The organism is Pseudomonas zhanjiangensis (genome assembly GCF_041027545.1).
Taxonomy (GTDB): domain Bacteria; phylum Pseudomonadota; class Gammaproteobacteria; order Pseudomonadales; family Pseudomonadaceae; genus Aquipseudomonas; species Aquipseudomonas zhanjiangensis.
On sequence record NZ_JBFTEG010000022.1, the window covers coordinates 1 to 53,881 of the forward strand.

Annotated in this window: 40 protein-coding genes and 2 pseudogenes; 16 read left to right on the top strand and 26 right to left on the bottom strand. The window is 67.4% G+C overall.

What is annotated here, in order from left to right; all coding sequences use genetic code 11:
- Window positions 1–206: 206 nt before the first annotated feature.
- The 4 genes from AB5S05_RS19540 to AB5S05_RS19555 all read right to left on the bottom strand — a co-directional run bounded on the left by AB5S05_RS19540 (window position 207) and on the right by AB5S05_RS19555 (window position 8,054).
- On the bottom strand, window positions 207–1,583 hold the full coding sequence (locus tag AB5S05_RS19540; protein ID WP_369289197.1) for an alanine/glycine:cation symporter family protein: 1,377 nt from the start codon (window positions 1,581–1,583) through the stop codon (window positions 207–209).
- Window positions 1,584–1,922: 339 nt separating this feature from the next.
- Window positions 1,923–5,591: a translocation/assembly module TamB domain-containing protein gene (locus AB5S05_RS19545; RefSeq protein ID WP_369289198.1), complete on the bottom strand. Its 3,669-nt coding sequence runs from the start codon at window positions 5,589–5,591 to the stop codon at window positions 1,923–1,925.
- Entirely contained in the window at window positions 5,588–7,312 is a 1,725-nt protein-coding gene (locus AB5S05_RS19550) for an autotransporter assembly complex protein TamA (RefSeq protein ID WP_369289199.1), read from the bottom strand. The genes AB5S05_RS19545 and AB5S05_RS19550 overlap by 4 nt, the downstream gene beginning before the upstream one ends.
- A gap of 100 nt (window positions 7,313–7,412) precedes the next feature.
- Window positions 7,413–8,054, bottom strand: coding sequence for a GNAT family N-acetyltransferase (locus AB5S05_RS19555; protein ID WP_369289200.1), 642 nt, complete (start codon window positions 8,052–8,054; stop codon window positions 7,413–7,415).
- Between the two features lie 159 nt (window positions 8,055–8,213).
- Between AB5S05_RS19555 and xthA the strand changes: the two genes are divergently transcribed.
- From xthA to AB5S05_RS19570, 3 genes are all read left to right on the top strand, one after another.
- Entirely contained in the window at window positions 8,214–9,026 is an 813-nt protein-coding gene (xthA, locus tag AB5S05_RS19560; RefSeq protein ID WP_369289201.1) for an exodeoxyribonuclease III, read from the top strand.
- A 137-nt stretch (window positions 9,027–9,163) separates the two neighbouring features.
- Window positions 9,164–10,501, top strand: a complete 1,338-nt coding sequence (locus AB5S05_RS19565) for a substrate-binding domain-containing protein (RefSeq protein WP_369289202.1) — start codon at window positions 9,164–9,166, stop codon at window positions 10,499–10,501.
- Window positions 10,502–10,660: 159 nt separating this feature from the next.
- Window positions 10,661–10,846 carry a hypothetical protein gene (locus tag AB5S05_RS19570; RefSeq protein WP_369289203.1) on the top strand — a complete coding sequence of 62 codons (186 nt, stop codon included), beginning with the start codon at window positions 10,661–10,663 and terminating at the stop codon, window positions 10,844–10,846.
- 33 nt (window positions 10,847–10,879) lie between these two features.
- Here the strand turns inward: AB5S05_RS19570 and AB5S05_RS19575 are convergent, their stop codons facing one another.
- The gene (locus AB5S05_RS19575) at window positions 10,880–14,140 is read right to left on the bottom strand and encodes a DUF1631 family protein (protein ID WP_369289204.1); all 3,261 of its coding nucleotides are present in this window, start codon (window positions 14,138–14,140) and stop codon (window positions 10,880–10,882) included.
- Window positions 14,141–14,311: 171 nt separating this feature from the next.
- The gene (locus AB5S05_RS19580) at window positions 14,312–15,520 is read right to left on the bottom strand and encodes an acyl-CoA dehydrogenase (protein WP_369289205.1); all 1,209 of its coding nucleotides are present in this window, start codon (window positions 15,518–15,520) and stop codon (window positions 14,312–14,314) included.
- Window positions 15,521–15,680: 160 nt separating this feature from the next.
- Here AB5S05_RS19580 and AB5S05_RS19585 point away from each other — a divergent pair, with 160 nt between their 5' ends.
- Complete coding sequence (locus AB5S05_RS19585) at window positions 15,681–16,613, top strand: LysR family transcriptional regulator (RefSeq protein ID WP_369289206.1); 933 nt, start codon at window positions 15,681–15,683, stop codon at window positions 16,611–16,613.
- A gap of 57 nt (window positions 16,614–16,670) precedes the next feature.
- On the opposite strand, the gene gntR is transcribed toward AB5S05_RS19585, so the two are convergent.
- The 11 genes from gntR to AB5S05_RS19640 form a co-directional block, all read right to left on the bottom strand.
- Window positions 16,671–17,690 carry an HTH-type transcriptional regulator GntR gene (gene gntR / locus AB5S05_RS19590; protein ID WP_369289207.1) on the bottom strand — a complete coding sequence of 340 codons (1,020 nt, stop codon included), beginning with the start codon at window positions 17,688–17,690 and terminating at the stop codon, window positions 16,671–16,673.
- A gap of 112 nt (window positions 17,691–17,802) precedes the next feature.
- Window positions 17,803–18,816: a TRAP transporter substrate-binding protein gene (locus tag AB5S05_RS19595; protein ID WP_369289208.1), complete on the bottom strand. Its 1,014-nt coding sequence runs from the start codon at window positions 18,814–18,816 to the stop codon at window positions 17,803–17,805.
- Between the two features lie 44 nt (window positions 18,817–18,860).
- A complete protein-coding gene (locus tag AB5S05_RS19600) occupies window positions 18,861–20,138 on the bottom strand; it encodes a TRAP transporter large permease subunit (protein ID WP_369289209.1) in 1,278 nt (425 codons plus the stop codon).
- Between the two features lie 60 nt (window positions 20,139–20,198).
- On the bottom strand, window positions 20,199–21,281 hold the full coding sequence (locus AB5S05_RS19605) for a gluconokinase, GntK/IdnK-type (RefSeq protein WP_369289237.1): 1,083 nt from the start codon (window positions 21,279–21,281) through the stop codon (window positions 20,199–20,201).
- A gap of 256 nt (window positions 21,282–21,537) precedes the next feature.
- Window positions 21,538–22,665: an acyl-CoA dehydrogenase family protein gene (locus AB5S05_RS19610; RefSeq protein ID WP_369289210.1), complete on the bottom strand. Its 1,128-nt coding sequence runs from the start codon at window positions 22,663–22,665 to the stop codon at window positions 21,538–21,540.
- 14 nt (window positions 22,666–22,679) lie between these two features.
- A complete protein-coding gene (locus tag AB5S05_RS19615; RefSeq protein WP_369289211.1) occupies window positions 22,680–23,873 on the bottom strand; it encodes an acetyl-CoA C-acyltransferase in 1,194 nt (397 codons plus the stop codon).
- A 74-nt stretch (window positions 23,874–23,947) separates the two neighbouring features.
- Window positions 23,948–24,715: a 3-hydroxyacyl-CoA dehydrogenase gene (locus AB5S05_RS19620; RefSeq protein WP_369289212.1), complete on the bottom strand. Its 768-nt coding sequence runs from the start codon at window positions 24,713–24,715 to the stop codon at window positions 23,948–23,950.
- A 16-nt stretch (window positions 24,716–24,731) separates the two neighbouring features.
- On the bottom strand, window positions 24,732–26,381 hold the full coding sequence (locus AB5S05_RS19625) for an acyl-CoA synthetase (protein ID WP_369289213.1): 1,650 nt from the start codon (window positions 26,379–26,381) through the stop codon (window positions 24,732–24,734).
- Between the two features lie 106 nt (window positions 26,382–26,487).
- The gene (locus AB5S05_RS19630; RefSeq protein WP_369289214.1) at window positions 26,488–27,522 is read right to left on the bottom strand and encodes an AraC family transcriptional regulator; all 1,035 of its coding nucleotides are present in this window, start codon (window positions 27,520–27,522) and stop codon (window positions 26,488–26,490) included.
- 28 nt (window positions 27,523–27,550) lie between these two features.
- Window positions 27,551–29,233, bottom strand: coding sequence for an AMP-binding protein (locus AB5S05_RS19635; protein WP_369289215.1), 1,683 nt, complete (start codon window positions 29,231–29,233; stop codon window positions 27,551–27,553).
- A gap of 174 nt (window positions 29,234–29,407) precedes the next feature.
- Complete coding sequence (locus tag AB5S05_RS19640; protein ID WP_369289216.1) at window positions 29,408–30,358, bottom strand: LysR family transcriptional regulator; 951 nt, start codon at window positions 30,356–30,358, stop codon at window positions 29,408–29,410.
- A gap of 216 nt (window positions 30,359–30,574) precedes the next feature.
- On the opposite strand from AB5S05_RS19640, the gene AB5S05_RS19645 reads away from it, so the two are divergent.
- From AB5S05_RS19645 to AB5S05_RS19675, 7 genes and pseudogenes are all read left to right on the top strand, one after another.
- The gene (locus AB5S05_RS19645; protein ID WP_369289217.1) at window positions 30,575–32,278 is read left to right on the top strand and encodes an AMP-binding protein; all 1,704 of its coding nucleotides are present in this window, start codon (window positions 30,575–30,577) and stop codon (window positions 32,276–32,278) included.
- A 100-nt stretch (window positions 32,279–32,378) separates the two neighbouring features.
- A complete protein-coding gene (locus tag AB5S05_RS19650) occupies window positions 32,379–33,887 on the top strand; it encodes a CoA-acylating methylmalonate-semialdehyde dehydrogenase (RefSeq protein WP_369289218.1) in 1,509 nt (502 codons plus the stop codon).
- A 188-nt stretch (window positions 33,888–34,075) separates the two neighbouring features.
- Window positions 34,076–34,849, top strand: a complete 774-nt coding sequence (locus tag AB5S05_RS19655) for an enoyl-CoA hydratase (protein WP_369289219.1) — start codon at window positions 34,076–34,078, stop codon at window positions 34,847–34,849.
- A 24-nt stretch (window positions 34,850–34,873) separates the two neighbouring features.
- Window positions 34,874–35,773, top strand: a pseudogene (mmsB, locus tag AB5S05_RS19660) (3-hydroxyisobutyrate dehydrogenase); the annotation flags it as partial.
- Entirely contained in the window at window positions 35,770–36,858 is a 1,089-nt protein-coding gene (locus AB5S05_RS19665) for an enoyl-CoA hydratase/isomerase family protein (RefSeq protein WP_369289221.1), read from the top strand. The pseudogene mmsB and the gene AB5S05_RS19665, both read left to right, overlap by 4 nt.
- A gap of 32 nt (window positions 36,859–36,890) precedes the next feature.
- A complete protein-coding gene (locus AB5S05_RS19670; RefSeq protein WP_369289222.1) occupies window positions 36,891–38,042 on the top strand; it encodes an acyl-CoA dehydrogenase family protein in 1,152 nt (383 codons plus the stop codon).
- Window positions 38,043–38,137: 95 nt separating this feature from the next.
- Window positions 38,138–38,740 carry a TetR/AcrR family transcriptional regulator gene (locus AB5S05_RS19675; protein ID WP_369289223.1) on the top strand — a complete coding sequence of 201 codons (603 nt, stop codon included), beginning with the start codon at window positions 38,138–38,140 and terminating at the stop codon, window positions 38,738–38,740.
- Between the two features lie 14 nt (window positions 38,741–38,754).
- On the opposite strand, the gene AB5S05_RS19680 is transcribed toward AB5S05_RS19675, so the two are convergent.
- The 8 genes from AB5S05_RS19680 to AB5S05_RS19715 form a co-directional block, all read right to left on the bottom strand.
- Window positions 38,755–39,144, bottom strand: a complete 390-nt coding sequence (locus AB5S05_RS19680; protein WP_369289224.1) for a MerR family transcriptional regulator — start codon at window positions 39,142–39,144, stop codon at window positions 38,755–38,757.
- Window positions 39,145–39,363: 219 nt separating this feature from the next.
- A complete protein-coding gene (locus AB5S05_RS19685; RefSeq protein WP_369289225.1) occupies window positions 39,364–40,632 on the bottom strand; it encodes an OprD family porin in 1,269 nt (422 codons plus the stop codon).
- 211 nt (window positions 40,633–40,843) lie between these two features.
- Window positions 40,844–41,848: a branched-chain amino acid ABC transporter permease gene (locus AB5S05_RS19690; RefSeq protein ID WP_369289226.1), complete on the bottom strand. Its 1,005-nt coding sequence runs from the start codon at window positions 41,846–41,848 to the stop codon at window positions 40,844–40,846.
- A 2-nt stretch (window positions 41,849–41,850) separates the two neighbouring features.
- Complete coding sequence (locus tag AB5S05_RS19695) at window positions 41,851–42,738, bottom strand: branched-chain amino acid ABC transporter permease (protein WP_369289227.1); 888 nt, start codon at window positions 42,736–42,738, stop codon at window positions 41,851–41,853.
- A gap of 73 nt (window positions 42,739–42,811) precedes the next feature.
- Window positions 42,812–44,026 (bottom strand): ABC transporter substrate-binding protein, encoded by a 1,215-nt coding sequence (locus tag AB5S05_RS19700; RefSeq protein WP_369289228.1) that lies wholly within the window; start codon window positions 44,024–44,026, stop codon window positions 42,812–42,814.
- A gap of 104 nt (window positions 44,027–44,130) precedes the next feature.
- Window positions 44,131–44,853 carry an ABC transporter ATP-binding protein gene (locus AB5S05_RS19705; RefSeq protein WP_369289229.1) on the bottom strand — a complete coding sequence of 241 codons (723 nt, stop codon included), beginning with the start codon at window positions 44,851–44,853 and terminating at the stop codon, window positions 44,131–44,133.
- A complete protein-coding gene (locus AB5S05_RS19710; protein ID WP_369289230.1) occupies window positions 44,850–45,626 on the bottom strand; it encodes an ABC transporter ATP-binding protein in 777 nt (258 codons plus the stop codon). Before AB5S05_RS19710 ends, AB5S05_RS19705 begins: the two co-directional genes overlap by 4 nt.
- Before the next feature lie 380 nt (window positions 45,627–46,006).
- On the bottom strand, window positions 46,007–46,597 hold the full coding sequence (locus AB5S05_RS19715; protein ID WP_369289231.1) for a peroxidase-related enzyme: 591 nt from the start codon (window positions 46,595–46,597) through the stop codon (window positions 46,007–46,009).
- A 165-nt stretch (window positions 46,598–46,762) separates the two neighbouring features.
- On the opposite strand from AB5S05_RS19715, the gene AB5S05_RS19720 reads away from it, so the two are divergent.
- From AB5S05_RS19720 to AB5S05_RS19740, 5 genes are all read left to right on the top strand, one after another.
- Window positions 46,763–47,926 (top strand): isovaleryl-CoA dehydrogenase, encoded by a 1,164-nt coding sequence (locus tag AB5S05_RS19720; RefSeq protein WP_369289232.1) that lies wholly within the window; start codon window positions 46,763–46,765, stop codon window positions 47,924–47,926.
- Window positions 47,927–48,031: 105 nt separating this feature from the next.
- On the top strand, window positions 48,032–49,639 hold the full coding sequence (locus AB5S05_RS19725) for a carboxyl transferase domain-containing protein (RefSeq protein WP_369289233.1): 1,608 nt from the start codon (window positions 48,032–48,034) through the stop codon (window positions 49,637–49,639).
- A 15-nt stretch (window positions 49,640–49,654) separates the two neighbouring features.
- Window positions 49,655–50,455 (top strand): gamma-carboxygeranoyl-CoA hydratase, encoded by an 801-nt coding sequence (locus AB5S05_RS19730; RefSeq protein ID WP_369289234.1) that lies wholly within the window; start codon window positions 49,655–49,657, stop codon window positions 50,453–50,455.
- Window positions 50,452–52,404, top strand: coding sequence for an acetyl/propionyl/methylcrotonyl-CoA carboxylase subunit alpha (locus AB5S05_RS19735; protein WP_369289235.1), 1,953 nt, complete (start codon window positions 50,452–50,454; stop codon window positions 52,402–52,404). The genes AB5S05_RS19730 and AB5S05_RS19735 overlap by 4 nt, the downstream gene beginning before the upstream one ends.
- A gap of 183 nt (window positions 52,405–52,587) precedes the next feature.
- Window positions 52,588–53,493: a hydroxymethylglutaryl-CoA lyase gene (locus AB5S05_RS19740; RefSeq protein ID WP_369289236.1), complete on the top strand. Its 906-nt coding sequence runs from the start codon at window positions 52,588–52,590 to the stop codon at window positions 53,491–53,493.
- 59 nt (window positions 53,494–53,552) lie between these two features.
- On the opposite strand, the pseudogene AB5S05_RS19745 reads toward AB5S05_RS19740, so the two are convergent.
- Window positions 53,553–53,881: pseudogene (locus AB5S05_RS19745) on the bottom strand (acetyl-CoA C-acetyltransferase); the annotation flags it as partial.

Sequence of the window (53,881 nt, forward strand, 5' to 3'; positions counted from 1 at the left end):
GCTGAGCTGGCCTAGTTGAGCCAGCCAGTGGTGAAAGGCTTGAGTATCCATGAGCGGCAGACCTCCCGAGCGGATGCCTGCCTTTCAGATTAGTTCTTGCAACACATCATTGGGACATAGCCTTTTTCATTACGGCAAATAACCGGCGTCCAGGCGAACTGGCCGCGGTCGGGGCGACTCAGCACCCCGCCTCGGGCTCACCCGACTCAGCGCTGCAGCGCCTCGCGTCCCACTGCAAGGTTCTTGCGGGCGAAGTGCTCGCGGGTCAACTTGACCACCACCGGGCTGAGCAGCAGCAGAGACAGCAGGTTGGGCAGCGCCATCAGGCCGTTGAGGGTATCGGCCAGCAGCCAGGCGAAATCCAGCTGGGCCACCGCGCCGAAGGGTACGGCCAGCACCCAGAGGATGCGGAACGGCAGGATGGCCTTGGTGCCGACCATGAACTCCCAGCACTTCTCGCCGAAGTAGCTCCAGCCGAGGATGGTGGTGAAGGCGAAGACCACCAGGGCGATGCTCAGCAGTGAGCCGCCGTAGCCCGGCATGGCCGATTCGAAGGCCGTCGCCGACAGCGCGGCACCACTGGCGCCGCTGGTCCAGGCGCCCGAGGCGATGATCGCCAGGCCGGTCAGGCTGCAGATGACCAGGGTGTCGATGAAGGTGCCGAGCATGCCGATCAGGCCCGAGCGCACCGCGCTGTTGGTGGTGCCGGCCGCCTGGGCGATGCCGGCGGTGCCCAGACCCGCCTCGTTGGAGAAGATGCCGCGGGCCACGCCGAAGCGGATCGCCGCCATCACCGCGGCGCCGGCAAAGCCACCGGTGGCGGCCAGCGGGCTGAAGGCATGGGTGAAGATCAGCTCGAACGCCGCCGGAATGGCATCGGCATGCACCACCAGCACCACGATGGCGGCGACTATATAGGCCACGCACATGAACGGCACCAGGGTCGCGGCGACCTTGCCGATGCGCTGGATGCCGCCGAGGATGACCAGGCCGACCACGACCATGGTGACCAGGCCGGTCGCCCAGGCCGGAACGGCGAAGGTGGTTTCCAGGGCGGCGGCCATGCTGTTGACCTGGACCATGTTGCCGATGCCGAAACCGGCCAGGCCGCCGAAGATGGCGAAGGCGCTGCCGAGCCACAACCACTTCTGGCCCAGGCCGTTCTTGATCGCGTACATCGGCCCGCCGACGTGTTCGCCGCGATCATCCTTCTCGCGGTAATGCACCGCCAGGGTCACCTCGCAGTACTTGGTGGCCATGCCGACCAGGGCGGTGCACCACATCCAGAACAGCGCGCCGGGGCCGCCGAGGAAGATCGCGGTGGCCACCCCGGCGATATTGCCGGTGCCCACGGTGGCGGCCAGGCAGGTCATCAGCGCCTGGAACGGGCTGATCTCGCCGCTGGCCTCGTCGTCCTTCTTGCGCCCCTGCCACATCAGGGCAAAGCCGGCGCCTATCTTGGCCAGCGGCATGAATTTCAGGCGCAGCATGAGGAACAGACCGGTGCCGAGGATCGCCACCAGCATGGGTGGTCCCCAGACCAGGCCGTTGAGTTGATTCACCAGAGTGTTGATGGATTCCATCTGAGGTTCCTTATTCTTGTAGTAGGCGCGAGGTTGGGTACCCTTCGCATGCTCGACCGCCGGGTAGGCAGTACACGTCACCCCCTTGCGTAGCGACCTTCATCTGCAGCAGCACCTGGAAGAGCCAGGCAGCGGCAACGGGCAAGGGCCGATCGCAAGGGCGGCCAGTATACGAAGATAAAATCAGTGATTTTTACTGTTTGGAAAGGAAATATCAGGTGTTATGTGCTGCAAAAACAGGAATAACATCATCTAACAACGACATTTTGCCAGATTGACCGCATAAACCTCGACTCGACAATCACCGCAGACCCAACCTCGGCGGACGGATTGCGGTGCCTAGAAGTCGCGCCGATAGAACAGGTCCAGGGAGCTGGCCAGCCCACTGGCGGCCTCGAGATAGAGCCGCTTGCCCAGTTCGTAGCGCAGCGCCACGGTGTTCGCCGGCTCGAATACGCCCACGCCGTAGCGCAAGCTCAGGCGCTCGGACAGGTTGCCGCTGGCCACCACACTGGTGGTCAGCCCGCTGCCTTCGGTGTCCAGGCGAAAATCCTCGATACCCAAGCCTTCGGCCAGGGTGCCGGCCAGCGGCGCGCTGCCGGCCAGGCCCATGGCCAGTGCCGCCTGGGCGAGCAGGTTGTTGTCGCCACTGCCCTGCCCCAACGGACGCCCCAAGACCAGATAGGACAGGGCCTGCTCCTGGCTCATGGCCGGCTCGGAGAACACCTCGGATTTCGGCTGGTCGGCACTGCCGGACAGGCGCAGGCCGGCGACCACCTGATCGACCCGGCGAATCGCCTCGACATCGATGAAGGGCCGATCGATCGGCCCGGCGAACAGCAGCCGCGCCCGACGCAGGGTCAGGCGCTGGCCATAGGCGCGAAACCGGCCGTTGTTCAGGCTCAACTCGCCGCGGGTGTCGAGGTCGTTGCCGATATGCACGGCGCCGGCAAGATCGGCCTTCAGGCCAAAACCGTTGAAACTCAAGCGCTCCTGGCCGACCTCGACATCGATGTCCATGGCGATCGCCAGCGGTTTTGACGCCGGCGCCTGGCGACCGACGATGACCGCATCATCGGAAACCTGCACGGTCTCGGGCGGCAGCTCGCGAATCACGATCTTGCCGCGCGGAATCCCGACCCGGCCAGTCACCGACAATTGATCGGCCGCCAGGCGCAACTGCAGGTCCGGCTCGACTTCCAGTTCGGCATAGGGCTCCAGATTGACCGGCAGGCGACTAACGCGCACCCTCAGCTCGGCCTGCAGGCCGTCGCTCCAGGCCAGCTCGCCGTTCAGCCTTCCCCTTCCCCGCTCGCCGCTGCGCCAGTCGCCACTGAGCTGCAAGCGCTCGCCGGCTATCAGCGCCTGTACCTGCAGCTCCTCGAAACTGCTCGGCAAGCGACCTCCAGACAGGTGCCCGTCAACCAGCTGCAGGCGGCCGTCGACTTGCGGCGCCAGCAGGCTGCCACTGAGCCGGCCGTTGCCCTCGAGGCGACCGGCCAGGCGCTCGAGCGTCGGCAAGAAGGGTCGCGCCAGGGCCAGATCCAGCCCACTGAGGCGAAACGTCCCGCTCAACGGCTTGCTCGCCGGGCGCGGATCGAGTTGCGCCTGCAGCGCCAACTGACCGATCTTCGGCGCGCGCAGATCCAGCTGGGTATCGATGCGCTGAGCGCCGAGCTGACTGCTCAAGCGCAGGCTGTCGTAGGTGAAGTCCAGCCACTGATCCTGCTCGCGAACGCGCCAGGTTCCGGCGCCGGCATCCACCACGACCTGGCCCTTGGGCCCGCTTGCCGGCAGGTCGAGGCTGATCTCGGCATCGAGCCGGCCCTGCCAGGCAAAGTCACTGGGCAGCCAATGGCCGAGGCTGGCCAGCGGGAAATTGGCCAGGCGCATGCGCAGACGGGGCTCGGGTAGCAGGCGCTGCTCGTCGCCGCACAGGCTGGCCTGCCCGGCGCGCCAGCAATGCTCGCCGAGGCTGAGCCGGCCATCGGCCAGGCGCACCAGCGTGGCAGGCGCCTGCAAGCGCCAGTCCTGGCCGCCAGACTGTACCTCGCCCCGGCTGAGCTGCCCGCGCCAGATGCCCTTGTCGAGCTTTCCCTGCAAGGCCAGGGTGCTCTCCAGCAAGGGGCCAGCAAGCTCGAATTGCAGCCGCTGCCGATGCCGATCGCCCTGCCCGGCGAGGCTCAGGCGGCCGAACTGGGTATCGCCCACGGCCACACCCTGCGCATCCAGCTGCAGGCGTCCACGCTGGCCATCCTCGAGGCGGGCATCGAGTTGCAGCCCCTGCACGCGCCGGTCGGCCAGCGCCAGGCGCTGGCCCTGCAGGCGCAGCTGGCCCTGCGGCGCCTGCAGGGTGCCGCCCAGCTCGAGCCGACCCTCGAGCCGGCCCTGCAGATCGGGCCAGAGCTGCCCCAGTCGCGCCAGGGCGATGCGCAACCGGCCGTCGAGCCGTTGCTTCAACTCGACGCTGCCGTCGATACGGTTATCGCCCAGGCGCAGGTCGAGGCGGGTCAACGACCAGTGCTCGCCCGCTGCGCTGCCCTGGGCCTGCAGCCGGGCCGGCTGGCCACGCAGGCGGCCGGCGAGATCGGCGTCCAGGTTCAGGCTCAATTGCCCGCGGACCAGCTCGCCCTGACTGCGCAGCGGGCCGCCCAGCCGCCCCGGCAGTTGCGCCAGCCAGTGGGCCGGATCGAGTTCGCCCAGTTGCAAGCGGGCATCCCAGCTCAGGCCATCGGCAAAACCCAGGCTCAGCTGGCCATCGGCCCGGCCCTGGCCGGCGCGCAGTTTCAGCTCGGGCAGGAACAGCTGCTGCAGGTCGCCGCTCAGCGGGCTGGCCAGACTGAAGCCGCCGGCCGGCCCCTCCAGTTCGGCGCTGAAGTGGCCCAGGTAGTTGCCGCCCTCATAGGCCAGTTCGGCGCTCAGCTGGCGCAATGCCACGGGCTGCTCCTGGGCCATGGGCAACAGCCGCTGCCAGGGAAAGTCTTGCCACTCCAGGCGTCCATCGGCACTGAAGCCCTCACGCCAATCCAGGATGCCACTGAGCTGCAGGCGCCGCTCGGCGTCGGCGCTCAGGCTCAGCCGGGTGATCTCGGCCCCCTGCCCGGTCACCCGTCCCTGCAGCAGCAGCGGCAACGCCCCCTCCGCGGCAGGCAGCTCGGCGTTGCCGTCCAGGGCATAGCCCTGCTCGAGGTCGCCACGGGCATTGAGCGTGACGCTATCCAGGCGCAGGGTATCCGGCAGTTCGCCGCTGGCCTTGAAGCCGTCGGCCACCAGCTGCGCGCGGGCCGGCAGGTTGGCGGCCAGCGGCTGCACCTCGCCGGTCAGGCGCCCCTTCAGGTAGCCGCTGCTGTCTGCCGTCAGCTTCAGGCTACCCTGCAGGTCACCCTCGACCCGCACCGCCAGCCGCCACTCCTGTTGTTCGGGGGCCGGCAGCTGCAACTCGCCGCGAACGTTGAGCGGCCACTGGCCGCTGGGCTGCAGGCTTCCCTGCAGCTCCAGACTCAGCGCCTCGCGCCGCACCCGCAGGCTGTCGATACGCAGCCCCTGGGTGCCCCAGTGGGCGGCCAGGTGCAGGCCTTGTAGCTGCTCGGCGCCATTGACCCGCAGCCGGTCGATGCGCGCCTCGCCGAGCCGGACCGCCAGCGGCAGCTGCAGCGCCGGCAACTGCAGCGGCGCCTGGTCGGCCTGCGCCCCCGTGGGCAGGGTCAGGTCGATCCGTTCGGCCTGCAGCCTGTCGACACACAGGGTCAGGCGCAGTAGGCAGCTCGGAGACCAGGCCAGCAACGGCGCATCGACCTCGACCCGCCGACCGCCCTGCGCCCAGCTTAGGTGCCTGGCCTGCCACTGGCCCCCCAGGCGTCCGCTGAACGCCTCCACCTGCAGGCCCGGCACCCGATCCAGGGCCCAGCGACTGCCGCCGCCGCTGCCCAGTACCCACAGCAGCGCCAACAGCAGTGCCGCCAGGACCGCGAGCAGGCCGTACAGGCCCGGCTTGAGCAGCCGCCTCACAGTTCTGGCCCCATGGAGAAGTGCAGGCGCACACCGCCCTGATCATCCAGCGGATGCGCCAGGTCCAGGCGCAGCGGCCCCACCGGCGACACCCAGCGCAGCCCCAGGCCGACCGAACTCTTCAGGGTCGGCAGGTTCAGCGAGTTGAAGGCATTGCCCTGGTCGACAAAGGTAGCCAGGCGCCAGCGCTCGGTCAGGTTGTACTGATACTCGGCGCTGGCGGCGAACAGGTAGTGGCCGCCGACCTTGTCGCCCTGGGCGTTCTCCGGCGACAGGCTCTGATAGTCATAGCCGCGCACGCTCTGATCGCCGCCGGCGAAGAACCGCAGCGACGGCGGCACGCTGCCGAATCCGCTGGATTCGGTGCCGCCAAACTGCAGGCGACCGAGCAGCCGGTGCTTCCCGGCCAGGGTAGTCAGGCCCTTGAGCAGTACATTGCCGTGGACTACGTCGGCATCGGCCAGCAGCCCGCGCTTGGCCACGGCCAGGTCGAACTGCAGGCGATAGCCGCGCCGTGGATCGATCGGATTGTCGCTGCGCAGATAGGCGAAGCTGATCCCCGGCATCAGCAGGGTGCTGAGTCCCGAATCATCGCCCAGGCGATACTCCTCGCGCTGCCACTTGAGCGACATCACCCGCTGCCAGCCATTGTCCAGCTGGCTGTGCCATTCCGGTCCCAGGCTGAGCAGGCGACTGAGGCTGTCGGTATCGGCCAGCTCTTCATATTGGTAGCCGCCGACGTAGCGCAGTTTGTCGGTCAGCGGCGGGTCGCGCGGCACCTCGTACCACAGGCCGATATTCTGCCGCGGCGCCGACAGCTCCATCTCCGCGCCATAGCTGTGGCCCTGCGGATTGGCCCAGTGGCGCGTCCAGTCGGCCCGCCCGCGCGGCCCGACGTCGGTGGAGAACCCCAGGCCGAGGCCCAGGCTGCGCGGCTTGCGCGCGACCAGCTGGACCTTGACCGGAATGCGCTGGTCGACCGCGGCGTCCGGATTGGCATCGACCCGCACCGACTCGAAGTAGCCACTGGCGCGCAGCGCCTGATAGAGCTCGGCGATCAATTGCGCGTCATAGGCGGCGTCCGTGGCGAACGGCACCATGCGCTGCAAGAGGTCATCGTCGAAGGGGGCATCGCCGCTGAAGCTCACCGCGCCGAGCTGGTAGCGCGGACCACTGACATACACCAGTTCGATATCGGCATAACCGGCGCGCGGGTCGATGCGCAGGCGCTGGCGACTGAAGTGACCGGCAAAGAAGCCGTAGCGCGAGGCGCGGTTCTGAATGCGCCGCTTGGCCTCCTCGTAATACCCATGGTTGAGTACCGCGCCCGGCCGCAGGCGCTTGTCGGAGAGGTCGAAGGCCTGCAGCTGCCGAGCCGGACCTTCTACCCGCAAGGTCACCTGGCGCAAGCGTACCGGCTCGCCAGGCTGGATGCGGATGACCAGGCTGGGCGGGTCCTGATCGATGACTTCGCTAGTGATTCGAGCCTGGTAGTAGCCCAGCGCCTGGGCGGCTTTGAGCGCCTGGGCCTCGGCCGAGCGGCGAAAGCGCTGCAGGGACTGCGCGTCGCGTTCGCCGAGAGCGCCGATATAGCCCTCGACATTGCTGCGCAGGGCCTTGTTGGCCGGCTGCACCCTGACCTCCAGGCGCGCCTCGGCCAACAGCGAACCACTGCACAGAACAATCGCCAGGCCGATGCACAGCTTGTTGAACAGACTCATGCAGCGAATGCTAGCACGCGCCATGCCCCAGCCTAGAGCCGCCGTCGCCTTGCCGCCGGCCACAGCGTTACCCTTTGTTGCAAGCCGTTGGCGACAGGGGTCAGGCGCTGGCCTTGGCCACCGGCTGCGGATTGGGATGAAAGAACACGTGCTCGATGATCGGCCCGACCGCCACCTCGCCCACTTCCTCATAGCCCTGGCGCTTGTAGAAATCCAGGTAGCGTGCATTGCCGGTGTCCAGCACCACGCCCTGCGAACTGGCATCGGCGGCGCACCAGTCGTGCAGGGCCTCGAGCAGCTGTTCGCCGTGGTGCTGGCCCTGAAACTCGGGATGTACGCCGAGCAGCGGCAGCACGTGATAGGGCCCGGGCGGCAGGCAGGCAAGCACCGCGTCGTGGTATTCCAGGTAGCGTTTGGTACAACGGAAGCCGGCGGTCAGCAACATGCGCATGCGCCAGCCCCAGCTCTCGGTGATATCCAGGCGCCGCCGGGGCGGCGCGATCAGCGCCATGCCGATCAGCCGGTCATCGATCAGCAGGCCGATCGCCGGCAGCTCTTCGTTGAAATGCTGCAGCACCAACTCGCGCACCGTGGCGCGCACACGCTGGTCGTAACCGGGCCGCTCGGCCTCGAACAGGTAGGCGAAGGTCGGATCGTGGCGGTAGGCGTGATACAACAGGGAGCGTGCCTCGCGTACGTACCCCCCATCGAGCATACGAATTTCAGCAGGACTGTTTGGCATGCGCGCGGACCTCTGTTGTCTGTCTATTTGGCCTAAAGCCACCCTAGCACCGCATTCCCGCGCTCGCCAGATCGCCGGCCGCCAGGTCGCTGGTGGGTTGCCCCGCCGATGGGCTAGCATCCCAGGCTACTCCGAAGAAAACCCAGGATCTGCCCCCGCATGAAGATTGTCTCCTTCAATATCAACGGCCTGCGCGCCCGCCCCCACCAGCTGGCGGCGCTGATCGACAAGCACCAGCCCGATATCATCGGCCTGCAGGAAACCAAGGTCGCCGATGAGCAGTTTCCCGAGGCAGACATCCGCCAGCTCGGCTATCACGTGCATTACCACGGCCAGAAAGGCCACTACGGGGTGGCGTTGCTCTCGCGCCAGGCGCCACTGGAGCTGCACAAGGGCTTCCCGGATGATGGCGAAGAGTCCCAGCGACGCTTCATCTACGGCACCTTCGCCGATGCCCAGGGTCAGCCGGTGACCGTGATGAACGGCTACTTTCCACAGGGGGAAAGCCGCACCCACCCGATCAAGTTCCCGGCCAAGCAGCGCTTCTACGCGGACCTGCAGCAGTTGCTGGCTAGCCGCTTCCAACCCGAGCAGGCACTGGTGGTGATGGGCGACATCAATATCTCGCCGGAAGACTGCGACATCGGCATCGGCGAGGAAAACCGCAAGCGCTGGCTGCGCACCGGCAAATGCAGCTTCCTGCCGGAGGAACGCGAGTGGCTGGCCAACCTCAAGGACTGGGGCCTGATCGATAGCTTCCGACAGCTCAACCCGCAGGTGAATGACCGCTTCAGCTGGTTCGACTACCGCAGCCGTGGCTTCGAAGACGATCCCAAGCGCGGCCTGCGCATCGACGTGATCCTGGCCTCCAAGGCGTTGCAGCCGCGCCTCAAGGACGCCGGCATCGACTACGAACTGCGCGGCATGGACAAGCCCTCGGACCACGCACCGATCTGGCTGGAACTGGCGTAGCCAGGCCGCCAGCGGCAGCGCCGCACACGACCAGAAGTCCCGGGCTAGAGCCACGGCCCAGCCCGCGGATGTCATATTTCAGTCATCTTTCTGTCTTATAGTCGCGGCATTCAGCCTCCATACAAGGTGTCTGCCGCATGTCGCGCGCCCTGCTGCTCGGTCTCATCTGCTCTGCCCTGTCCTGGTCGGCATCCGCCGCCCTGCCGATCCCCGCCGACGGCGCCAGCGCCCTGCGCATCCAGGGCTCCAACACCATAGGCGCCAAGCTCGGTCCGGCGCTGGTCAGGGGGCTGCTCGAGGAACAGGGCTTCAGCGCGATCCACAGCCAGGCGGGCGCTGCAGAAAATGAGCAGCGGATCGTCGGCAAGAGCGCCGAGGGTCGCAGCCTGAGCATCGAGGTGGCGGCCCACGGTTCGGGCACCGGCTTTGCCGCCCTGCAAGCGGGCAGCGCCGACCTGGCCGCCTCCTCCCGGCCGATCAAGGACGGCGAGGCCCAGGCCCTGGCTGCCCTGGGCGACATGAAAAGCCGCGCGGCCGAGCAGATCATCGCCATCGATGGCCTGGCGATCATCATCCACCCGAGCAACCCGGTCGCTGCCCTGCGCACCGACCAGCTGGCACGGATATTCGCCGGTGAACTGCAGGACTGGGCAGAGCTGGGCGGCCGGCCAGGCCCTATCAACCTGTATGCCCGGGACGACAACTCGGGCACCTATGACACCTTCAAGGAACTGGTATTGAGCGCCAATGGCAGGTCCCTGGCGGCCGGTGCCCGGCGCTTCGAATCCAGCGACAGACTCTCCGACCTGGTCAGCCAGGACCCGCAGGGCATCGGCTTTATCGGCCTGCCCTATATCCGCCAGGCCAAGGCCGTGGCCATCGCCGCCGGCGATTCGCGGCCGATGCCGCCGAGCGTGACCCTGATCGCGACCGAGGACTATCCGCTGTCGCGCCGGTTGTTCCTGTACAACCAGCAAGAGCTGAAGAACCCCTGGGCCCAGGCGTTGGTGCGCTTCGCCCACAGCCCCCGCGGGCAGGCGATAGTGGCGCAGAACGGGTTTATCGCGCAGACCGTGCAGGCGGTCAGCGTAACCCCGGACGGCGCCATGCCCACGGCCTACCAGACGCTGGCGCGGGAGGCCCAGCGCCTGTCGGTGAACTTTCGCTTCCAGGAAGGCAGCGCCAGCCTCGACAACAAGGCCCTGCGCGACATCGAGCGCGTGCTGAGCTTCCTCCAGGCCCACGACAAGCTGCGGCACAAGGTGGTGCTGGTCGGTTTCGGCGACCCCAAGGCCGATCCGGCCCGCGCCCAACTGCTGTCCAAGCTGCGCGCCATGGCGGTGCGTCGCGAGCTGGCCCGCCAGGGCGTGATGTTCCGCGCGATCACCGGCCTGGGCGACGAGCTGCCGGTCGCCGCCAACGATGGCGACGAGGGACGCATCAAGAACCGCCGCGTCGAAGTCTGGGTGTATTGACCCGGTCAGGCGCAGGCGCCGCGCCCGCGGCGGCACGGGCCCTGAATCGACCGGCCAGTATTCGCTTCGGCAGCTGTCATGGCGTACCCTTTAGGCCAATTGCCGGCGGCTGCGGCTTTGCTGTCTCGCACCCCGCGCAGTCGGCCCTAGGGGAGTGCAATGGACATTACGATCGAAACCCTGCAACGTCGCGGGCAACGGCTCTGGCGGGTGCGCGCCGGGCCGCGTGGGGTGACCTTCCACGAAGAACTGGCGGCACGCGCCTTCGCTGCCCAGCTGCATCAGCGCCTGCTCTGGCTCAGCAGTCTCGCCGACAGCGAAACCGGCGACAGGCAGCCTCGCTGAGCTGCGCGCCGCCATCACGCGCGGCTGGCGGGCCTACCGGCACTCGTCCAGGCAGTCGCGCAGCGGGCGTGGATGCTCGACTCCGTAGCCCTGGACGAAATCGACCCCCAGTTCGACCAGCACCTCGCGGATGCTGACGGTCTCGACATACTCGGCGATGGTTCTGCGCCCCAACAGGTGAGCGATCTCATTGATCGACTTGACCATGGCCAGGTCGCTGGGCGAGCGCTCGATCTCCTTGACGAAGCTGCCGTCGATCTTGACGAAGTCCACCGGCAACCGCTTGAGGTATTCATAGGACGAGAAGCCGGTACCGAAGTCGTCGATGGAGAAGGTACAGCCCCACTTCTGCAGATGCCGCACCAGATCCGCCGTCTTGGTCAGGTTGGCCACCGCGGCCGTCTCGGTCAACTCGAAGCAGATCTTCTCCGGGGGCACCGCGTAGTGCTCGAACAGCGATTCGATATAGTGCAGCAGCTTGTCGTCATTCAGGCTGCTGCCCGACAGGTTGATCGACACCCCACTGGCGCGCGTCCAGAAATTCGGGTGGTCGGCCAACTCGCCGAATATCCGGTTGAGCACCCAGCGATCGACCTTGGTCATGCGCCCGTAGCGCTCGGCGGCCGTGATGAAGTCCTGCAGGCTGATATCGTTCTGCATGACCAGCAGCACCTCGTAATGGGGCAGCTGGTCGTGGTCCAGCGGCGCCGGGGCGATCTGCTGCACACGCAAGCTCAGCTCACCCTGCTCGATGACATCGTCGACGCGGCCGGCGATCGCCATCAACCCGGTATGCGCCCCATCGATCTCGTCGGCGTAGACATGCACGCAGTTGCGCCCGGAGTTACGCGCCGTGGAGCAGGCCGTCTGCATGTCACGAAGCAGGTTGACCACATCGTGCCGCTCGCTCATCGGCACCACGCCCAGGCTCATGGTGGCACTGTGCAGATGCCCGGCCCATTCGAACTGGTGGCTCTCGGTGGTCGCCCGCAGCTCCTCGGCCAACTGGCAGGCTTGCGCCTCGCCGGCCCCGGCCAAGGCCACCGCAAAATCGGCGCCACCGATGCGCGCCAGGGTTGCCGTCGCCGGCAGCCGCTCGGCCAGCAAGCCGGCGAGCTGCTTGAGGTAGGCGTCGCCGGCCAGGTGGCCCAGGCGCGAGTTGAGCAAGCCGAACTGGTCGATGTGGCCATAAAGGAAGGCACTCGGCGCATCGGCGGCCAAGGCCTGGGCGATAGTCGCCTCGAAGCTGCGTCGATTGAGCAGGCCGGTCAGTTCGTCGTGACTGCGCACATGGGCGATGTCCCGATACAGCTTGCCGACGATGTCCTCCAGGTGTTTCTGAATGACCCCCTGGCCGTGGGCATCGGGCGCCGACGCGGCCAGCCAGCCGGCGGCGAACCTGTCCATCAGCTCTAGGCTATTGAAGCTGCCGCTCTCGCGGCCCTGGCGGTCGACCAGAACGTAGTGGTCGGTATCAGGGTTGGCCCAGACCAGCTGCAGGTAGTCGCCCTGCTCGGTGGTCAGCCAGTCGCCGACGTTGAGCTCCTCCACCCGTTCGCGCCAACGCTGCTGGGCCGGCGACCAGTTGCAGGCCGGGGGCGCCGGCGCAGGCGGCGGCAGATCGACGAACTCGACCGGATGCTCGCCCAGCAGCTGCTGCTGCAACTCCTTCAACACCTCGGCATGGCGGAACTGGCCCGGCAAAAAGGACTCCATGCGCTTGCGCAGCAGTTGCAGAACCGGTTCGGTCTCGAAGCCACGCTCGATCCGGCAGGCCCCGTAATCCCAGTCCTCCACCTCGTCCTGCAGCCAGCCCTTGAGCTGGCGCAGCACAGCCAGGTCATCCAGCCACTCGAAGCTCTCTTCGCCCTGGCGAATCAGTTCGTGCACCAGCAGCTCGCGCCAGCCGACATCCAGCCAGTCGAGCAGCACCTTGGGGGCCCGTGGACCGAACAGTCTGGCCAGCTCGCGCGCCACCTGCTGGCGAGCCTGCTCCAGCACATCGCGCCCGCGCACGTACTGGCGCACGCGCGCGGCATTGTTGCTATAGGCGCGCCGTTGGGTGGCCAGCAATTGCTCGAGTTCCTGGTCGAAGCGCTGGAACACCGCACTGTCGCCGTCGTAGTCGGCGACGATCGCATCGATCAATTGCCGTATGCGGCCCTCCAGCACCTGGTTGGCTGGCTCGGCGATATCGCAGAGCTGCATCAGCTTGTCCAGGGTCGCGCGTACCGGATGCGTCGAGTCGGCAAAGGCGGCCGGGTCGAGCAGCGCCGCCTGGGCGACCGGCAACATGAGCTGGCGCAACGCCGGCTTGATGTCGCTGGCGATCAGTGCCTCGTGGTCGACATGCTGGAACAGCTCGGCCACCACCCCGGCGTCGGCGCTTTGCCGGGGCGAGAGTTCGGCCCCGGACTGCTTGAGCGCCTCGACAAAGCCCTCCGCCGACCAGCCTTGCTCGGGTGCCGGCAGTCGCTGCAGCTTGGCCAGGGCCTCGTGCAGCACGGCCGCATCGGCCGCCTGAGGCTGCGCAGCGGCAGAATCTTCGCCGACCGGGGCCTGCGCTTCTTCTGCAGGCGTGGCACCGACCGCACGCAACTGCTCGAGCGCCCGATAGGGTGCATCGGGGGCCGGGGCCGAGGGGCGCCGGCGCACCTCGCGCAGCGGTAGCGCCACCGGCTCGATTCGGGGCTCGACGTGAAACTGATCGAAGACCGCCTCCAGCTGCTCATAGTAGGCTTTCAGGTCGTTCGCCAGCACGCGCGCGGCGGCGCCGTAGAACACCTCGCGCACCGCTGGGAGCAGCTCGCGCAGCTGCAGTTTTGCCTGCAGGGTGCGCACCAGGAACTCGAGCGATAACGGACTCTCGCGATCCCTGGCCTCTGCGCCCGTCACCGCATTGAGCCTGGCGCAACTGCGCCACTCCTGTACCCCCAGGGACTCTCGCAACTGACGCACCAGGCGCCGCGCCTCGAGCATCTCGTCCACTTCGTCGTCATCGACCAGTTGCCACTGGTCGGCATCGCTCGGGGCCTTGGCCTGCTCGATGATGCCGACGGGCAGCAGGCCGCGAATGGTGTCGATGGTCTCGACGATGGCTCGATCCCGCTGCCCCCGGCACAGCCGCAGGAAATCCTCGCAGCCCTGGGCCTCGCTGTTGGTGCGCGCCAACAGGCGCTGTTCATTGAGCGCCAGGGTCGTGGCATCCATCAAGGCTTCCAGACAAGGAACCAGATGAGCGCTGACCGCTTGGCAAAGGGTATCCACTACGGGTATGCGTTGCTGCGCCTGCATCCCTCATCCCCCAACGTCCTGTGCTGTTCGACTGCGGCCCTCTCACTATAGACGGCCGCACGCCCCTGAACAGGCCTCCACTGGTCGTATCGCGCACTGAAAACGAACAAGCCCGCACAGTCGGCGGGCTTGCTTGCACGGCTCGGGCACGGCGCGAGCGCCGCAATGGCGCTATCTGGCCATGTATTTGCCGATCTCGAACTTGCCGATGGCGGCGCGGTGCACCTCGTCCGGGCCGTCGGCCAGGCGCAGGGTGCGCTGCATGGCGTACCAGTAGGCCAGCGGGAAGTCGTTGGAGACCCCGGCACCGCCGTGGATCTGGATGGCCCGGTCGATCACCTTGAGCGCGACATTCGGCGCCACCACCTTGATCTGGGCGATCTCGCTGGCGGCGATCTTGTTGCCCACGGTATCCATCATGTAGGCGGCATTGAGGGTCAGCAGGCGCGCCATGTTGATTTCCATGCGCGAGTCGGCGATGTGGTCGATGTTGCCACCCAGTCGCGCCAGCGGCTTGCCGAAGGCGGTGCGGCTGATCGAACGCTCGCACATCAGCTTGAGGGCGCGTTCGGCCATGCCGATCGAGCGCATGCAGTGGTGGATGCGGCCCGGGCCGAGGCGCCCCTGGGCGATCTCGAAGCCGCGGCCCTCACCGAGCAGCACGTTCTCGTAGGGCACCCGTACGTTCTCGAACAGCACCTCGGCATGGCCGTGCGGGGCGTCGTCGTAGCCGAACACCGGCAGCGGACGCAGCACCTTGACCCCCGGAGCGTCCATCGGCACCAGGATCATCGAGTGTTGCTGGTGACGCGGCGCGTCGGGGTTGGTCAGGCCCATGAAGATCATGATCTTGCAACGCGGGTCGCAGGCGCCAGAGGTCCACCACTTGCGGCCGTTGATCACCCACTCGTCGCCCTCGCGCACGGCACGGGCTTCCATGTTGGTGGCGTCACTGGAGGCCACGCCTGGCTCGGTCATGGCGAAGGCCGAGCGGATCTCGCCACTGAGCAGCGGCTTGAGCCACTGTTCCTTCTGCACCTCGTTGGCGTAGCGCACCAGTACTTCCATGTTTCCGGTGTCCGGGGCGGCGCAGTTGAAGGGTTCGGCGCCGATCAGCGAGCTGCCCATGATCTCCGCCAGCGGCGCGTACTCGGTGTTGGTCAGGCCGGCGCCCAGTTCGGATTCCGGCAGGAACAGGTTCCACAGCCCCTCGGCCTTGGCCTTGGTCTTCAGCTCTTCCATGATCGCGGTGGGCTGCCAGCGGTCGCCCTCGTTGACCTGCTGCTCGAAAACGGCCTCGGCCGGATAGACGTGGGCCTCCATGAACGCGGTGACGCGTTCACGCAGTTGCTGGACCTTGGGGGAGTAGGCGAAATCCATGGGAGCTACCTTCTGCGGGTGTGTTTGGTGAGGTGTGTTGCGCTGTGGAAATGATGCTAGAGCAGGGATAAAGATTTATCTAAGCTATTTTCATCGTGTATAAACATTCATCACCGATATATGATCCGCTGATACCGAAAACCCTCGGAGCCCCTGTGCAATGAATCTGAACAAGGTCGATCTCAACCTCTTTATCGTCTTCGATGCCATCTACACCGAGGCCAACCTGACCCGCGCCGGGCAGATCGTCGGCATCACCCAGCCGGCGGTATCCAACGCCCTGGCCCGCCTGCGCGAAACCTTCAACGACCCGCTGTTCGTGCGCACTGCCCAGGGCATGGTGCCCACGCCCATGGCGCAGAACATCATCGGCCCGGTGCGCAACGCCCTGCAGCAGCTGCGCATCTCGGTGCAGGAGAGCCGCACCTTCAATCCAGCCCAGGCCAACAAGACCTACCGCATCAGCATGACCGACCTTTCCGAGGCGGTGATCCTGCCGCCGCTGTTCCAGCGCCTGCGTCGCCTGGCGCCGCAGCTGGTGATCGAGAGCATGCTGGCGCGCCGACGCGAGACCACCAAGGAACTGGCCGCCGGGCGCCTGGACTTCGCCGTGGACGCGCCGCTCAACATCGACCCGCAGGTGCGCCACGTCAAATTGATGGAGGACCGCTACGTCTGTGCCCTGCGCAAGGGCCACCCGCTGGCCAAGGACAAGATCAGCCTGGACGAGTACCTGTCGCTGACCCATATCCATATCTCCAGCCGCCGCAGCGGCCTGGGCTATGTCGACCTGGCCCTGGGCAAGATGGGCATCCAGCGCAAGATCGCCCTGCGCTCGCAGCACTACCTGATGGCCACCATGGTGATGCAGCAGACCGACATGGCGATGACCGTGTCGGACCGCTTCGCCCGGCGCAACGACCTGCATTACGTCGAGCTGCCGGTGAAGGACGTGCCGATCCAGGAAGTCCACCTGTACTGGCACGAGAGCACCGATCAGGACCCGGCCAACCGCTGGATGCGCGAGCAGATCATCGAGATCTGCCAGCAGGTCACCGCTCAAGAGAAGAAGCTGGACGCCGCCAGCACTTGACTTCCTGCCACACAAAAAAAGCCCCGCATGGCGGGGCTTTTTCATGCAACCACCGGCTCAGGCGCTGTCGCGCAGCACCACCTCGAAGCCGACGTCGATCCGGTGGCTCGGCGGTTGCTCGCCACGCATCAGGCTCATCAGCATCTGCGCGGCCAGCTCGCCAACCTGGCCGCGAATGGTGCGCACCGTGGTCAGCGCCGGGTGCACCCAGGCGGCGGCCGGCAGGTCGTTGAAGCCGGCAATGGCCAGCCGCCCGGGCACCTCGAGGCCGAGCTGGCGGGCGCGAAACAGTGCGCCCATGGCCAGGTCGTCGTTGTTGAAGAACACCGCATCGGTCTGCGGCTGCTGCGCCAGCAGGCGGTCGAGCAGGCCGGCGCCCAGGCCGATGGAGGAGCGCTCCGGGGTCAGCAGCTCCAGCGCCGGATCGTGGCGCCCCGCCGCACGCATTGCCTGGCGATAGCCCTCGGCCCGTTGCAGGGTACGCGGATCGAGCTGGGCGGCGACGAAGGCAATCCGCCGGTAGCCGCGCGCGATCAGCGCCCGGGTCATGGCCGCCCCCGCCTCCTGCTGGGAGAAGCCGACGCAGTAGTCGTCCGCCGCGTCGCTCAGCTCCATCATGCTGACGATCGGCCCGCGGTAGCCGCCGAGGATTTCCCGCGCCGCGTCGCTGCGCTCGAAGCCGGTGAGCAGCAGGCCAGCCGGCTGGTGCGCCAGGTAGGCGCGCAGCAGCCGTTCGTCCTCCTCGGCGCGGTAGTGGCTGACCCCGAGCATCATCTCGAAGCCGGCCGGCATCAGCACCCGCTGGATCGCCTCGGCGGTGTCGACGAACACTGCGTTGGACAGCGAGGGAATGATCACCGCGACCAGGTTGGAGCGCGAGCTGGCCAGCGCCCGGGCCGCCGAATGCGGCACATAGCCGAGCCGCTTGACCGCCTGCATCACCTGCTCGCGCAGCGCATCGGAAACCATCTCCGGCTGCGACAACGCGCGCGAGGCGGACATCAGCGAGCAGCCGGCGGCCGCGGCCACATCGGACAGGGTGACGCGTTCGGCACTGCGACGACGGCGTTGGCTCATAACGACTCCATGACTGGCAGCGGGCGAGTCTAGCAGGGATAAAAAAGCGGGGTACGCCGCCCTGGGCCGGCACCATGCGATGACCGGACATCCTGGCGCACCCCGCGAAGCTTCAGTCGCCGGTCTTGGCCAGCTCGGCCTGGACCTGGTCGAACAGCGGCTGACCGACGGTGTCGATCACCTGCTGGATCGCCGGCTGGGCCTGCTCGCGCATGCGCTGGATTTCCTCGTCACTGATCTGGTTGACCTGCATGCCATGCTCCTTGAGCTGGGCCAGGGCCTTGGCCGCCTCGGCGCGGGTGTCCTGGCGTTCGAAGTCGCGGGCCTTGATCGCCGCGTCCATGATGATGCCCTGCTCGGTCTCAGACAGGCCATCCCACCAGCGCTTGGAGGCGGTGACGATCCACGGGCTGTAGACATGGTTGGTCACGGTCAGGTACTTCTGCACCTCGTAGAACTTCGACGAGAGGATGGTGTTGAACGGGTTCTCCTGACCATCCACAGCCTTGGTCTCCAGCGCGGTGAACAGCTCGGAGAATGGCAGCGGCACGGCGTTGGCGCCCATCAGCTTGAAGGTCTCGAGGAATACCGGGTTGGGCATCACCCGCAGCTTGATCCCGGAGAACTCCTCCAGCTTGGTGATCGGCCGCAGGTTGTTGGTCATGTTGCGAAAGCCGTTCTCCCAGTAGACCAGGCCGACCAGGCCCTTCTCCTCCAGCTTGTCCATCACCTGGCGGCCGACCGGACCGTCGAGCACGGCATCGGCCTGCTGCTCGCGGCTGAACAGGAACGGCGTGTCCCACACCGCCATCTCCTTGGTGATGCCGACCAGGGTGGCGGTCGAGCCGACCATCATCTCCTGGGCGCCACCGATCAGGGCGTTCTGCATCTGGTTGTCGGCGCCCAGGCTGGCGGCGCCATAGGTGCGCACCTTCAGCTTGCCGCCGGAGGCCTTGGCCACTTCCTCGGCCAACAGCTTGGCCGCGCGGCCCTGGTTGCTGTCCTCGTTGAGGCCATAGCCGAAGCGGATCATTCGCGAGCGGATTTCATCGGCCTGGGCGGTGAGCGTGGCGAGTGGGCTGAGCAGAGTAGCGGCGGCGAGGCCGGCGATCAGAAAACGTCTCATGAGGCTAGTACCTTTGTTGTTGTGGATGAGCATGGGTAAATGGGTCAGCGCAGCCATGCCAGCGGCACCGTGACGATCGATGGGAAGGCGATCAGCAGCACGACTATCGCCAGGTAAATCAGGAAGAACGGCATCACCCCGCGCACCAGCACGTCCATGCGCAACCGGCCGATACCGCCGACCACGTTGAGCACCGTGCCCACCGGCGGGGTGATCAGGCCGATCGAGCCGATCAGCACGAACATCACGCCGAAGTACACCGGGTCGACCCCGGCCTTGGCGGCGATCGGCGCCAGCACCGGGGCGAGGATGAGGATGGTCGGGGTCAGGTCGAGGACCATGCCGACGGCGATCATCAGCAGCATGATCGCCGCCACCAGCAACTGCGGATGATTGGCCAGCGGGCCGAGCAGCGCGGCGATCTCCTCCGGCAGCTGGGCCAGGGTGACCATGTAGGCCGACACCGTGGCCGCCGCGCAGAGGAACATCACCGAGGCGGTGGTGCGGCTGGCGCGGGTCATCGCCTCGACCAGGGTGGTCCAGCTCAGCTCGCGGTACAGCAGGGTCGACACGCCCAGGGCATAGACCGCCGCCACCACCGCCGCCTCGGTCGGGGTGAAGATGCCGAAGCGCAGGCCGCCGACGATGATCACCGGCAGCATCAGCGCCGAGGCGCCATCGACCAGGGCGGCGCGGCGCACCTCCGGACTGGCCTTGGCCGGGGCCGCCTCGGTGAAGCCGCGGGCGATCAGGCTCCAGGCCAGGATCAAACCGCCACCCATGATCAGCCCCGGCACCAGCCCGGCCATGAACAGCTGGCTGATCGAGGTGTTGGTCACCACCCCGTAGATGACGAAGGGCATCGACGGCGGAATGATCGGCGCGATGATGCCGCCGGCCGCCACCAGGCCGGCCGAGGCATGCAGCGGATAGCCGCGCTGGCGCATCATCGGCAGCAACAGGGTGGCCAGGGCGGCAGTGTCGGCCAGGGCCGAGCCGGACATGCTGGCCAGCAGCACCGCCGCGGCGATGGCGACGAAGCCCAGGCCGCCGCGCTTGTGGCCGACAAAGGCCTGGGCCATGGCGATGATGCGCCTGGAGATGCCGCCGGCGTTCATCAGCTCGCCGGCGAGGATGAAGAAGGGCACGGCCAGCAGCGGGAAGCTGTCGGCGCCGGCCAGCAGGTTCTGCGCCAGCAGCTGCACGTCCCAGAACTCCAGGTACCACATCAGCGCCACGCCGGTGAGGATCAGGGCGAAGGCGATCGGCATGCCGAAGGCCATGAACCCCAGCAGGGAAGAAAGGAAAACCGCGACGGTCATCGGTGGGTCCTCGGTGGGCAGTGCCCGCTCTTGTTATGGAAAGTTCGCCGAACGCTCGACTCAGTCGACCGTGACATTGGCCACCACGGCGGCCGACGACGGTGGGCGGCGCCAGACATTGACCAGCTGCACCAGCGCCAGCAGTACCAGCACCGCCATGCAGGCCAGCACCGGCAGCATGGCCAGCGCCACGGGATAGCCCACCACCGGGCTGGCGTTGCTCCAGCCGAACTGCACCTGCTGCCAGGCGCCCCAGGTCGACAGGCCGCTGGCCACCGCCACCAGCAGCCAGCTGCAGGAGTCGACCAGCAGCCGCGCGGCCTTGGGGAAGCGATCGCGGATCAGGCTGAAGCTCATCAGCTCGCCGCGGCGCATGCTCGAGGCCACGCCGACGAACACCAGCCAGACGAAGGCCAGGCGCGACAGCTCCTCGGCACCGGCCCAGCCGGAGTTGAAGGCATAGCGCAGCACCACGTTGCCGAACACCACCAGCACCATGAAGCCCATCAAGGCGGCCATCAGGTGGTCGGTCAGGCGATCGAACAGCCGCGCCAGGCCGCCGGAGTAGATCGGCTCGCCGGTCAGGCGGGCGCCGGCCTTGTTAGCGCTATCAAACACCTGCGCAGAAAGATCCACCGCCTCCTCGATCTCGACCTCCAGCGGCTTGCCACGAACCCAGGCACAGACCTGGCCGACGACGGCGCTGCGGCTCTGGGCGGCATTCACCGCCAGCACACCGGGTTCGCCGCTGGGGTCTTCGAGGGTAGCGAACTGGCTGTCGACCAGCGAGGTCGGCATGAAATGCCCCGGGCGCGCGCCGACCCGCTGCAAGGCGGTGGCGTGGTCGATGGCCAGGTGGGCGAAGCGCAGGCCCGGCACCGCGCCACGCAGGCGATCGCGGTAACTGCGCTTGAGCGCCGAGCAGGCCAGTACGAAGCCCTCGCCGGCAGCCTCGGCGTCCTGCATCTGGATGATCAGGGCATCCAGCCAGTGGCGGCGGTCGTCGTCGCTCAGCGGGATGCCGGCACGCATCCGTTCGACGTTTTCCCGGGGGTGGAACTGGTCGGCCTCGATGTGCCGCCAGCCGAGTTGGCGGGCGACGGCCTGGCTGATTTCGCTCTTGCCCGAGCCACTGACGCCCATCACCACCAGGGTGCGCTCAGCGGGCTCGAGGTCACGAGCAGGAAGGCATGTAGACATGGGTTCTCCGGGGCGCCATCGGTGCGGCGCCGTTTTGTTTTCGCGGATGTTAGCGCTATCAATCCTGTCCGACAAGCTCGAAATTTGTAACGGCGGACGGAGGGCGACGAAGGGAGAGCCACGATCGACCCGGCGCAGGCCGACCTATGCGGGAGCCAGAGCGGCCGCCGGCTCGGGCGCCGGCGGCCGCGCGACCGAATCAGAGACTGCGGGCGATCACCAGGCGCTGCACGTCGCTGGTGCCTTCGTAGATCTGGCACACGCGCACGTCGCGGTAGATGCGTTCGAGCGGGAAGTCCTTGAGGTAGCCGTAGCCGCCGAGGGTCTGGATGGCGGACGAGCAGACCCGCTCGGCCATTTCCGAGGCGAACAGCTTGGCCATCGATGCCTCGGTCAGGCAGGCCAGGCCGGCCTCGCGCAGGCTGGCGGCGTGATGCACCATCTGCCGCGCCACGGCGATCTGGGTGGCCATGTCGGCCAGGCGGAAGGCCACCGCCTGGTGCTCGATGATCGGCTTGCCGAAGGTCTGCCGCTCGTGGGCGTAGTCGCGCGCCGCCTCGAAGGCCGCGCGGGCCATGCCCACCGCCTGGGCGGCGATGCCGATGCGCCCGCCCTCGAGGTTGGCCAGGGCGATGCGGTAGCCCTCGCCCTCCGCGCCCAGGCGCAGGCTGGCCGGCAGGCGCAGCTCGTCGAACTGGATCTGGCAGGTGTCCGAGGCGTGCTGGCCGAGCTTGTCCTCGACCCGCACCACCGAATAGCCGGGGCTGTCGGTGGGCACGATAAAGGCGCTGATGCCCTTCTTGCCGGCTTGCGGGTCGGTCACGGCGAACACGATCACCATGCCGGCGTGGCTGCCGGAGGTGATGAACTGCTTGCTGCCGGTGAGCACATAGTGGTCGCCGTCGCGCCGGGCGCGGGTGCGCAGGTCGCTGGCGTCCGAGCCGGCCTGGGGCTCGGTGAGGGCGAAGGCGCCGAGCATGCGACCCTCGGCCAGCGGCCGGAGGAAGCGCTGCTTCTGCTCCTCGCTGCCGTACTTGAGGATCGGCATGCAGCCCACCGAGTTGTGCACACTCATGATGGTCGAGCAGGCGCCGTCACCGGCGGCAATCTCCTCCAGGGCCATGGCGTAGGCCAGGTGGCCGGTCTGGGCGCCACCCCAGTCTTCCGGCACCAGCATGCCCATGAAGCCCAGCTCGCCCATCTCGGCAATGGCCTCGGCGGGAAAGCGGTGCTCGCGGTCCCAGTCGGCGGCAAAGGGCTTGAGCCGCTCCTGGGCGAACTGGCGGGCCATGTCGCGGATCTGCAGTTCGAGTTCTGACGGAATCATCGATTTCTCCCGGTTCAGTTCAGCAGTTCGATGGCCATGGCCGTGGCCTCGCCGCCGCCGATGCACAGCGAGGCGACGCCGCGCTTGAGGTCGTGCTGCTGCAGGGCGCTGAGCAGGGTCACCAGCACCCGCGCCCCGGAGGCGCCGATCGGGTGACCGAGGGCGCAGGCGCCGCCGTGCACGTTGAGCTTGTCGTGGGGAATGTCGAGGTCGCGCATGGCCGCCATCGGCACCACGGCGAAGGCCTCGTTGATCTCGAACAGGTCGACCTCGCCCAGCGACCAGCCGGTGCGCGTCATCAGCCGCTGCAGGGCGCCGACCGGCGCGGTGGCGAACAGGTTGGGCGCGTGGGCGAAGGTGGCGTGCCCGCGGATCGCCGCCAGCGGCATCAGGCCGCGCTTCTCGGCCTCGGAGCGGCGCATCAGCAGCAAGGCGGCGGCACCGTCGGAGATCGAGCTGGCGTTGGCCGCGGTCACCGTACCGCCCTCGCGGAACGCCGGCTTGAGCGTGGGGATCTTGTCCAGGCGCGCCTTCGGTGGCTGCTCGTCGCTGTCGACCAGGCGCGATTCGCGGCCCTGCTTGGCCTCGACCGCGACGATCTCGGCTTTGAACCGCCCGGCACTGATGGCCTGCTGGGCGCGGGTCAGCGAGGCGATGGCGAAGGCGTCCTGCTGCTCGCGGGTGAAACCATAGGCCTCGGCGCAGTCCTCGGCGAAGGTGCCCATCAGCCGGCCCTTGTCGTAGGCGTCCTCGAGGCCGTCGAGGAACATGTGGTCGAGTACCTTGCCGTGGCCCATGCGGTAACCGCTGCGCGCCCGCTCCAGCAGGTAGGGCGCGCCCGACATGCTCTCCATGCCGCCGGCGATCACCACCTCGGCGCTGCCGGCGAGCAACAGGTCGTGGCCGAGCATCGCCGCCTTCATCCCCGAGCCACACATCTTGTTTACCGTCGAGCACACCGTGCCCAGGCTCAGGCCCGCCCCCAGCGCCGCCTGGCGCGCCGGCGCCTGGCCCTGGCCGGCCTGCAGCACGCAGCCCATGATCGCCTCGTCCACCGCATCAAGGGCCAGCCCTGCGCGCTCGAGGGTGGAACGGATCGCCGCGGCGCCCAGTTGCGCGGCCGTGACCTCCTTGAAGTCGCCGAGGAAGCCGCCCATGGGCGTGCGTGCGGCGCTGACGATAACGACCGGATCGGAATTGGTGGACATCGGGTTACCTCTCGTAAGCAGTCTCGATGGCCCGACCAGCAGGCGGGCCACCCTTTCAGATTAGTTGGACCGTTTTATTTGGCCGCCATGCGCAAGGCGCCATCCAGGCGGATCACCTCGCCGTTGAGCATCGGGTTCTCGATGATGTGGCGCACCAGCGCGGCGTATTCGTCCGGGCGGCCCAGGCGCGGCGGGAACGGCACGTTGGCCGCCAGCGAATCGCGCACCTCCTGCGGCATGCCGGCCATCATTGGCGTCTCGAAGATGCCCGGGGCGATGCACATCACGCGGATCCCCGAACGCGCCAGGTCGCGCGCCGCCGGCAGGGTCAGGGCGGCCACGCCGCCCTTGGAGGCGGCATAGGCCACCTGGCCCATCTGCCCGTCGAAGGCGGCGACCGAGGCGGTGTTGACGATCACCCCGCGCTCGCCCTCCTCGTTCGCCTCGCCCCGGGCCATGGCCTCGGCGGCCAGGCGCAGCATGTTGAAGCTGCCGACCAGGTTGACCTGGATCACCCGGCTGAAGCTGTCCAGGCCGTGCACGCCGTTGCGTCCCAGGACCTTCTCCGCCGGCGCCACCCCGGCGCAGTTGATCAGCCCGTGCAGGCCGCCGAATGCCTCCAGGGCCGCGGCCACCGCGCGCTGGCCGTCGGCCTCGCGGGTGATGTCGGTCTGCACGAAGCGGGCATTGGCGCCCAGCTCCTCGGCCCGCGCCTCGCCGGCCTCGGCGTTGATGTCGGCCAGGACCACCTTCGCACCCTGCTCAACCAAAGCGCGGGCGGTGGCCAGGCCCAGGCCGGAGCTGGCGCCGGTGAGAAGAAATACTCGGTCTTCGATACGCATGCTTGCTGCTCCTTGTTCAGTGGGCCGCGGCCGCCTGGGCCTTGGCGATCTCCTGGTTGCGCAGGAGGAAACGCTGGATCTTGCCGCTGGGGGTCTTGGGCAGCTCGTCGACGAACTCGACCTCGCGCGGATAGGCATGGGCCGACAGGCGCTTGCGCACATGCTGCTTGAGCGCCTCGCCCAGTTCGGCACTGGCGGCGTACTGGCCGTGCAGCACGACGAAGGCCTTGACCAGTTCGGTGCGCTCCGGGTCCGGCTTGCCGATCACCGCCGCCTCGATCACCGCCGGGTGTTCGATCAACGCGCTCTCCACGTCGAAGGGGCCGACCCGGTAGCCGGAGGTGGTGATCACGTCGTCGCTGCGGCCGACGAAGCTGATGCTGCCGTCCTCGTTCAGCTCCACGGTGTCGCCGCTCAGGTAGTAGTCGCCGACGAAGGCGCGGGTCTCCATGCCCTGGTAGCCGGCAAACCAGCACAGCGGCGAGTTCGGCCGGTCGATGGCGAGGATGCCCGGCTGGCCGGCCGGCAGCTCGCGCTGCTGTTCATCCAGCACCACCACGCGGTGGCCGGGAACGGCGAAGCCAGCTGCGCCGAGGCGCACCGGGTGGGCCAGCGCATGATGGTTGCACAGCACCATGCCCAGTTCGGTCTGGCCATAGTGATCGTGGATGGTGACGCCCAGGCCGCTGGCAAACCAGCGGATCACCTCCGGGGTCAGCGGCTCGCCGGCGCTGCTGACCGCGCGCAGGCGGCCCTTGAGCTGCGCCTCGACCTCCTCCCGGGCCGCCAGCAGCAGGCGGTAGGCGGTGGGCGAGCCGGCCAGGTTGTTGATGCCGTACTTGCGGATGATCCGGCAGGTGCTCTCCACCGTGAACGAACCTTCGTAGAAGGTGGTGGCGTGACCCATGGCCAAAGGCCCGGTCACCGCGTAGTAGAGGCCGTAGGCCCAACCCGGATCGGCCAGGTTCCAGAAGGCGTCGTCCTCGCGCAGGTCCACCGCCTCGCGCAGGTAGCCGACGAAGGCCAGGATCGCCTTGAGCGGCACCGCCAGCGGCTTGGCCAGGCCGGTGGTGCCGGAGGTGAACATCAGCAGGAAGGGATCCTCGCCGCTACGCAGCACCGGCTCGAAACAATCGCTCTGGCGCTCCAGCTCGGCCCAGAAGTCCGCCTCGCCGGCGGCCGCCGCACCGGCGGTCGCACCGACCGTCAGCACGGCCGGTGCATCCTGCACCTCGTCCAGCTTGTCGCGGTTGGCCGCATCGACCACCAGCAAGCGCGTGCCGGCGGTGGCGATGCGGTGCTCGATGGCCTTGGGGCCGAAGGCGGTGAACAGCGGCTGGTACACCGCGCCCAGGCGCCAGGTGCCGAGGATGGTAACCAGCAGCTCGGGGGTGCGCGGCAACAGGCCAGCCACCCGGTCGCCGGGGCGCACGCCACGGCTGTGCAGGTAGTTGGCGAAGCGCGCCGAGGCCTGCTGCAACTGGGCGAAGGTCCAGGTGGCGCTGTCGCCGTCGCGCCCCTCCCAGAACAGGGCGACCCGCCCGGAGTCGGCATGGCGGTCGCAGCACTCGACGCAGGCGTTGAGGGCATCGAGCGAGCCGGCCAGGGTCGCGGCAGCCATGCTCGGGTAATCGAACTCACGGGCAGCGGTAAGGTAATCGCGCATGAAGGTGACTTCCGGTTTGTTGTTGTCCTTCGATGGTCGCGCCGCGGCCGGCCCCGGGCAATGTCGGCAGGCGTCTATCGGCCTGAGCGTTTTTGACAGCGCCGGCTCAGCTCGAGGCGTCATCCGGGTGGGTGAGCGCGCGGTATTGCCCCGGGGTGGTCCCGGTCCATTTCTTGAACGCCTTGTAGAAGGCGCTGCTGTCGGCGAAACCCAGTTCGAAGGCCAGTTCGGTGAAGTTGCCCGCACCGCCATCCAGGCGGGCGATGGCCAGGTCACGGCGCACCTGATCCTTGAGCCCCTGGTAGGACTGCCCTTCCAGCGCCAGCTTGCGGCGCAGGGTCGAGGGCGCCATGTAGAAGTGCCCGCCCAGGGCCTCGAGGTCGGGCCAGCGCTCGGGCTTGAGGTTGCGTAGATAGACCTTGATCCGTGCGCCCAGGCTCTGCGGGTCGCGGTAGCGCACCAGGATATTGCCCGGCGCACCGGCGAGGAATCGCTGGAGCTCGCGCTCGCTGCGGCGCACCGGCAAGGCCAGGCAGTCGGCGTTGATCAGCAGGCGGCTGTGCGGCCGGGCGAAGCGCAGGTTGTCGCTGAACATCACCCGGTAGTCGGCCAGGTAGTCCGGCGCGGCGCAGCGCAGCTCGACGCCGAGAATCGGGATACGCCGCCCCGCCAGCCAGCAGGCCAGGCCGTGCAGCATCATCCACAGGGTGAAATAGGCGAAGGCCCGGGTCGGCGGTGCGCCCTCGTCGTCGAGGACGATCTGCGCCAGGCTGCCCTGGCGCTCCAGGCGCGGACTCAGGCCATCGAACAGCAGCCCGGTGAAGCGCAGCATGCTCTGCAGCGCCGCACCGATGTCCGGCTCGTGCAGCGCCGCCTGGGCCATAAAGGCGAAACTACCGGACTTCATGCGCCTGGGGTTCATGCCGAAGAACTCATCGTCCGAGGCCGCGGCAATTGCCCGCCACAGCCGCGCATAGGCCTGCGCCGGGACGCGCGCATAGGGCCGCAGGAGCAGCGCCGGGGCGATGCCGGCCTGCTGCAGCAGCGGCGCCTCGTCGAAGCCCTGGCGGCGCAGTTCCAGCAGGGCTTCGTTGACCAGGCGCACGGAGATCGTGCCCTTCTCGCCGATCCTGTCGCTCATGGCCTGCCCCGCTCCCCGGCGCACCGGCTCACGCCGAGCGGGCCAGCGCCAGTTCCTCGATGCTGATCTCGCGCATGCGGAATTTCTGGATCTTGCCGGTCACGGTCATCGGGAAGGCGTCGACGAAGCGGAAGTGGCGCGGCACCTTGAAGTGGGCGATGCGGCTCTTCGCCCAGTCGCGCAGCTCGTCCTGGGTCGCGCTGTGGCCGGGATGCAGCTTGATCCAGGCGACGATCTCCTCGCCGTACTTGTCGTCGGGAACGCCGATGACCTGCACGTCGGCCACCGCCGGGTGGGTGAAGAAGAACTCCTCCAGCTCGCGCGGGTAGATGTTCTCGCCGCCGCGGATGATCATGTCCTTGCTGCGTCCGACGATGCACACGTAGCCCTGCTCATCCATCGCGGCCAGATCGCCGGTGTGCATCCAGCGCGCCGGGTCGATGGCCTCGGCAGTGGCCGCCGGGTTGTTCCAGTAGCCGAGCATCACACTGTAGCCACGGGTGCACAGCTCGCCGATCTGGCCGCGCGACACCAGCCGCCCCTGCTCGTCGACGATCTTGGTTTCCAGCTGCGGCTGGGTGCGCCCGACCGTGGTCACGCGCAGCTCCAGTTCGTCGCCCGGGCCGGTCTGCAGCGACACCGGGCTGGTCTCGGTCATGCCGTAGGCGATCTGCACCTCGGCCATGTGCATCTCGCCGATCACCCGCTTCATCACCTCGATCGGGCAGGTGGCGCCGGCCATGATCCCGGTGCGCAGGCTGGACAGGTCGAACTCGCCACGCTGCGGATGATCCAGCTCGGCGATGAACATGGTCGGCACGCCGTACAGCGCCGTGGCCCGCTCCTCGGCCACCGCCTGCAGGGTGGTCAGCGGGTCGAAGGCATCGCCCGGGTAGATCATGGTGCTGCCATGGGTCAGGCAGCCGAGGTTGCCCATGACCATGCCGAAGCAGTGGTACAGCGGCACCGGGATCACCAGGCGATCCTGCTCGGTCAGGCCCAGGCTCTCGCCGACCATGTAGCCGTTGTTGAGGATGTTGTAGTGGCTGAGGGTCGCACCCTTGGGGAAGCCGGTGGTGCCCGAGGTGTACTGGATGTTGATCGGGTCGTCGAACTGCAGGCCGGCCTGGCGCTCGACCAGGGCCTGCGGCGCCACCGCGGCGGCCTTGGCGAGGAACTTGGTCCAGCTGAGCAGGCCGGGCGGCGGCGCCTCGGCCAGGCTGATCACCCCGTGCAGCTCCGGCAGCCTGGCGCTGGCCAGTTGCCCGGGGACACTAGCGGCCAGTTCCGGCACCAGCTCCAGGAGCATGGCGTGGTAGTCGCTGGTCTTGAACACATCGGCGCAGATCACCCAGCTGCAGGCCGACTGCTTGAGCGCGTAGTCCAGCTCGCTCAAGCGGTAGGCCGGGTTGATGTTGACCAGAATGGCGCCGACCTTGGCGCTGGCGAACTGGGCGATGCACCACTGAGCGCAATTCGGCGCCCAGATGCCGACCCGGTCGCCGGCCTGCACGCCCAGGGCCAGCAGCGCGCGGGCGGCGCCATCGACCTGTTCGGCCAGCTCGCCCCAGCTGTAGCGCAGCTGCTGGTGGCGCACCACCAGGGCTTCGCGCTCGGCGAAACGCGCCACTGTGGCATCGAAGGCCGCGCCTATGGTCATGGCCAGCAAGGCTTTGTCCTGCGGGCCGCGGGTGTAGCTCAGTGGGTTCATCGAACAATCCCCTCGTTGTGCTTGTATTGGGGTGGTTACGGGCAGGCAGCCCGGGCAGGGACGGACCCTTGCCTTTACGTCAACGTAAAGCTAATTCAGCAGAGCGGCGACTGTCCAGTCAGCTATTGGTCTTATGCCCAATCCGCCAACCGATGCCGGGTAGCCCGACGCTCCTCAGCCGGTGGTCAAGTAATGCATCTCGGTCGACTCGCCCATCAGCAGCGGCCGGTTGAGGTCGGCGCAGGCGCGCAGGTACTCGGCGGCCAGGGTGACGCGCTTGAGCTTGCGCAAATCCTCGCTGTAGGACAGCCAGAACTGGCGGATGACATCGACCTGCTCCGGCAGCACCTCACACAGGCGCGGGTCCGGTCCGGCCAGGAAGCACGGCAGGATGGCCATCGCCCGCCCCTGCAGGGCGGCGTGGTACTGGGCGATCACGCTGGTGCTGCGCAGGTGGCTGCTGGCGCCGGGCACCATGTCGTTGAGGTAGAGCAGCTTGGCGCTGAAGGCCAGGTCGTCGACGTAGGTAACGAAGGGATGGCCGGCCAGGTCGTCGCGATCATGGATGGGCGCATGGCCGGCCAGGTAGCCGGGGGTGGCATACAGGCGCAGGCGGTAGTCGCACAGCTTGGAGCAGACGTAGGGCCCGCGCTCCGGGCGCTCCAGGGTGATGGCGATATCCGCCTCGCGGCGCGACAGGCTGACGAAGTGCGGCACCGGCAGGATGTCCAGGGAGATATGCGGGTAGCGCTCGAGAAAGCCGCTCATCTGCGCGCTGACGAAACAGCAGCCGAAGGCTTCGGTGCTGGCGATACGCAGATGGCCGGAGAGCCCCAGGCTGGTGCCGGAGACCTGCTCGCAGGCGGCCTGCAGGGTGCTTTCCAGGGTCTCCGCATGGCCCAGCAGGCGCTGGCCCTCGACGGTCAGGACGAAGCCTGACGCCCGCGACTTCTCGAACAGCAGCGCCCCCAGGCTCTGCTCCAGGGCGCGGATGCGCCGCGATACCGTGGTGTAGTCCACCCCCAGGCGCCGGGCCGCGGCACTGGCGGTGCGGGTACGGGCCACCTCGAGGAAGAAGCGCAGGTCGTCCCAGTTGAGCTTGTCGCCAGCCGTGTTTTTTTGCATGGGCGTCGGTCGATTCCGTGGGTGGCAGCGGGAAATGTGCACAGGTATACCCCGTGCCAACTGGCGTGACCAGCGCGTCACATGTGATTTTTTTGCATATCCATCCGGTTTATTTGCACCTTCTTGCTGCGCAAACGCCTACCTATACTCCGGCCACATGCCTGATCGAGCTGTGCATCAGGCCAGTCCCGACAACAACAAGACAGGGCCGATACCATGAACAGCAACTGCCTCCCCTTCCTCGCCGCCCGCGACTTCCTGCTGGCCCAGCGCAGCGACTACGCCACCGCCGTGCGCGAGTTCCGCTGGCCACAGCTGGAGGCGTTCAACTGGGCGCTGGACTACTTCGACGCCATGGCCGCCGGCAACCAGGCACCGGCACTGTGGATCGTCGAGGAGGATGGCAGCGAGCAGCGCTACAGCTTCGCCGAACTGGCCGAACGCTCCAACCGGGTGGCCAACCACCTGCGCGAGTTGGGCGTGCGCCGCGGCGAGCGCATCCTGCTGATGCTCGGCAACCATATCGCCCTGTGGGAGACCATGCTGGCGGCCTTCAAGCTCGGCGCCGTGGTGATCCCGGCGACCGCCCTGCTCACCGCCGATGACCTGCGCGACCGCATCGAGCGCGGCGGCGTGCGCCATCTGGTGGTGGGCAGCGAACACACCGACAAGTTCGCAGGCCTTGCGGCCGGCTGCACGCGCCTCTGCGTCGGCGCGCCGGTCAGCGGCTGGACCAGCCATGCCAACGCCTCCGGCTACTGCGCCGAGTTCCAGGCCGAGGGCAGCACCAAGGCCAGCGACCCGCTGCTGCTGTATTTCACCTCCGGCACCACCAGCAAGCCGAAGATGGTCCTGCACAGCCACCAGAGCTACCCGGTCGGCCATCTGTCGACCATGTACTGGATCGGCCTGCAGCCGGGCGACCTGCACCTGAACATCTCCTCGCCGGGCTGGGCCAAGCATGCCTGGAGCTGTTTCTTCGCGCCCTGGAATGCCGGCGCCTGCGTGTTCATCCACAACGTCGCACGCTTCAGCGCCCCGGCCCTGCTCGAAGTGCTGGAGCGCTACGGCGTCACCAGCCTGTGCGCACCGCCCACGGTCTGGCGCATGCTGATCCAGCAGGACCTGGCCGGCTGCCGCGAGCGTCTGCGCCTGCGCGAACTGGTCGGCGCCGGCGAGCCCCTCAACCCGGAGATCATCGAGCAGGTCCAGCAGGCCTGGGGCCTGCCGCTGCGCGACGGCTTCGGCCAGTCGGAAACCACCGCGCTGGTCGGCAACACCCCCGGCCAGCCGCTCAAGCCCGGCTCCATGGGCCGCCCGCTGCCCGGCTACCGGGTGTGCATGCTCGACCCGGATGGTGCACCGGCCAGTGAGGGCGAGGTGGCCCTGCCCCTGGCCCCCGCGCCGCTGGGCCTGATGCTCGGCTACGAAGACAGCCCGGAGAAGACCGCCGAGGTGATGCGCGGCGGCTACTACCGCACCGGCGACACCGCGGCCATCGATGCCGAGGGCTACATCACCTTCGTCGGCCGCGCCGACGACGTGTTCAAGGCCTCCGACTACCGCATCAGCCCCTTCGAGCTGGAGAGCGCGCTGATCGAGCACCCGGCGGTGATGGAAGTGGCCGTGGTGCCCAGCCCCGACCCGCTGCGCCTGGCAGTGCCCAAGGCGTTTCTGATCCTGGCCCAGGGCCACGCCGGTAGCGCCGAACTGGCCGAGCAGATCTTCGCCTTCGCCCGCGAGCACCTGGCGCCCTACAAGCGGGTGCGGCGCATCGAGTTCGTCAGCGAGCTGCCCAAGACCATCTCCGGGAAGATCCGCCGGGTGGAGCTGCGGCAAATGGAAATCCAGCGCCGCCAGGGCGACGCGCGGGCTGAACAGGAGTACTTCGAGGAAGACTTCCCGCACCTCAAGGGCTGATAAACGGCCGCCAAGCCGGCCCCTTCACCGCTAACCCGACCGCTCGGACGACTCGCCCGAGGGGACCCACTCGACCCCAAGCAAGCAGACAGGACCGACAATGACCTCTTCCAGCGTTCCCAGCGTCAAGCTGCTCATCAACGGCGAATTCGTCGAATCCACGACCCAGCAGTGGCGTGACGTGGTCAACCCGGCCACCCAGCAAGTGCTGGCCCGCGTGCCCTTCGCCACCTTTGATGAAATGAACGCCGCCGTGGCCAGCGCCGCCGCCGCCTTCAAGACCTGGCGCAAGACGCCGATCGGCGCCCGCGCGCGGATCTTCCTCAAGTACCAGCAGCTGATCCGCGAGAACATGCAGGAGCTGGCGGCGCTGCTCAGCGCCGAACAGGGCAAGACCCTCCCGGACGCCGAGGGCGACGTGTTCCGCGGCCTGGAAGTGGTCGAGCATGCGGCCAATATCGGCAGCCTGCAGATGGGCGAGCTGGCCAATAACGTCGCCGGCGGCGTCGACACCTACACCCTGCACCAGCCGCTGGGCGTGTGCGCCGGCATCACCCCGTTCAATTTCCCGGCGATGATCCCGCTGTGGATGTTCCCCATGGCCATCGCCACCGGCAACACCTTCGTCCTCAAGCCGTCCGAACAGGACCCCATGGTGACCATGCGCCTGGCCGAACTGGCGCTGGAGGCCGGGGTACCGGCCGGCGTGCTCAACGTCATCCACGGCGGCGCCGAGGCGGTCAACCTGCTCTGCGACCACCCGGACATCAAGGCGGTGTCCTTCGTCGGCTCGACCCAGGTCGGCACCCACGTCTACAACCGCGCCACCGCCAACGGCAAGCGCGCCCAGTGCATGATGGGGGCGAAGAACCACGCCATCGTGCTGCCCGACGCCAACAAGCAGCAGACCCTCAACAACCTGCTCGGCGCCGCCTTCGGCGCCGCCGGCCAGCGCTGCATGGCGCTGTCGGTGGCGATCCTGGTCGGCGAGGCGCAGAGCTGGCTGCCGGAGCTGATCGAGAAGAGCAAGACCCTCAAGGTCGGCGCCGGCAGCGAGCCGGGCACCGATGTCGGCCCGGTGATCTCCTGCGCCGCCCTGGACCGGGTCAGCGGCCTGATCGCCCGCGGCGTCGAGGAAGGCGCCGAACTGGTACTGGACGGGCGCAACCCGCAGGTGCCCGGCTACCAGGACGGCAACTTCGTCGGCCCGACCATCTTCGCCGGCGTCACCGCCGAGATGAGCATCTATAGGGAAGAGATCTTCGGCCCGGTGCTGTGCGTGATGCACGCCAAGACCCTGGACGAGGCGATCGAGCTGATCAACGCCAACCCCAACGGCAACGGCACCGCCCTGTTCACCCGCTCCGGCGCCGCCGCCCGCCGCTTCCAGGAAGACATCGACGTCGGTCAGGTGGGCATCAACGTGCCGATCCCGGTGCCGGTGCCGCTGTTCTCCTTCACCGGCTCGCGCGCCTCCAAGCTCGGCGACCTGGGTCCCTACGGCAAACAGGTGGTGCAGTTCTACACCCAGACCAAGACCGTCACCCAGCGCTGGTTCGACGAAGACGAAGCCGGCGGCGCGGTCAACACCACCATCACCCTCAAGTAAGGCAAGTGGGCCGGCCTGGAGAGCCTGTTCACGATCTCGCGAGCTAGCGCCATGCAAGGCGAAAACAGGCGAGGAAGCGGAGTTTACGAGCTGTAAATGAGCATTCCGAGCCTGTTTTCAACGCAGCAGGGCCAACGCGCAGCAGATCATGGGCAGGCTCTGGGGCCGTCCCCTCGGGAGCAATCACCATGAACTACCAAACCCTGCTGGTCGAGGTGCGCGACCGGGTCGGCCTGATCACCCTCAACCGGCCGCAGGCGCTCAACGCCCTGAACAGCCAGCTGATCGCCGAGCTGAATCTGGTGCTCGACGGCCTGGAGGCCGACCCCGAGGTCGGCTGCATGGTCATCACCGGTTCGGCCAAGGCCTTCGCCGCCGGCGCCGACATCAAGGAGATGGTCGACAAGCGCTACCCGCAGATCTACCTCGACGACTTCTTCGCCGCCGCCGACCGCATCGGCAACCGGCGCAAGCCGCTGATCGCCGCGGTGGCCGGCTATGCCCTGGGCGGCGGCTGCGAGCTGGCGCTGATGTGCGACTTCATCTACGCCGCCGACAACGCCCGCTTCGGCCTGCCGGAGCTGAGCCTGGGGGTCATCCCCGGCATCGGCGGCACCCAGCGCCTGACGCAGGCCCTGGGCAAGGCCAAGGCCATGGAACTGTGCCTGACCGGCCGCCAGCTGGGCGCCGAGGAAGCCGAACGCGCCGGCCTGGTGGCCCGGGTGCTGCCCGCCGCCGAGCTGCTCGAGCAGACCCTGGAGACCGCCCGCGGCATCGCCGCCAGGTCGCTGCCGGCCACCCTGCTGGTCAAGGAATGCGTGAACCGCGCCTGCGAACTCGGCCTCAGCGAGGGCGTGCGCTTCGAGCGCCGGGTGTTCCACTCGCTGTTCGGCAGCCACGACCAGAAGGAAGGCATGCGCGCCTTCGTGGAAAAGCGCCCGGCCAACTTCCAGCACCGCTGAGTCCCCCCCTTTACAAAGGTATCCACCATGCACATAGGTTTTCTCGGTCTCGGCAACATGGGCGGCCCCATGGCCCGCAACCTGCTCAAGGCCGGCCACAGCGTCATCGTCTATGACCCGTCCGCCCAGGCTGTCGCCGCCCTCGCGGAAGCCGGCGCCAGCACCGCCGCCTCGCCTGCCGCGGTGGCCCAGGCGCCGGTCGCGGCCATCGTCACCATGCTGCCGGCCGCCGCCCAGGTGAAGCAGGTCTACCTGGGCCAGGACGGCCTGCTGGCCCATGTCGCGCCAGGCGTGCTACTGATCGACAGCTCGACCATCGACCCGCTCAGCGCCCGCGAGGTGGCAGCCCAGGCAGCCAAGCAGGGCAACCCCATGCTCGATGCGCCGGTCTCCGGCGGCACCGGCGGCGCCGCGGCCGGCACCCTGACCTTCATGGTCGGCGGCTCGGCCAGTGCCTTCGACCAGGCCGGGCCGATCCTCTCGGCCATGGGCAAGAACCTGGTCCACTGCGGCGACAGCGGCAACGGCCAGGTGGCCAAGATCGCCAACAACATGCTGCTCGGCATCTCCATGGTCGGCGTCGCCGAAGCCATGGCCCTGGGCGTGTCCCTGGGCATGGATGCCAAGGTGCTGGCCGGGATCATCAATACCTCCAGCGGCCGCTGCTGGAGTTCGGAGATCAACAACCCGTTCCCCGGCGTGCTCGACAACGCCCCGGCGTCGCGCGGCTACAGCGGCGGCTTCGGCACCGACCTGATGCTCAAGGACCTCGGCCTGGCCACCGAGGCAGCCAAGCACGCGCGCCAGCCGGTGCTGCTCGGCGCCGCCGCCCAGCAGCTGTACCAGAGCTTCAGCCTGCAGGGCCATGGCGGCCTGGACTTCTCCGCCATCATCAAGCTGTACCGCCGCGAGGCCGAGGCATGAGCGGCGTCGAAGCGCCGGTGCTGACCGAGGTCCGCAACCGCATCGGTCACCTGACGCTGAACCGGCCGAGCGGGCTGAACGCCCTGACCCTGCCCATGGTGCGCCTGCTGCTGCAACAGCTGCATGCCTGGGAGCGCGATCCCCAGGTGCTCGCCGTGGTCCTGCGCGGCAGCGGCGAGAAGGCCTTCTGCGCCGGCGGCGACATCCGCATGCTGTACGACAGCTACACCGGCGGCAGCAACCAGCACGAGCTGTTCCTCGAGGAGGAATACGCCCTCGACCAGTACCTGCACGGCTACCCCAAGCCGGTGCTGGCGCTGATGGACGGCTACGTGCTCGGCGGCGGCATGGGCCTGGCCCAGGCCGCCTCGCTGCGGGTGGTCACCGAGCGCACGCGGATGGGCATGCCGGAAGTCGCCATCGGCTTCTTCCCGGACGTCGGCGGCAGCTACTTCCTGCCCAGGCTGCCCGGCCAGCTGGGCTTCTACCTGGGTCTCACCGGCCTCCAGGTCGGTGCCACCGACGCCCTCTATGCCGGGCTGGCCGACCATTGCCTGAACAGCGAGCGACTGGCCGAGTTCGACCAGGCACTGGACCGTCTGAACTGGTCGGCGTCGCCGCTGCAGAGCCTGCAGCAGTTGCTCGCCAGCATGGCGTACGGCGAGCTGCCCGCCGGCGAGCTGGCGCCCCTGCGCCAGGCCATCGACGACTACTTCGCCCTGCCCGACCTGGCGACGATCCGCAGCGCCCTGCTGGCCGAGCCACGCCCCGAGCTGCAGGCCTGGGCGCAGGCGACCGTGCAGGTGCTCGACAGCCGCTCGCCGCTGGCCATGGCGGTGACCCTGGAGCTGCTGCGGCGCGGCCGCCAATTGCCCCTGGCCGACTGTTTCGCCCAGGAACTGCACCTGGACTACCAGTGGTTCGCCAAGGGCGACCTGGTCGAAGGCATACGGGCGCTGATCGTCGACAAGGACAAGCGCCCGCGCTGGAGCCCGCCGTCCCTGGCCGAGCTGGATCAACAGCGGGTCCAGGCCTTCTTCGACGGTTTTCGCAGCGCCGCCAGCCACCCCCTGCCCCACGCCTGAAGGGCGCGCCCAGAACAGAGGAGACCGCTGCCATGCACGACAGCCAATTGACCGAAGAACAACGCATGATCCGCGATATGGCCCGCGACTTCGCCCGCAGCGAGGTCGCGCCCCACGCCCAGGCCTGGGAGAAAGCCGGCTGGCTCGACGACGCCGTGGTGGCGCAGATGGGCGAGCTGGGCCTGCTCGGCATGGTGGTGCCGGATGACTGGGGCGGCAGCTACACCGACTATGTGGCCTACGCCCTGGCCGTGGAGGAAATCTCCGCCGGCGACGGCGCCCTCGGCGCACTGATGAGCATCCACAACTCGGTTGGTTGCGGGCCCTTGCTGAAGTACGGCAGCGAGGCGCAGAAGCGCACCTGGCTGCCGCTGTTGGCCAGCGGCCAGGCGATCGGCTGCTTCTGCCTGACCGAGCCCCAGGCCGGCTCCGAGGCGCACAACCTGCGCACCCAGGCGGTGCTCGACGGCGAGGAGTGGGTGCTCAACGGCGCCAAGCAGTTCGTCAGCAACGGCCAGCGCGCCAAGCTGGCCATCGTCTTCGCGGTGACCGACCCGGCGCTGGGCAAGAAGGGCCTGTCGGCCTTCCTGGTACCGACCGAGACCCCGGGTTTCGTGGTCGAACGCAGCGAACACAAGATGGGCATCAAGGCCTCCGACACCTGCGCGGTGACCCTGGCCGACTGCCGCATCCCCGTCGCCAACCTGCTCGGCGAGCGCGGCAAGGGCCTGGCCATCGCCCTGTCCAACCTCGAGGGCGGACGCATCGGCATCGCCGCCCAGGCCCTGGGCATCGCCCGCGCTGCCTTCGAGGCAGCCCTGGCCTATGCCCGCGAGCGCGTGCAGTTCGGCAAGCCGATCGCCGAACACCAGAGCGTGGCCAACCTGCTGGCCGACATGCACACTCAGCTCAACGCCGCGCGCCTGCTGATCCACCAGGCCGCACGGCTGAAAAGCGCCGGCCTGCCCTGCCTGTCCGAGGCCTCCCAGGCCAAGCTGTTCACTTCGGAGATGGCCGAGCGGGTGTGCTCCAAAGCCATGCAGATCCACGGCGGCTACGGCTACCTGGAAGACTTCCCGGTGGAACGCTACTACCGCGATGCGCGCATCACCCAGATCTACGAAGGCTCTAGCGAAATCCAGCGCCTGCTGATCGCCCGCGAGCTGGCGCACTACCCGCTGTAGTGGCCAAAGCGCTCGGGCAAACCGAGCGCTGGCGACCTGGGTTTTCCGCGCCCGGGGCGCCATGCTCGGCATCCACCCACAGAGTTCGTACCACCATGCCCGCCAGCCAGCGCCTGCCCGTTCCTTCCCGTTACCAGACCACCCGCAGCCAGGCGCTGCAGCTGTTCGCCGAGCGCGGCTTCAGCCGGGTCAGCATGCGCGAGCTGGCCGACTACCTGGGCATCCGGCCGGGCTCGCTCTACCACCATATCGAGAGCAAAGAAGCACTGCTGTTCGAGTTGGTCGAGGAGCTTTACGAAGAGCTGCTGCACGGTGCCCAGCTGATCAAACGCCGGCTCGGCTCACCCGCCGAGCACCTGCATGGAATGCTTGAGGCCCACCTGCGCCTGCACGCCAGCATGGGCGAGCACTTTCGCCTCGCCGAATACGACGGCCACTGCCTGGGCGAAGAACAGCAGGCACGGATTGGTGCCCTGCGCGAGCGCTATGAGCGGCTGTTGGCCGACTGCGTGGAACGCGTTACCGGGCAAGCGCTCGGCAACAGCCGGCGCGCGGCGCTGAGCGGCGTCGTCAGCCTGCTCAACCAGCTGCCGGCCTGGGTCCAGACGCCGCGCCTGAGCCCCCAGGCACACCTGGATCTGCTCGGCGACATGGCGATGAGCGCCCTGCAGGGCGCCTTGCGTGCCCCCCTGGACTGAGGGCTGCGGCGAAATCAGCGGCCTTCGGGAACTTCCGCCAGGGCGGCGCGGCAACGCTCTTCGGCGGTGTCCAGCTCCAGTTGCATCTGCTGGATATCGAGCAGCTGCTGCTCCAGTTGCGCGCGGCGCTCGGTGATCTTGTCCAGGAAGGTATCCAGCTGCTTGCGGTTGCCGAGGCTCGGGTCGTACAGCTCGATCAGCTCCTTGCACTCGGCCAGGGAGAAACCGATGCGCTTGCCCCGCAGGATCAGCTTCAGCGCCACCCGGTCCTTGGGCGTGTAGATCCGCTCCTGGCCGCGCCGGGTGGGTGACAGCATGCCCTGCTCTTCGTAGAAACGAATGGTGCGGGTGGTCACGTCCAACTCGCGCGCCAGTTCGGAAATGCTGTAGGTCTTGGCGGTCATGCTTGATCCTTGGTCGATTGGCCTCAAACGATGCCGCACACGGGTCCGCGCGGCATGGGCTCATGGCTCTAAGCGGTGAAACGCTAACAACTCATTACGTTAACGTCAACGCAACGACTCGCCCAGGCGCCTGGGGATAGACGCGAAAAAAAGCCGGGCCACCAGGGCCCGGCAAAAGGACACACCAAGGAACGATCGGATCAATTGGAGCGCGCGGCCTTACCAGAGCGGCAGGCTGTAGCTGACGATGAAGCGGTTCTCGTCAAAATTGGTGCCGTAGTTGCTGCGGGTGGTGGCGTTGCGCAGGCGCAGGCCAAGGTTCTTCAGCGGGCCTTCCTGGAACACGTAGGCGAGATCGGTGTCGCGCTCCCAGGTCTTGCCCTCGCTCAGGCCGACGCCGCGGTCGACGTTGTCGCCGGACAGGTAGCGGGTCATCAGGCTCAGGCCGGGAACGCCGACACTGGCGAAGTCGAAGTCGTAGCGCAGCTGCCAGGAGCGCTCGTCCTGGTTGCCGAAGTCGTTGATCTGCACCAGGTTGACCAGCGCGTTGTCGGCGCCGTTGACGTAGGCGAAGCCGGTGTCGCCGGACAGGCGCTGGTAGCCGGCGGTGAAGCCATGGCCGCCCAGGCGGTAGGTGAACAGCGCACCGAAGGCGTCGTTGTCGACGTTGCTACCGCCATCGTCGGTGGAGCGGGCGAAACGGATGTCCGACTTGAAGCTCTGCCCCTCGCCCAGCGCCACCTGGTGCACCAGGTTGACCAGGTGCTGCTTGTAGATGCCGTCGAGGCCGCCGTAGTAGTAGCTGGTGGCCAGCTCCGGGGTCCACTGGTAACGGCCACCGGCGAAGATGAATTCGTCGCTGGTCTTGGTGTTGCCCAGCACGATGTTGCGCTTGCCGCCGTTATAGACGGTCATCTCCTCGTTGTCCGAGGAGTCGCGCAGGTTGACCCGGTCGATACGGCCGAGGTCGAGGCTCAGGCCCTCGATTTCGTTGCTGTTGAGCCAGGCGCCGCGGAAGGTCTGCGGCAGCAGGCGGCTGTCGTTGCGCATCAACGCCGGCAGCACCGGCTGCAGGGTGCCGAGTTTGAGGGTGCTGTTAGAGGCACGCAGCTTGGCGGTCAGGCCGGCCTCGCCGTACTCGTCCTGGGCACGCTTGGGCGCCTCGCGGTCGCTCTTGAGGATGCCGGTGCCGACCCGGTCCGGGCTGGAGTCGAGCTTGATGCCGAGCAGGCCGATGGCGTCGACGCCGAAGCCGATGGGCCCGTCGGTGTAGCCGGACTCGAAGCGCAGCATGAAGCCCTGGGCCCACTCCTCGGCCTTGGCCTGTTTGGCGCCGTGCTGGCGGAAGTCGCGGTTCATGTAGAAGTTGCGGGCATCCAGCACGCCCTTGCTGTCGTCGACGAAGGCGGCCGATGCCGGCGCGCTGAACGCGACCGCCGCGGCGATGCCGGACAGCAAAAACACCCGGGTAGGACGAAGTACGTACATAGGTCTCTCTTCTGTAGGAGGATAGTGCCGCGCCCATGCTTGTTGACGGCGTCGCACTACCCGGCGGCCGGCAAAACCGGCCCGTTACCCACGGGCTTTGCCGTGGCGTCTAGACAACCTGGTCGAGCACTCGGCCAGGCGAATCAGGCAAACAATCCCCCGGGGCGCGGATCAGGATCCGCACCCAGCACAGTCAACGGGGGGAACTGGTTTAGAAGTTGCGCCTGGCCAGCTTGAGCACCCAGCCGACGATACCGACCCGGAACAACAGCACGCAGGTGACGAAGATCGCCCCAAGGATCACGTGCACCCACTCGCCCAGCGGGCCGTTGGACAGGTAGCTCTGCAGGGTGACCACCACGCCGGCGCCGACCACCGGGCCGAACACGGTGCCGACGCCGCCGAGCAGGGTCATCAGGATCACCTCGCCGGACATGTGCCAGTGCGCGTCGGTCAGCGAGGCCAGCTGGAACACCACGGTCTTGGTCGATCCGGCCAGGCCGGTAAGGGCCGCGGAGATGACGAAGGCCAGCAGCTTGTGGGCGTCGACGTTGTAGCCCAGGGAGATGGCCCGAGGCTCGTTCTCGCGGATCGCCTTGAGCACCTGGCCATAGGGCGAATGGATGGTGCGCTGGATCACCGCGAAGCCGAACACGAACACCGCCAGGACGAAGTAGTACAGGGTCAGGTTGTCGCCCAGGTCGAACAGCCCGAACAACTGGCCGCGCGGCACCCCCTGCAGACCGTTCTCGCCACCGGTGAACGGCGCCTGGACGAAGATGAAGAACACCAGTTGCGCCAGCGCCAGAGTGATCATGGCGAAATAGATGCCCTGGCGGCGGATCGCCAGCAGGCCGAACAGCAGGCCCAGCACGGCGCTGGCCAGGGTGCCGGCGAGTATCCCCAGCTCGGTGCCGAGGCCCGTGTAGTGGCTGAGCACGAAGCCGGTGACATAGCCGCCGCTGGCGAGGAAGGCGGCATGGCCGAACGACAGCAGGCCGGCATAGCCGAGCAACAGATTGAAGGCGCAGGCGAACAGGGCGAAGCACAACAGCTTCATCAGGAACACCGGGTACACCGCCAGCGGGGCGACCAGGGCGACGCCCAGCAGCGCCAGGTAGAACCACTGTTTGCGCCGCTGCGCCGCCTGCTGGCGCTCGCGCACCGCCTGCGGTTGCAGCGCCAGGCTGTCCTGCTTGATATGCAGACTGGTCATGCTCATGCCTCCTTCCCGAACAGTCCCGCGGGACGCATCAACAGCACCAGCACCATGACCAGGAACACGATGGTGTTGGCCGCCTCCGGATAGATCACCTTGGTCAGCCCCTCGATCAGGCCCATGGCCAGGCCGGTGACAATGGCGCCCATGATCGAGCCCATGCCGCCGATCACCACCACCGCGAACACCACGATCAGCAGGTTGGCGCCCATGGTCGGGGTGACCGAATAGATGGGCGCGGCCAGCACCCCGGCGAACGCCGCCAGCGCCGCCCCGTAGCCATAGGTCAGGGTGATCAGCAGCGGCACATTGATGCCGAAGGCCTGCATCAGCTTGGGATTCTCGGTACCGGCGCGCAGGTAGGAACCCAGGCGGGTACGCTCGATCATGTACCAGGTGGCCAGGCACACCACTAGCGCCGCCACCACCACCCAGGCGCGGTAGGTGGGCAGGAACATGAAGCCCAGGTTGTAGCCGCCCTTGAGCAGTTCGGGCATCGGGTAGGATAGCCCGGAGACGCCGAACAGCTTGACGAAACAACCCTCGACGATCAGCGCCAGGCCGAAGGTCAGCAGCAGCCCGTAGAGGTGATCCTCACCGGCGATCCGCCGCAACAGGCCGCGCTCGATGAGCACACCCAGGGCACCGACCAGCAGCGGCGCCAGCATCAGGGCCACCCAGTAGTTGACCCCCAGGTAGTTCAGGCCCAGCACCGCGACGAAGGCCCCAAGCATGTACTGGGCGCCGTGGGCGAAGTTGATGATCCGCAGCAGACCGAAGATGATCGCCAGGCCCAGGCTGAGCAAGGCATAGAAGGCGCCGTTGATCAGGCCGAGCAGCAACTGGCCGAGCAGCACGCTCAGCGGAATGCCGAATACCATAGTCATGATTGTCTACCCGCTGTAAGTCCATGACACCCGGCTGCAGGCAGCCGGGTGAGTCGCTGGGGTCAACTGTCGATCAGTTCTTCGCCAGCAGCTTGCACTGACTGGCCGCCAGCGGACGGAAGGCCTCGTCGCCCGGAATGGTGCGCAGGATCTTGTACAGGTCCCATTCGCCCTTGGACTCGGCCGGGGTCTTGACCTGGGCCAGGTACATGTCGTGGACCATGCGGCCGTCGGCGCGGATATGGCCATTCTTGGCGAACATGTCGTTGACCGGCGTCGCCATCATCTGCGCACGCACCGCCTGGGTATCGTCGCTGCCGGCGGCCTTGACGGCGTTCAGGTAATGCAGGGTGGCCGAGTAGATGCCCGCGGGCACCATGCCGGGCATGCTGCCGACGCGGTCCTGGTAACGCTTGGCCCAGGCGCGGGTCTCGTCGTTGAGGTCCCAGTACCAGCCAGTGGTCAGCTTCAGCCCCTGGGTCACGTCCAGGCCCATGGCGTGGATGTCGTTGAGGAACACCACCATGCCGGCCAGTTGCTGGCCGGACTGGACCACACCGAACTGGTTGGCGGTCATCAGCGAGTTGACCGTGTCGGCACCGGCGTTGGCCAGGGCGATCACGTCGGCGCCGGAACCCTGGGCCTGGAGGATGTAGGAGGAGAAGTCGCTGCTCGGGAACGGATGACGCACCTTGCCCAGCACCGCCCCGCCGTCACCCTCGACCACCCGGGAAATGTCGCCCTCCATCGCATGGCCGAAGGCGTAGTCGGCGGTGAGGATGAACCAGTTCTTGCCACCGCCGGCCAGCACCGCCTTGGCCGTGCCGTTGGCCAGCGCGTAGGAGTCGTAGGTCCAGTGCACATGGTTGGGCGAGCAGAACTCGTCGGTCAGGCTGGAGGCCGCCGCGCCGGAGATCAGCGCGAGCTTGCCGGACTGCTCCACCACCTTGCTCGCCGCCAGCACCACCGAGGAGGCGACCAGGCCGGTGACCATGTCGACATTGCGCTCATCGACCCACTGGCGCACGGTGTTGGCGCCGACATCCGGCTTGTTCAGGTCGTCGGCGCTGAAGATCACGATCTTCTTGCCGTCGATCTGGCCGCCGAAGTCCTCGACCGCCATCTTCAGCGCTTCCAGGCCACCGGGCCCGGACAGGTCACGGTAGGTGCCGGACATATCGGCCAGGTAGCCGATGCGGATCTCGTCGTCGCTGAGCTGGGCCTGGGCCGCGCCGGCGACCAGGCTGGAGGAGAGGATGGCGCTTGCAGTCTTCTTGAGCAGATTCATCGGGTTTACCTTCCACGGTTATTGTTGTTGTAGCGGGCAAAGCGACCCCGAGCCGGCGGGTTTGGGCCGCGCCGTACTGGATGCCTCGGGGGGTGAAAGCGGAATCAGACGCCCAGGCAGCTGTGCAGCAGCTCCTGTTTGTGTGGCAATTCGGCGGCGCTGATTTCCTCGACGATCTGACCGTGATCCATCAGGTAATGGCGGTCAGCCAGGGGCGCGGCGAAGCGGAAGTTCTGCTCCACCAGCACTATGGTCAGGCCCTTGTCCTTGAGCTTGATCAGCACCTCGGCCAGCTTCTGCACGATCACCGGGGCCAGGCCCTCGGTGATCTCGTCGAGCAGCAGCAGGTTGGCGCCGGTGCGCAGGATCCGCGCCATCGCCAGCATCTGCTGCTCGCCGCCGGACAAGCGGGTGCCCTGGCTGAAACGCCGCTCGTAGAGGTTGGGGAACATCTCGTAGATCTCGTCCAGGCTCATGCCGCCGCTGCGCACCATGGGCGGCAACAGCAGGTTTTCCTCGACGTTGAGACTGGCGAAGATGCCGCGCTCCTCAGGGCAGAACCCGACGCCCAGGCGCGGTATCAGGTGGGCGGCAATGCCCAGGGTCTCGTTGCCATTGACCATGATCGAGCCGGTACGCCGGCCCACCAGGTTCATGATCGCCCGCAGCGTGGTGGAGCGGCCCGAGCCGTTGCGCCCGAGCAGGGTCACCAGCTCGCCGCGGCGTACCAGCAGGTCGATGCCGTGGAGGATGTGCGACTCACCATAAAAGGCATGCAGGTCGCTGACCCGCAGCTGTTCGTAATTAGGGGTTTGCAGGCTGGTCATGCATGGGCCTCCTCAAGGACGGCCGCTTCGCTGCCCAGGTAGGCCTCGCGCACCTGGGGGTTGGCCGAGACACTGGCATAGTCGCCCTCGGCGAGGATCGCGCCCCGGGCCAGTACGGTGATGCGATCGCACAACTGGCTGACCACGCTGAGGTTGTGTTCGACCATCAGCACCGTGCGCCCCACCGCGGCGCGGCGTACCAGGCCGATGACCATCTCCACGTCCTCGCCGCCCATGCCCTGGGTCGGCTCATCGAGCAGCAGCACGGTCGGCTCCAGCGCCAGGGTGGTGGCCAGCTCCAGGGCCCGCTTGCGCCCATAGGGCAACTCGATGGTCAGGGTGTCGGCGAATGCCAGCAGGCCCACCTCGTCGAGCATTTGCAGGGCGCGCTCGTTGAGGGCCTCCAGGCTGCGCTCGGGCTTCCAGAAGTGGAAGGAGTTGCCCAGTTTGCGTTGCAGGGCCACGCGCACGTTCTCCAACACACTCATGTGGCCGAACACCGCGGAAATCTGGAAGGAGCGCACCAGGCCGAGACGGGCAATCTCGTTCGGCTGCAGGCCGGTGATCGGCTTGCCCTGATAGAGAATCTCGCCACGGCTGGGCGCAAGGAACTTAGTGAGCAGGTTGAACACCGTGGTCTTGCCCGCTCCGTTGGGCCCGATCAAGGCGTGGATGTGGCCCTTCTGGACACGCAGATCGACCGAATCCACCGCGGTGAAGCCGCGAAACTCCTTGGTCAATCCCCGTGTTTCCAATACGAACTCTGGTGACATGTGGAGCCCTCTAACCATGATTGTTGTTATCGGTTATGGCGCTGCTGACACTATTCCCTTTACGTAAACGAAAACACTATACAAAGGTCTAATTTCGACCGCTTGGTCTAAATCAGACTAAAAGAGCCCCATCAGGCGTCGACCGATGTCAGGTCTTGTCCACTCCCTGCCTGGGGCCAGGGGGGCGAAATCGAGTATAGGCAGGCGTTATTAAATTAATAACGAGCAAAATATCAGGTGCGTTGTGCGTAAATATCGTATCGATCCCAGCCGCCTTTATCACCGCGCTAGCCTGCGCCAATGTCCTCAAAGGCACGCCGGGAAGCCGCAAAGGCGCCCTCGCCTTCGCGCCGATGGGCACTACCGCTTGTGCTGCACGCTCAGCGCAGCGCCCTGGGCACGCGGCCCATCAGGTAGAACTCGTCATTGGGCGGGGTACCGGCCAGGGACACCAGGCGGTTGGACAGACTGAAGAACGCGGTGATGGCGCCGATGTCCCAGATGTCGTCCAGGCTGAAGCCGACCGCCTGCAGGCGCGCCTGCCAATCGCCATCCAGGCCGCCACGCTCGAGGCCGACGTGAAAGGCGAAATCGAGCATCAGCCGCTGGCGCTCGCCGATTGGCGCGGTGCGGTGGTTGACCGCCACCTGATCGGCCAGCAGCGGGTCCTTGCTGTAGATGCGCAGCACCGCGCCATGGGCCACCACGCAGTACAGACAACCGTGGCGGGCACTGGTGGCGACCACGATCATTTCCTTTTCCGCCGGCGTCAGGCTGTCGGATTCGCGCTCCATCAGGGCGTCATGGTAGGCGAAGAAGGCGCGAAACTCGTCCGGGCGGTGGGCCAGCATGAGAAACACATGGGGCACGAAGCCGGCCTTTTCCTGCACGGCGAGAATCCGCTCGCGCAGTTCGTCCGGCAATTGCTCCAGGCTGTCGGGAAGCGGAAAGCGGCTGATCGGTGAGTTCATGGACGCCTCTATTCTATTTGTCGTTCTCAAAGTCTGGCAGCGGCACGCCAGCCACGGGTGGAGGCTTGACAGCCTGCGCCGCCAGCTTTACGTTAACGTAAAGGTATAGAGCCTGACAATCAACGCCACAGTCCGCCCCGACAACGACAATTCAAGGTGCCTTCCATGAGCTATCCGTCCCTCAACTTCGACCTCGGCGAGACCATCGACATGCTGCGCGATGCGGTCCATCAGTTCGCCCAGGCCGAACTGGCGCCGCGCGCCGCGCAGATCGACCGCGACAACGAGTTCCCCATGGACATGTGGCGCAAATTCGGCGACATGGGCCTGCTCGGCATGACCGTGGAAGAGGAATACGGCGGCACCAACATGGGCTACCTGGCCCACGTGGTGGCGATGGAAGAGATCAGCCGCGCTTCGGCCTCGGTCGGCCTGTCCTACGGCGCCCACTCCAACCTCTGCGTCAACCAGATTCGCAAGAACGGCAGCCACGAGCAGAAACTCACGTACCTGCCCAAGCTGTGCTCCGGCGAGCACGTCGGCGCCCTGGCCATGAGCGAGCCGAATGCCGGCTCCGACGTGGTGTCGATGAAGCTGCGCGCCGAGAAGAAAGGCGACCGCTATGTGCTCAACGGCAACAAGATGTGGATCACCAACGGCCCGGATGCCAACACCTATGTGATCTATGCCAAGACCGACGTCAGCGCCGGCTCCCGTGGCATGACCGCCTTTATCGTCGAGCGCGACTTCAAGGGTTTCTCCCGCCACCAGAAGCTGGACAAGCTGGGCATGCGCGGTTCCAACACCTGCGAGCTGGTGTTCGAGGACTGCGAAGTGCCCGAAGAGAACATCCTCGGCGTCGAAGGCGGCGGTGTGCGCGTGCTGATGAGCGGCCTGGACTACGAGCGCACCGTGCTCTCCGGCGGCCCCACCGGGATCATGAGCGCCTGCATGGACGTGGTCCTGCCCTACGTGCACGAGCGCCAGCAGTTCAAGCAGTCGATCGGCGAGTTCCAGCTGGTGCAGGGCAAGCTGGCCGACATGTACGCCGGCATGAACGCCTCCAAGTCCTACCTGTACAACGTGGCCAAGGCCTGCGACCGCGGCGAGGAATCGCGCAAGGACGCCGCCGCGGTGATCCTCTACACCGCCGAGATGGCGACCAAGATGGCCCTGGACACCATCCAGCTGCTCGGCGGCAACGGCTACACCAACGAGTATCCGGCCGGGCGCCTGCTGCGCGACGCCAAGCTCTACGAGATCGGCGCCGGCACCAGCGAAATCCGCCGCATGCTGATCGGCCGCGAGCTGTTCAACGAGACCAAGTAAGGCATTCGCCTGTCGTAGGGTGGAAAAGGCCTGCGGCCTTTTCCACCAGAGGATCTATCGGTGGAAAACCGCGTCGCGGGTATTCCACCCTACGGGAGCCCCCGCATGGCCATCCTGCATACCCAGATCAACACCCGTTCGCCGGAGTTCGCCGCCAATGCCGCGGCCATGCTCGATCAGGTGAACGACCTCCGTGCCCTCCTCGCCCGCATCCACGAAGGCGGCGGCGAGAAGGCCCAGCACCGCCACACCTCCCGCGGCAAGCTGCTGCCGCGCGAACGCATCAACCGCCTGCTGGACCTCGGCTCGCCCTTCCTCGAGATCGGCCAGCTGGCCGCCCATGAGGTCTACGGCGAAGAGGTGCCGGCCGCCGGCGTGGTCGCCGGCATCGGCCGCGTGGAAGGCGTCGAATGCATGATCGTGGCCAACGACGCTACGGTGAAGGGCGGCAGCTACTACCCGCTGACCGTGAAGAAGCACCTGCGCGCCCAGGCCATCGCCCGAGAGAACCGCCTGCCGTGCATCTACCTGGTCGACTCCGGCGGCGCCAACCTGCCGCGCCAGGACGAGGTGTTTCCCGACCGCGAGCACTTCGGCCGGATCTTCTTCAACCAGGCCAACATGAGCGCCATGGGCATCCCGCAGATCGCCGTGGTGATGGGTTCCTGCACCGCCGGCGGCGCCTATGTGCCGGCCATGGCCGACGAGGCCATCATGGTGCGCAACCAGGCGACCATCTTCCTGGCCGGGCCGCCGCTGGTGAAGGCCGCCACCGGCGAGGTGGTCAGCGCCGAGGACCTCGGCGGCGCCGACGTGCACTGCAAGACCTCGGGGGTCGCCGACCACTACGCCGACAACGACGAACACGCGCTGGCCCTGGCCCGCCGCAGCATCGCCAACCTCAACTGGCGCAAGCAGGGCGTGCTCAACAACCGCGAGCCGATCGCCCCGCTGTACCCGCTCGATGAGCTGTACGGGGTGATCCCGAGCGACGCCAAGCAGCCCTTCGACGTGCGCGAAGTGATCGCGCGGATCGTCGACGGCTCGGTGTTCGACGAGTTCAAGGCGCTGTTCGGCGCCACCCTGGTCTGCGGCTTCGCCCATATCCAGGGCTACCCGGTGGCGATCCTGGCGAATAACGGCATCTTGTTTGCGGAATCGGCGCAGAAAGGCGCGCACTTCATCGAACTGGCCTGCCAGCGCGGCATTCCCCTGCTGTTCCTGCAGAACATCACCGGCTTTATGGTCGGGCAGAAATATGAAGCGGGAGGGATTGCCAAGCATGGCGCCAAGCTGGTCAACGCGGTGGCCTGCGCCAGGGTGCCGAAGTTTACCGTGATCATCGGCGGCAGCTTCGGCGCCGGCAACTACGGCATGTGCGGCCGCGCCTACGATCCACGCTTCCTGTGGATGTGGCCGAACGCGCGGATCGGCGTGATGGGCGCCGAACAGGCCGCAGGCGTGCTGGTGCAGGTCAAGCACGAGCAGGCCGCCCGCGCCGGCCACGACTTCTCCGCCGAGGAGGAAGCCAAGCTCAAGCAGCCGATCCTCGAGCAGTACGAGCGCCAGGGCCACCCCTACTACTCCAGCGCACGGTTGTGGGACGACGGCGTCATCGACCCGGCGCAGACCCGCGAGGTGCTCGGCCTGGCGCTGTCCGCCAGCCTCAATGCACCGATCGAGCCGAGCACCTTCGGCGTGTTCCGCATGTAAGCCAGGGATTCGACCATGACCGACTTCAACACCCTACAGCTGGAAAAAGACCTGCGCGGCTTCGCCACCCTCTGGCTGAACCGCCCGGAGAAGAACAACGCCTTCAATGCCGAGATGATCCGCGAGCTGATCCTCGCCCTGGACCTGGTCAAGGACGACAAGGATCTGCGCTTTCTGCTGCTGCGCGGGCGCGGCAAGCATTTCTCCGCCGGCGCCGACCTGGCCTGGATGCAAGCCAGCGCCAAGCTCGATTACAACGCCAACCTGCACGACGCCCGCGAGCTGGCCGAGCTGATGTACAACCTGCACCGCCTGCCCATCCCCACCCTGGCGGTGGTCCAGGGCGCGGCCTTCGGCGGCGCGGTCGGCCTGGTCAGTTGCTGCGACATGGCCATCGGCGCTGCGGATTCACTGTTCAGCCTCTCCGAGGTGCGCATTGGCCTGGCGCCGGCGGTGATCAGCCCCTTCGTGGTCCAGGCCATCGGCGAACGGGCGGCGCGCCGCTACGCCCTGACCGCCGAGCGCTTCGGCGGCGAACGCGCCCGCGAACTGGGTCTGCTCGCCGAGTGCTGCCCGGCCGCGGAACTGGAGGCGACCGCCGAGCAATGGATCGCCAACCTGCTGCAGAACAGCCCGCAGGCCATGCAGGCCAGCAAGGACCTGCTGCGTGAAGTCGGCAGCGGCGTGCTGACCCCGGCCCTGCGCCGCTACACCGAGAACGCCATCGCCCGCATTCGCGTCAGCCCCGAAGGCCAGGAAGGCCTCAACGCCTTCCTCACTAAACGCCAACCCGCCTGGCAGGAGCCGCAAGCATGAGCACCCCTATCGACACATTGCTGGTGGCCAACCGCGGCGAGATCGCCTGCCGGGTGATGCGCACCGCCAAGGCCATGGGCCTGAAAACCGTGGCGGTGCACAGCGCCATCGACGCCAGCGCCCGCCACGTACGCGAGGCGGACATCGCCATCGACCTGGGCGGCGCCAAGCCGGCCGACAGCTACCTGCGCATCGACGCGCTGCTCAAAGCGGCCAAGGCCAGCGGTGCCCAGGCCATCCACCCCGGCTACGGCTTCCTCTCCGAGAACGCCGGCTTCGCCCGCGCCATCGAAGCCGCCGGATTGGTGTTCCTCGGCCCGCCCGCCTCCGCCATCGACGCCATGGGCAGCAAGTCGGCGGCCAAGGCCCTGATGGAGGCCGCCGGCGTACCCCTGGTGCCCGGCTACCATGGCGAGGCCCAGGACCTGGAGACCTTCCGCGCCGCCGCCGAGGTGATCGGCTACCCGGTGCTGCTCAAGGCCGCCGCCGGCGGTGGCGGCAAGGGCATGAAGGTGGTCGAACGCCAGGCCGACCTGGCCGAGGCCCTGGCCAGCGCCCAGCGCGAGGCGCAGTCGTCGTTCGGTGACGCGCGCATGCTGGTGGAGAAGTACGTACTCAAGCCGCGCCACGTGGAGATCCAGGTATTCGCCGACCAGCACGGCCACTGCCTGTACCTCAACGAACGCGACTGTTCGATCCAGCGCCGCCACCAGAAGGTGGTCGAGGAAGCCCCTGCCCCGGGCCTGACCCCGGAACTGCGCCGCGCCATGGGCGAGGCGGCGGTCAAGGCCGCCCAGGCCATCGGCTATGTCGGCGCCGGCACCGTGGAGTTCCTGCTGGACGAGCGCGGCGACTTCTTCTTCATGGAGATGAATACCCGGCTGCAGGTGGAACACCCGGTCACCGAGGCCATCACCGGCCTCGACCTGGTCGCCTGGCAGATCCGCGTCGCCCGTGGCGAGGCCCTGCCGCTGACCCAGGAGCAGGTGCCGCTGATCGGCCACGCCATCGAGGTGCGCCTGTACGCCGAAGACCCGGACAACGATTTTCTGCCCTCCACCGGCACCCTCGCCCTGTACCGCGAGGCCGGTGCCGGCCCCGGCCGCCGGGTCGACAGCGGCGTGGCCGAGGATGACCAGGTGTCGCCCTTCTACGACCCCATGCTGGGCAAGCTGATCGCCTGGGGCGACAACCGCGAGGAGGCGCGCCTGCGCCTGCTGGCCATGCTCGAGGAGACCGCCGTCGGCGGCGTGAAGACCAACCTGGCCTTCCTGCGCCGTGTGCTGGCCCACCCGGCCTTCGCCGAGGCAGAACTGGATACCGGCTTTATTCCGCGTCACGAGGCGCAGCTGCTGCCGCCCGCCGCCGAGTTGCCGGCCGAGTTCTGGCAGCTGGCCGGCGAAGCCTTCGTGCAAACTGAAGCCTTGCGGCGCAAGCACGAGGACTACCACTCGCCTTGGAGCGCCACCGCCGGCTGGCGTGCCGGCCTGCCGCGGGAGATCGACCTGCACCTGGCCTGCAACGGCGAAAGCCAGGTGGTGCGCCTGCGCCATGCGGCCGCCAGCAGCATCCGCCTGACCGGCGAGCGGTTGCAGGTCGAGCAGGACGGCCTGCGCCGCCAGCATCTGGCGGTGCGCCGCGGCGACAACCTGTACCTGGAGTTCCAGGGCGAGCTGCAGAGCGTCAGCCGGGTCGATCCGATCGCCGAGGCCGAGGCCAGCCACGCCCACCATGGCGGCCTGACCGCCCCCATGAACGGCGCCATCGTCCGCGTGCTGGTCGAGGCCGGCCAGGCGGTGGAAGCCGGGACCGCCCTGGTGGTATTGGAGGCGATGAAGATGGAGCACAGCATCCGCGCGCCCCATGCCGGCACGGTCAAGGCGCTGTACTGCGGCGAAGGCGAGATGGTCGCCGAGGGCAACGTGCTGGTGGAGCTGGACGAGGGCTGATAGCCGCCCGCGGGGTGGACAACGCGCAGCCTGTCCACCTCCGTGTGCGCTTCGGCGCGGCAAGACGGAGGAAAATGCTTCGCGGTTTTCCGCGGGGTGGCCATCCGCCCTACACCTGACCATTGCCCCGCCGCCGTACACGGCGCACCCTAGGGCAATCCCTGATAGACACGAGGACCCCAGATGAACCTGCCTACCTCCGTGCGCCTGGTCGAAGTCGGCCCCCGCGACGGTCTGCAGAACGAGAAACAACCGATCAACGTGGCCGACAAGGTGCGTCTGGTCGATGACCTGAGCGCCGCCGGCCTGTCCTATATCGAGGTCGGCAGCTTCGTCTCGCCCAAGTGGGTGCCGCAGATGGCTGGCAGCGCCGAGGTGTTCGCCGGTATCGCGCAGCGCCCGGGCGTCACCTACGCCGCCCTGACCCCCAACATGAAGGGCTTCGAGGCCGCCCTGGCGGCCGGGGTCAAGGAAGTCGCGGTGTTCGCCGCCGCCAGCGAGGCCTTCTCGCAGAAGAACATCAACTGCTCGATCGGCGAGAGCCTGGAACGCTTCCTGCCGCTGATGGACGCCGCCCGCCAGCACGACATCCGTGTGCGCGGCTATGTCTCCTGCGTGCTCGGTTGTCCCTACGAGGGCGAGGTCGATGCGCTGCAGGTCGCCCGCGTCGCCCGCGACCTGTTCGCCATGGGCTGCTACGAGGTGTCCCTGGGCGACACCATCGGCACCGGCACCGCTGGCGCCACCCGCCGGCTGATCGAAACGGTCGCCCAGTACGTTCCCCGCGAACGGCTGGCCGGGCACTTCCACGATACCTACGGCCAGGCACTGGCGAATATCTACGCCAGCCTGCTGGAGGGCATCGCCGTGTTCGACAGCTCGGTCGCCGGGCTGGGTGGCTGCCCCTACGCCAAGGGCGCGACCGGCAACGTCGCCACCGAAGACGTGCTGTACCTGCTCAACGGTCTGGGCATCGAAACCGGCATCGATCTGCAGCGACTGATCGCCGCCGGCGAACGAATCTGCTCGCTGCTGGGCAAGGACAATGGCTCGCGGGTCGCCAAGTCCTTCCTGGCCAAATGTCAGTAAGCGCCTTGTGCTGAAACGAAAACGCCGGCCCTGGGCCGGCGTTTTCACATCCGTACGACTCAGCGCTTGATGGCCAGCGCCACGCCCTGACCGCCGCCGATGCACAGGGTGGCCAGGCCTTTCTTGGCGTCACGCTTGATCATCTCGTGCAGCAGGGTCACCAGCACCCGGCAGCCGGAGGCGCCAATCGGGTGGCCCAGGGCGATGGCGCCGCCGTTGACGTTGACCTTGGCCGCATCCCAGCCCAGCTCCTGGCCGACCGCCAGGGCCTGGGCGGCGAAGGCCTCGTTGGCCTCGATCAGGTCGAGTTCGTCCAGTTGCCAGCCGGCCTTGTCCAGGCAGCGGCGGGTCGCCGAAACCGGGCCGATGCCCATGATCGCCGGATCGA

Excerpts from the sequence above, each read along its gene's own strand:
- AB5S05_RS19620 (WP_369289212.1), bottom strand. The coding sequence starts at position 24,715 with ATGCGTATCGAAGACCGAGTATTTCTTCTCACCGGCGCCAGCTCCGGC.
- AB5S05_RS19600 (WP_369289209.1), bottom strand. The coding sequence starts at position 20,138 with ATGACCGTCGCGGTTTTCCTTTCTTCCCTGCTGGGGTTCATGGCCTTC.
- xthA (WP_369289201.1), top strand. The coding sequence starts at position 8,214 with ATGAAGATTGTCTCCTTCAATATCAACGGCCTGCGCGCCCGCCCCCAC.
- AB5S05_RS19625 (WP_369289213.1), bottom strand. The coding sequence starts at position 26,381 with ATGCGCGATTACCTTACCGCTGCCCGTGAGTTCGATTACCCGAGCATG.
- AB5S05_RS19690 (WP_369289226.1), bottom strand. The coding sequence starts at position 41,848 with ATGACCAGTCTGCATATCAAGCAGGACAGCCTGGCGCTGCAACCGCAG.
- AB5S05_RS19640 (WP_369289216.1), bottom strand. The coding sequence starts at position 30,358 with ATGCAAAAAAACACGGCTGGCGACAAGCTCAACTGGGACGACCTGCGC.
- AB5S05_RS19610 (WP_369289210.1), bottom strand. The coding sequence starts at position 22,665 with ATGATTCCGTCAGAACTCGAACTGCAGATCCGCGACATGGCCCGCCAG.
- AB5S05_RS19540 (WP_369289197.1), bottom strand. The coding sequence starts at position 1,583 with ATGGAATCCATCAACACTCTGGTGAATCAACTCAACGGCCTGGTCTGG.
- AB5S05_RS19700 (WP_369289228.1), bottom strand. The coding sequence starts at position 44,026 with ATGAATCTGCTCAAGAAGACTGCAAGCGCCATCCTCTCCTCCAGCCTG.
- AB5S05_RS19565 (WP_369289202.1), top strand. The coding sequence starts at position 9,164 with ATGTCGCGCGCCCTGCTGCTCGGTCTCATCTGCTCTGCCCTGTCCTGG.
- AB5S05_RS19655 (WP_369289219.1), top strand. The coding sequence starts at position 34,076 with ATGAACTACCAAACCCTGCTGGTCGAGGTGCGCGACCGGGTCGGCCTG.
- AB5S05_RS19715 (WP_369289231.1), bottom strand. The coding sequence starts at position 46,597 with ATGAACTCACCGATCAGCCGCTTTCCGCTTCCCGACAGCCTGGAGCAA.
- AB5S05_RS19675 (WP_369289223.1), top strand. The coding sequence starts at position 38,138 with ATGCCCGCCAGCCAGCGCCTGCCCGTTCCTTCCCGTTACCAGACCACC.
- AB5S05_RS19695 (WP_369289227.1), bottom strand. The coding sequence starts at position 42,738 with ATGACTATGGTATTCGGCATTCCGCTGAGCGTGCTGCTCGGCCAGTTG.
- AB5S05_RS19645 (WP_369289217.1), top strand. The coding sequence starts at position 30,575 with ATGAACAGCAACTGCCTCCCCTTCCTCGCCGCCCGCGACTTCCTGCTG.
- AB5S05_RS19685 (WP_369289225.1), bottom strand. The coding sequence starts at position 40,632 with ATGTACGTACTTCGTCCTACCCGGGTGTTTTTGCTGTCCGGCATCGCC.
- AB5S05_RS19580 (WP_369289205.1), bottom strand. The coding sequence starts at position 15,520 with ATGGATTTCGCCTACTCCCCCAAGGTCCAGCAACTGCGTGAACGCGTC.
- AB5S05_RS19570 (WP_369289203.1), top strand. The coding sequence starts at position 10,661 with ATGGACATTACGATCGAAACCCTGCAACGTCGCGGGCAACGGCTCTGG.
- AB5S05_RS19575 (WP_369289204.1), bottom strand. The coding sequence starts at position 14,140 with ATGCAGGCGCAGCAACGCATACCCGTAGTGGATACCCTTTGCCAAGCG.
- AB5S05_RS19665 (WP_369289221.1), top strand. The coding sequence starts at position 35,770 with ATGAGCGGCGTCGAAGCGCCGGTGCTGACCGAGGTCCGCAACCGCATC.
- AB5S05_RS19730 (WP_369289234.1), top strand. The coding sequence starts at position 49,655 with ATGACCGACTTCAACACCCTACAGCTGGAAAAAGACCTGCGCGGCTTC.
- AB5S05_RS19635 (WP_369289215.1), bottom strand. The coding sequence starts at position 29,233 with ATGAACCCACTGAGCTACACCCGCGGCCCGCAGGACAAAGCCTTGCTG.
- AB5S05_RS19705 (WP_369289229.1), bottom strand. The coding sequence starts at position 44,853 with ATGACCAGCCTGCAAACCCCTAATTACGAACAGCTGCGGGTCAGCGAC.
- AB5S05_RS19650 (WP_369289218.1), top strand. The coding sequence starts at position 32,379 with ATGACCTCTTCCAGCGTTCCCAGCGTCAAGCTGCTCATCAACGGCGAA.
- AB5S05_RS19725 (WP_369289233.1), top strand. The coding sequence starts at position 48,032 with ATGGCCATCCTGCATACCCAGATCAACACCCGTTCGCCGGAGTTCGCC.
- AB5S05_RS19595 (WP_369289208.1), bottom strand. The coding sequence starts at position 18,816 with ATGAGACGTTTTCTGATCGCCGGCCTCGCCGCCGCTACTCTGCTCAGC.
- AB5S05_RS19630 (WP_369289214.1), bottom strand. The coding sequence starts at position 27,522 with ATGAGCGACAGGATCGGCGAGAAGGGCACGATCTCCGTGCGCCTGGTC.
- gntR (WP_369289207.1), bottom strand. The coding sequence starts at position 17,690 with ATGAGCCAACGCCGTCGTCGCAGTGCCGAACGCGTCACCCTGTCCGAT.
- AB5S05_RS19615 (WP_369289211.1), bottom strand. The coding sequence starts at position 23,873 with ATGTCCACCAATTCCGATCCGGTCGTTATCGTCAGCGCCGCACGCACG.
- AB5S05_RS19585 (WP_369289206.1), top strand. The coding sequence starts at position 15,681 with ATGAATCTGAACAAGGTCGATCTCAACCTCTTTATCGTCTTCGATGCC.
- AB5S05_RS19550 (WP_369289199.1), bottom strand. The coding sequence starts at position 7,312 with ATGAGTCTGTTCAACAAGCTGTGCATCGGCCTGGCGATTGTTCTGTGC.
- AB5S05_RS19740 (WP_369289236.1), top strand. The coding sequence starts at position 52,588 with ATGAACCTGCCTACCTCCGTGCGCCTGGTCGAAGTCGGCCCCCGCGAC.
- AB5S05_RS19710 (WP_369289230.1), bottom strand. The coding sequence starts at position 45,626 with ATGTCACCAGAGTTCGTATTGGAAACACGGGGATTGACCAAGGAGTTT.
- AB5S05_RS19605 (WP_369289237.1), bottom strand. The coding sequence starts at position 21,281 with ATGGGCGTCAGTGGCTCGGGCAAGAGCGAAATCAGCCAGGCCGTCGCC.
- AB5S05_RS19720 (WP_369289232.1), top strand. The coding sequence starts at position 46,763 with ATGAGCTATCCGTCCCTCAACTTCGACCTCGGCGAGACCATCGACATG.
- AB5S05_RS19555 (WP_369289200.1), bottom strand. The coding sequence starts at position 8,054 with ATGCCAAACAGTCCTGCTGAAATTCGTATGCTCGATGGGGGGTACGTA.
- AB5S05_RS19680 (WP_369289224.1), bottom strand. The coding sequence starts at position 39,144 with ATGACCGCCAAGACCTACAGCATTTCCGAACTGGCGCGCGAGTTGGAC.
- AB5S05_RS19735 (WP_369289235.1), top strand. The coding sequence starts at position 50,452 with ATGAGCACCCCTATCGACACATTGCTGGTGGCCAACCGCGGCGAGATC.
- AB5S05_RS19670 (WP_369289222.1), top strand. The coding sequence starts at position 36,891 with ATGCACGACAGCCAATTGACCGAAGAACAACGCATGATCCGCGATATG.